Annotated in this window: 55 protein-coding genes, 10 tRNA genes, 2 pseudogenes and 1 riboswitch (1 of these 68 running past the window's edge); of the genes and pseudogenes, 28 read left to right on the top strand and 39 right to left on the bottom strand. The window is 36.7% G+C overall.

All coding sequences use genetic code 11. The features are described 5' to 3' along the window. From H5R88_RS08215 to H5R88_RS08205, 3 genes and pseudogenes are all read right to left on the bottom strand, one after another. A protein-coding gene (locus tag H5R88_RS08215) for an ACT domain-containing protein (protein WP_003666221.1) crosses the window boundary here: on the bottom strand, positions 1-168 show its 5' portion. It extends 99 nt beyond the left edge of the window; 168 of the gene's 267 nt are visible here — the first part of the coding sequence; its start codon is at positions 166-168; its stop codon lies off the left edge, out of view. Positions 169-361: 193 nt separating this feature from the next. After that, a pseudogene (locus H5R88_RS08210) lies at positions 362-1,198 on the bottom strand (aldo/keto reductase). 45 nt (positions 1,199-1,243) lie between these two features. Beyond that, on the bottom strand, positions 1,244-2,128 hold the full coding sequence (locus H5R88_RS08205) for a LysR family transcriptional regulator (protein WP_182578940.1): 885 nt from the start codon (positions 2,126-2,128) through the stop codon (positions 1,244-1,246). Positions 2,129-2,170: 42 nt separating this feature from the next. Between H5R88_RS08205 and H5R88_RS08200 the strand changes: the two genes are divergently transcribed. The 3 genes from H5R88_RS08200 (at position 2,171) to H5R88_RS08190 (ending at position 3,687) form a co-directional block, all read left to right on the top strand. Beyond that, entirely contained in the window at positions 2,171-2,647 is a 477-nt protein-coding gene (locus H5R88_RS08200; protein ID WP_182600761.1) for a flavodoxin family protein, read from the top strand. A gap of 97 nt (positions 2,648-2,744) precedes the next feature. After that, complete coding sequence (locus H5R88_RS08195) at positions 2,745-3,161, top strand: cupin domain-containing protein (RefSeq protein WP_042746107.1); 417 nt, start codon at positions 2,745-2,747, stop codon at positions 3,159-3,161. Between the two features lie 70 nt (positions 3,162-3,231). After that, entirely contained in the window at positions 3,232-3,687 is a 456-nt protein-coding gene (locus H5R88_RS08190) for a DUF441 domain-containing protein (RefSeq protein WP_042746096.1), read from the top strand. Between the two features lie 49 nt (positions 3,688-3,736). Here H5R88_RS08190 and H5R88_RS08185 read toward each other — a convergent pair whose 3' ends face one another. Beyond that, positions 3,737-5,125, bottom strand: coding sequence for a DHA2 family efflux MFS transporter permease subunit (locus H5R88_RS08185; RefSeq protein ID WP_182578938.1), 1,389 nt, complete (start codon positions 5,123-5,125; stop codon positions 3,737-3,739). Positions 5,126-5,279: 154 nt separating this feature from the next. Between H5R88_RS08185 and H5R88_RS08180 the strand changes: the two genes are divergently transcribed. Beyond that, on the top strand, positions 5,280-5,708 hold the full coding sequence (locus tag H5R88_RS08180; protein ID WP_182600760.1) for a CopY/TcrY family copper transport repressor: 429 nt from the start codon (positions 5,280-5,282) through the stop codon (positions 5,706-5,708). A 57-nt stretch (positions 5,709-5,765) separates the two neighbouring features. Here the strand turns inward: H5R88_RS08180 and H5R88_RS08175 are convergent, their stop codons facing one another. Beyond that, positions 5,766-7,127, bottom strand: coding sequence for a hemolysin family protein (locus H5R88_RS08175; RefSeq protein ID WP_182600759.1), 1,362 nt, complete (start codon positions 7,125-7,127; stop codon positions 5,766-5,768). A 138-nt stretch (positions 7,128-7,265) separates the two neighbouring features. Between H5R88_RS08175 and H5R88_RS08170 the strand changes: the two genes are divergently transcribed. After that, complete coding sequence (locus H5R88_RS08170; RefSeq protein WP_182600758.1) at positions 7,266-9,002, top strand: ABC1 kinase family protein; 1,737 nt, start codon at positions 7,266-7,268, stop codon at positions 9,000-9,002. Continuing rightward, positions 8,999-9,811, top strand: coding sequence for a YdcF family protein (locus tag H5R88_RS08165; RefSeq protein ID WP_182578957.1), 813 nt, complete (start codon positions 8,999-9,001; stop codon positions 9,809-9,811). Before H5R88_RS08170 ends, H5R88_RS08165 begins: the two co-directional genes overlap by 4 nt. Positions 9,812-9,917: 106 nt before the next feature. Here the strand turns inward: H5R88_RS08165 and H5R88_RS08160 are convergent, their stop codons facing one another. Then, positions 9,918-10,310, bottom strand: a complete 393-nt coding sequence (locus H5R88_RS08160; RefSeq protein ID WP_182578935.1) for a VOC family protein — start codon at positions 10,308-10,310, stop codon at positions 9,918-9,920. A 202-nt stretch (positions 10,311-10,512) separates the two neighbouring features. On the opposite strand from H5R88_RS08160, the gene H5R88_RS08155 reads away from it, so the two are divergent. Continuing rightward, complete coding sequence (locus H5R88_RS08155; protein WP_182600757.1) at positions 10,513-13,026, top strand: excinuclease ABC subunit UvrA; 2,514 nt, start codon at positions 10,513-10,515, stop codon at positions 13,024-13,026. A 64-nt stretch (positions 13,027-13,090) separates the two neighbouring features. On the opposite strand, the gene H5R88_RS08150 is transcribed toward H5R88_RS08155, so the two are convergent. Both H5R88_RS08150 and H5R88_RS08145 read right to left on the bottom strand, forming a co-directional pair. Continuing rightward, entirely contained in the window at positions 13,091-13,783 is a 693-nt protein-coding gene (locus H5R88_RS08150; RefSeq protein ID WP_182578933.1) for a TVP38/TMEM64 family protein, read from the bottom strand. A 2-nt stretch (positions 13,784-13,785) separates the two neighbouring features. After that, positions 13,786-15,036: a DUF2075 domain-containing protein gene (locus H5R88_RS08145; protein WP_182578932.1), complete on the bottom strand. Its 1,251-nt coding sequence runs from the start codon at positions 15,034-15,036 to the stop codon at positions 13,786-13,788. Positions 15,037-15,203: 167 nt separating this feature from the next. Between H5R88_RS08145 and H5R88_RS08140 the strand changes: the two genes are divergently transcribed. The 5 genes from H5R88_RS08140 (at position 15,204) to H5R88_RS08120 (ending at position 23,322) form a co-directional block, all read left to right on the top strand. After that, positions 15,204-16,979, top strand: a complete 1,776-nt coding sequence (locus tag H5R88_RS08140) for a 1-deoxy-D-xylulose-5-phosphate synthase (protein WP_182600756.1) — start codon at positions 15,204-15,206, stop codon at positions 16,977-16,979. A 124-nt stretch (positions 16,980-17,103) separates the two neighbouring features. Beyond that, positions 17,104-17,943 carry an LPXTG cell wall anchor domain-containing protein gene (locus H5R88_RS08135; protein ID WP_231824866.1) on the top strand — a complete coding sequence of 280 codons (840 nt, stop codon included), beginning with the start codon at positions 17,104-17,106 and terminating at the stop codon, positions 17,941-17,943. A 285-nt stretch (positions 17,944-18,228) separates the two neighbouring features. After that, positions 18,229-19,620, top strand: a complete 1,392-nt coding sequence (locus tag H5R88_RS08130) for an amino acid permease (protein WP_182578929.1) — start codon at positions 18,229-18,231, stop codon at positions 19,618-19,620. A gap of 110 nt (positions 19,621-19,730) precedes the next feature. After that, entirely contained in the window at positions 19,731-20,588 is an 858-nt protein-coding gene (locus H5R88_RS08125) for a DNA/RNA non-specific endonuclease (protein WP_182578928.1), read from the top strand. A gap of 409 nt (positions 20,589-20,997) precedes the next feature. Continuing rightward, entirely contained in the window at positions 20,998-23,322 is a 2,325-nt protein-coding gene (locus tag H5R88_RS08120; RefSeq protein WP_182578927.1) for an Aq_aa27 family P-loop NTPase, read from the top strand. Positions 23,323-23,362: 40 nt separating this feature from the next. On the opposite strand, the gene H5R88_RS08115 is transcribed toward H5R88_RS08120, so the two are convergent. After that, complete coding sequence (locus H5R88_RS08115; RefSeq protein ID WP_182600754.1) at positions 23,363-23,620, bottom strand: DUF454 family protein; 258 nt, start codon at positions 23,618-23,620, stop codon at positions 23,363-23,365. A gap of 116 nt (positions 23,621-23,736) precedes the next feature. Here H5R88_RS08115 and H5R88_RS08110 point away from each other — a divergent pair, with 116 nt between their 5' ends. From H5R88_RS08110 to H5R88_RS08090, 5 genes are all read left to right on the top strand, one after another. Beyond that, the gene (locus H5R88_RS08110) at positions 23,737-24,180 is read left to right on the top strand and encodes a DUF3290 family protein (protein ID WP_182578925.1); all 444 of its coding nucleotides are present in this window, start codon (positions 23,737-23,739) and stop codon (positions 24,178-24,180) included. A gap of 9 nt (positions 24,181-24,189) precedes the next feature. After that, positions 24,190-24,828, top strand: coding sequence for a DUF421 domain-containing protein (locus tag H5R88_RS08105; RefSeq protein WP_182578924.1), 639 nt, complete (start codon positions 24,190-24,192; stop codon positions 24,826-24,828). Positions 24,829-24,893: 65 nt separating this feature from the next. Next, entirely contained in the window at positions 24,894-25,757 is an 864-nt protein-coding gene (locus H5R88_RS08100; RefSeq protein ID WP_182578923.1) for an alpha/beta hydrolase, read from the top strand. Position 25,758: 1 nt separating this feature from the next. Then, positions 25,759-25,914 carry a hypothetical protein gene (locus H5R88_RS08095; protein ID WP_182578922.1) on the top strand — a complete coding sequence of 52 codons (156 nt, stop codon included), beginning with the start codon at positions 25,759-25,761 and terminating at the stop codon, positions 25,912-25,914. A 76-nt stretch (positions 25,915-25,990) separates the two neighbouring features. Continuing rightward, positions 25,991-26,473: a nucleoside 2-deoxyribosyltransferase gene (locus H5R88_RS08090; protein ID WP_182578921.1), complete on the top strand. Its 483-nt coding sequence runs from the start codon at positions 25,991-25,993 to the stop codon at positions 26,471-26,473. Positions 26,474-26,537: 64 nt separating this feature from the next. On the opposite strand, the gene H5R88_RS08085 is transcribed toward H5R88_RS08090, so the two are convergent. From H5R88_RS08085 to H5R88_RS08070, 4 genes and pseudogenes are all read right to left on the bottom strand, one after another. Then, complete coding sequence (locus tag H5R88_RS08085) at positions 26,538-27,356, bottom strand: HAD-IIB family hydrolase (protein WP_182578920.1); 819 nt, start codon at positions 27,354-27,356, stop codon at positions 26,538-26,540. Positions 27,357-27,375: 19 nt separating this feature from the next. Then, positions 27,376-27,738 (bottom strand): LapA family protein, encoded by a 363-nt coding sequence (locus H5R88_RS08080; RefSeq protein WP_182600753.1) that lies wholly within the window; start codon positions 27,736-27,738, stop codon positions 27,376-27,378. A gap of 435 nt (positions 27,739-28,173) precedes the next feature. Beyond that, a tRNA-Arg gene (locus H5R88_RS08075) sits at positions 28,174-28,245 on the bottom strand. 85 nt (positions 28,246-28,330) lie between these two features. Then, positions 28,331-29,185: pseudogene (locus H5R88_RS08070) on the bottom strand (alpha/beta hydrolase fold domain-containing protein). Positions 29,186-29,483: 298 nt separating this feature from the next. On the opposite strand from H5R88_RS08070, the gene H5R88_RS08065 reads away from it, so the two are divergent. Both H5R88_RS08065 and H5R88_RS08060 read left to right on the top strand, forming a co-directional pair. Beyond that, on the top strand, positions 29,484-30,131 hold the full coding sequence (locus H5R88_RS08065; protein WP_182600752.1) for a DsbA family oxidoreductase: 648 nt from the start codon (positions 29,484-29,486) through the stop codon (positions 30,129-30,131). 131 nt (positions 30,132-30,262) lie between these two features. Continuing rightward, entirely contained in the window at positions 30,263-30,616 is a 354-nt protein-coding gene (locus H5R88_RS08060; protein WP_182578916.1) for a hypothetical protein, read from the top strand. A 117-nt stretch (positions 30,617-30,733) separates the two neighbouring features. On the opposite strand, the gene H5R88_RS08055 is transcribed toward H5R88_RS08060, so the two are convergent. The 22 genes from H5R88_RS08055 to H5R88_RS07950 all read right to left on the bottom strand — a co-directional run bounded on the left by H5R88_RS08055 (position 30,734) and on the right by H5R88_RS07950 (position 42,363). Continuing rightward, positions 30,734-30,805, bottom strand: a tRNA-Gln gene (locus H5R88_RS08055). A gap of 34 nt (positions 30,806-30,839) precedes the next feature. Next, positions 30,840-30,912 (bottom strand) — tRNA-Val (locus H5R88_RS08050). 5 nt (positions 30,913-30,917) lie between these two features. Then, positions 30,918-30,989 (bottom strand) — tRNA-Glu (locus tag H5R88_RS08045). Positions 30,990-31,002: 13 nt separating this feature from the next. Then, a tRNA-Gly gene (locus tag H5R88_RS08040) sits at positions 31,003-31,073 on the bottom strand. Between the two features lie 198 nt (positions 31,074-31,271). Continuing rightward, positions 31,272-31,345, bottom strand: a tRNA-Pro gene (locus H5R88_RS08035). 6 nt (positions 31,346-31,351) lie between these two features. Further along, positions 31,352-31,437: transfer RNA gene (locus H5R88_RS08030), tRNA-Leu, on the bottom strand. Positions 31,438-31,452: 15 nt separating this feature from the next. Continuing rightward, positions 31,453-31,524: transfer RNA gene (locus tag H5R88_RS08025), tRNA-Gly, on the bottom strand. Between the two features lie 5 nt (positions 31,525-31,529). Next, positions 31,530-31,601, bottom strand: a tRNA-Glu gene (locus tag H5R88_RS08020). A gap of 180 nt (positions 31,602-31,781) precedes the next feature. Continuing rightward, positions 31,782-32,546, bottom strand: a complete 765-nt coding sequence (gene fabI, locus H5R88_RS08015) for an enoyl-ACP reductase FabI (RefSeq protein WP_182600751.1) — start codon at positions 32,544-32,546, stop codon at positions 31,782-31,784. Between the two features lie 10 nt (positions 32,547-32,556). Then, positions 32,557-33,333 (bottom strand): acetyl-CoA carboxylase carboxyltransferase subunit alpha, encoded by a 777-nt coding sequence (gene accA, locus H5R88_RS08010; protein ID WP_182600750.1) that lies wholly within the window; start codon positions 33,331-33,333, stop codon positions 32,557-32,559. Beyond that, on the bottom strand, positions 33,326-34,174 hold the full coding sequence (gene accD / locus H5R88_RS08005; protein ID WP_182578913.1) for an acetyl-CoA carboxylase, carboxyltransferase subunit beta: 849 nt from the start codon (positions 34,172-34,174) through the stop codon (positions 33,326-33,328). The genes accA and accD overlap by 8 nt, the downstream gene beginning before the upstream one ends. Beyond that, complete coding sequence (gene accC, locus H5R88_RS08000; protein ID WP_182578912.1) at positions 34,171-35,541, bottom strand: acetyl-CoA carboxylase biotin carboxylase subunit; 1,371 nt, start codon at positions 35,539-35,541, stop codon at positions 34,171-34,173. The genes accD and accC overlap by 4 nt, the downstream gene beginning before the upstream one ends. Positions 35,542-35,549: 8 nt before the next feature. Then, complete coding sequence (gene fabZ / locus H5R88_RS07995) at positions 35,550-35,984, bottom strand: 3-hydroxyacyl-ACP dehydratase FabZ (protein WP_182578911.1); 435 nt, start codon at positions 35,982-35,984, stop codon at positions 35,550-35,552. Between the two features lie 4 nt (positions 35,985-35,988). Beyond that, a complete protein-coding gene (locus tag H5R88_RS07990; RefSeq protein WP_182600749.1) occupies positions 35,989-36,429 on the bottom strand; it encodes an acetyl-CoA carboxylase biotin carboxyl carrier protein in 441 nt (146 codons plus the stop codon). A gap of 6 nt (positions 36,430-36,435) precedes the next feature. After that, a complete protein-coding gene (gene fabF, locus H5R88_RS07985; RefSeq protein ID WP_182600748.1) occupies positions 36,436-37,668 on the bottom strand; it encodes a beta-ketoacyl-ACP synthase II in 1,233 nt (410 codons plus the stop codon). A gap of 9 nt (positions 37,669-37,677) precedes the next feature. After that, a complete protein-coding gene (locus H5R88_RS07980) occupies positions 37,678-38,412 on the bottom strand; it encodes a 3-oxoacyl-ACP reductase family protein (RefSeq protein ID WP_182578908.1) in 735 nt (244 codons plus the stop codon). Continuing rightward, the gene (locus tag H5R88_RS07975) at positions 38,396-39,346 is read right to left on the bottom strand and encodes an ACP S-malonyltransferase (protein WP_182600747.1); all 951 of its coding nucleotides are present in this window, start codon (positions 39,344-39,346) and stop codon (positions 38,396-38,398) included. The genes H5R88_RS07980 and H5R88_RS07975 overlap by 17 nt, the downstream gene beginning before the upstream one ends. Beyond that, entirely contained in the window at positions 39,346-39,588 is a 243-nt protein-coding gene (gene acpP, locus H5R88_RS07970; protein WP_182578906.1) for an acyl carrier protein, read from the bottom strand. The genes H5R88_RS07975 and acpP overlap by 1 nt, the downstream gene beginning before the upstream one ends. 31 nt (positions 39,589-39,619) lie before the next feature. After that, a complete protein-coding gene (locus tag H5R88_RS07965) occupies positions 39,620-40,594 on the bottom strand; it encodes a beta-ketoacyl-ACP synthase III (protein WP_182578905.1) in 975 nt (324 codons plus the stop codon). An 18-nt stretch (positions 40,595-40,612) separates the two neighbouring features. Further along, positions 40,613-41,059 (bottom strand): MarR family winged helix-turn-helix transcriptional regulator, encoded by a 447-nt coding sequence (locus tag H5R88_RS07960; RefSeq protein ID WP_182578904.1) that lies wholly within the window; start codon positions 41,057-41,059, stop codon positions 40,613-40,615. 85 nt (positions 41,060-41,144) lie between these two features. After that, entirely contained in the window at positions 41,145-41,591 is a 447-nt protein-coding gene (gene fabZ, locus H5R88_RS07955; protein WP_182600746.1) for a 3-hydroxyacyl-ACP dehydratase FabZ, read from the bottom strand. Between the two features lie 112 nt (positions 41,592-41,703). Beyond that, a complete protein-coding gene (locus tag H5R88_RS07950) occupies positions 41,704-42,363 on the bottom strand; it encodes a DNA alkylation repair protein (protein WP_182600745.1) in 660 nt (219 codons plus the stop codon). A gap of 112 nt (positions 42,364-42,475) precedes the next feature. On the opposite strand from H5R88_RS07950, the gene H5R88_RS07945 reads away from it, so the two are divergent. The 5 genes from H5R88_RS07945 to H5R88_RS07925 all read left to right on the top strand — a co-directional run bounded on the left by H5R88_RS07945 (position 42,476) and on the right by H5R88_RS07925 (position 47,703). Beyond that, a tRNA-Pro gene (locus tag H5R88_RS07945) sits at positions 42,476-42,549 on the top strand. Between the two features lie 80 nt (positions 42,550-42,629). Beyond that, positions 42,630-43,718 (top strand): tyrosine recombinase XerS, encoded by a 1,089-nt coding sequence (gene xerS / locus H5R88_RS07940; protein WP_182600744.1) that lies wholly within the window; start codon positions 42,630-42,632, stop codon positions 43,716-43,718. A 913-nt stretch (positions 43,719-44,631) separates the two neighbouring features. Then, positions 44,632-45,486 carry a patatin-like phospholipase family protein gene (locus H5R88_RS07935; RefSeq protein WP_182578900.1) on the top strand — a complete coding sequence of 285 codons (855 nt, stop codon included), beginning with the start codon at positions 44,632-44,634 and terminating at the stop codon, positions 45,484-45,486. 16 nt (positions 45,487-45,502) lie between these two features. Then, positions 45,503-46,150 (top strand): site-specific integrase, encoded by a 648-nt coding sequence (locus tag H5R88_RS07930; RefSeq protein ID WP_182600743.1) that lies wholly within the window; start codon positions 45,503-45,505, stop codon positions 46,148-46,150. Positions 46,151-47,037: 887 nt separating this feature from the next. After that, positions 47,038-47,703 carry a Crp/Fnr family transcriptional regulator gene (locus H5R88_RS07925; protein WP_182600742.1) on the top strand — a complete coding sequence of 222 codons (666 nt, stop codon included), beginning with the start codon at positions 47,038-47,040 and terminating at the stop codon, positions 47,701-47,703. Positions 47,704-47,967: 264 nt separating this feature from the next. Here the strand turns inward: H5R88_RS07925 and H5R88_RS07920 are convergent, their stop codons facing one another. Continuing rightward, positions 47,968-49,872, bottom strand: a complete 1,905-nt coding sequence (locus H5R88_RS07920; protein ID WP_182600741.1) for a DUF6933 domain-containing protein — start codon at positions 49,870-49,872, stop codon at positions 47,968-47,970. After that, on the bottom strand, positions 49,873-50,178 hold the full coding sequence (locus tag H5R88_RS07915; RefSeq protein ID WP_182578896.1) for a hypothetical protein: 306 nt from the start codon (positions 50,176-50,178) through the stop codon (positions 49,873-49,875). A 115-nt stretch (positions 50,179-50,293) separates the two neighbouring features. Then, positions 50,294-50,399, top strand: a riboswitch (TPP riboswitch). Between the two features lie 57 nt (positions 50,400-50,456). Between H5R88_RS07915 and thiM the strand changes: the two genes are divergently transcribed. Genes thiM through thiE form a run of 3 tightly spaced genes read left to right on the top strand, consistent with a single transcriptional unit; the run spans position 50,457 to position 52,721 of the window. Further along, positions 50,457-51,266, top strand: coding sequence for a hydroxyethylthiazole kinase (gene thiM, locus H5R88_RS07910; protein WP_182600740.1), 810 nt, complete (start codon positions 50,457-50,459; stop codon positions 51,264-51,266). Beyond that, complete coding sequence (gene thiD / locus H5R88_RS07905) at positions 51,259-52,077, top strand: bifunctional hydroxymethylpyrimidine kinase/phosphomethylpyrimidine kinase (RefSeq protein WP_182600739.1); 819 nt, start codon at positions 51,259-51,261, stop codon at positions 52,075-52,077. Before thiM ends, thiD begins: the two co-directional genes overlap by 8 nt. Next, positions 52,074-52,721, top strand: coding sequence for a thiamine phosphate synthase (gene thiE / locus H5R88_RS07900; protein WP_182600738.1), 648 nt, complete (start codon positions 52,074-52,076; stop codon positions 52,719-52,721). The genes thiD and thiE overlap by 4 nt, the downstream gene beginning before the upstream one ends. A gap of 62 nt (positions 52,722-52,783) precedes the next feature. On the opposite strand, the gene H5R88_RS07895 is transcribed toward thiE, so the two are convergent. Both H5R88_RS07895 and H5R88_RS07890 read right to left on the bottom strand, forming a co-directional pair. Beyond that, on the bottom strand, positions 52,784-54,043 hold the full coding sequence (locus tag H5R88_RS07895; protein WP_182600737.1) for a chloride channel protein: 1,260 nt from the start codon (positions 54,041-54,043) through the stop codon (positions 52,784-52,786). A 161-nt stretch (positions 54,044-54,204) separates the two neighbouring features. Beyond that, the gene (locus H5R88_RS07890) at positions 54,205-56,511 is read right to left on the bottom strand and encodes a glycoside hydrolase family 31 protein (RefSeq protein ID WP_182600736.1); all 2,307 of its coding nucleotides are present in this window, start codon (positions 56,509-56,511) and stop codon (positions 54,205-54,207) included. A 140-nt stretch (positions 56,512-56,651) separates the two neighbouring features. Here H5R88_RS07890 and H5R88_RS07885 point away from each other — a divergent pair, with 140 nt between their 5' ends. Continuing rightward, positions 56,652-57,293 carry a phosphatase PAP2 family protein gene (locus tag H5R88_RS07885; protein ID WP_182600735.1) on the top strand — a complete coding sequence of 214 codons (642 nt, stop codon included), beginning with the start codon at positions 56,652-56,654 and terminating at the stop codon, positions 57,291-57,293. Positions 57,294-57,671 lie beyond the last annotated feature (378 nt).

The raw sequence follows: 57,671 nt of genomic DNA, 5'->3' as shown, positions 1-57,671 counted from the left end.
ACTATCAAGATTTTCAGGAATCATTACAGACATCATCATTACGAAATTGCCATCCATAATTGTTTGGGAAACATCTAGAATATTAATTTGTTTTTGAGCAAGAAGGGCACTTACCTTAGCGATAATTCCAACTTGGTCTTCACCTAGAACAGATACAACAGCTTTCATTAAAGAATCCTCTCTTTCTTTTAATGATTTTAATTGTAATATAATAAAACGAACATTTCTAGGAAATTTTAGATAATAAAAAGGGCATCACTTGTTTAAAGGTGCCCTTTATGGTAAAAAAATGTGAAATTGGTTAGATCTAAAATGCGCCCGGCTTACCAATATAGTCATCTACACCGTCAGGATTTCCTGATCACTTAATCTTATCATACCAGATAGAATGCTTTTCTTGATCTAACTTGTCGATTTGCTTCATTTCATCTAGTGATAGGGTAAAGTTAAAAATTTCTGCATTTTCTTGCATACGTTGAGGATAAGTAGTCTTGGTAAGAACTATAAAGCCTTGCTGAATTTCCCAGCGCAGAATAACTTGGGCAGGACTCTTTTGGTGCTCGTCTGTGATTGGCTCAATAACACCATTAGAAAGAAGACGACCATTACCTAGTGGTGACCAGGCTTCAAGCTGAATATTATTTTCTCGACAAAATTTTACAATCTTAGATTGGTGAATTAGGGGATTGAATTCAATTTGATTAATTGCGGATTTAATTTTGGCATGGTCTAGTAAATCAGTCATTCGTTCAACATTAAAATTGCAAACACCAATTGATTTTGCTTGACCATCAGCATAAATATCTTCGAGTGCCCGCCAACTTTCATTATATTTATCATTGACTGGCCAATGAAGAAGAAGGAGGTCGACATAATCAGTTTGAAGCCTCCTAAGTTGTGCTTCTACTGCTTGCCGAAGTTTATCATAATCTCCTTGATCACCATTGAAAATTTTAGTAGTAAGGAAAATACTGTCACGCTTACGACTAGTTGTTGCAAGACTGTCCTGTATACCTTAGCCGACAGCAGTTTCGTTACCATACTGTTTAGCAGTATCGATCAAGACATAATCATTAATAATAGCTTCTTTAACCATTTCCCGTGTTTCCGCAAGTGAGGCTTTCCAGACCCCTAAGCCAAGTTGGGGGATGAGGTGACCATTATTTAATTTTATCTTTGGTTGTAGATTTTGGTTCATTTTAATTAAATTCTCCTTTCTAAATCAGTTAGAGCATTAAAAACGCTAGGATTCTTGAATTTGCTCGTTAACAAACTGAAGAAACTTTTCGATTGCTGGAGATAAGATGGTATTTTTACGCCAGGCAAGGACATCCCCTGTCGATTTGTTAGGTACAAGGGGAACAAAAACAAGGTCAGGATCGTGGAAGTTATCGTATACCCCTTTAATTGTCAAACTATAATAATTACTATTTCTTAAAAGGGAAACGGTATTTCCAGGTAAACTGGTTGTTGCACGGATATTTAAACGCGTTTGATCTAATTTTAAAATGTCACTAACTTCATCACGGACAATACTACGATGGGGAAGAATTAAGGGGATTTTGTAAAGATCTTCTTTTGTAATGGTAGAATACTTGGCAAGTGGAGCCTCTTTTTTCATCATTACTCCCCATTCTTCACGGACTGGTAATTCGAGAAAATTATATTTAGCAGCCTCAACAGGTTCAAGGAGGCACACAAGGTCATTGAGTCCTTCATCTAGTTGTCGACGAAGGACATCGCCATCTCCATCAGATAAATTAAAGATTACGTTCGGGTAAAGCTTTTGAAATTCAGAAATTAGTTTCGTTATATAAGGAGAGACACTCGAAACTGCTGAGCCGAGATTAATTTCGCCTGTTAATGCCTCTTCTTGTTGATGAAGGTCGTTTTCAGTTTGGTCCAAGAGTTGTAGCATGGTCGTTGCTCGCTGTTGAAATAGAATGCCAGCTTTTGTGAGCTGAAGGCGATGATTTTCTCGATTGAACAACTTTATGTCTAATTCGGCTTCTAGGTCCATTATTTGCCGGGAAAGGGTCGGCTGCGTAATATGTAATTGTTCTGCAGCCTTTGTGATATTATTAGTTTGTGCAACAGTTAAAAAGTATTTTAATACACGTGTATCCATGTAGTATCCCTCATTTGTATTTATATTAAGGAGTTATTGATAATGGCAAAACAAGCATTGATTTTATATTATTCTCAATTCGGAAATACTGCTAGACTCGCTAGTAAGATTCATGAAGCAACCGGTGCCGATATTGTAAGCGTTAAGGTTCCTAATGATACTTTTCCACTAGATATGGAAGAAACTGGAAAAATTTATCAGCAGCAACTTAAGATGCATACCTATCCCAAACTAGTAACGACTTTACCTGATTTGTCATATTACGATTTGATTTTAGTTGGTGGACCAGTCTGGAATGGCGGAGTTGCCTCACCGATTATTGCCTTGCTTCAACAGCTTCAAGAATTCACTGGTAAGATTGCGCCATTTAGTACAGGTTGGAGTGACACAGGTGATTATCAAGAGGACTTCATCAACCATACTGGTAAGTTAAATGTCACTTCCGGCTACCATATTCTTACTCATGGTAGTCCAGCTTTCAATGAAAAATCATTGTTTTCATGGCTCCGAAAATTATAATTCATTTTTTGAATAACTCACCATTTATAATAAGCTTTTTACATTCTTAATACTAGAGTTTATTATTAAACCAACAATTAATTGGAGGTTAGTAATGATGGCTAAGAATGAACATGAAGTAAAAAATGACCTTTTTGGTTTCGGTGATAAGAACGTTGCATTTGCAAAATACTTTATTGGAACAAGTTATCTTAATGGGTTAGTATCTCCTGATGATAACATTGATGTAAATGTTTCAAATGTTAATTTTGAACCCGGTTGTCGTAACAACTGGCATATTCATCATGATGGTTTTCAAATTTTATTAGTAACTGCTGGTGAGGGTTGGTATCAAGAAGAAGGTAAACCAGCGCAGTTGTTAAAACCCGGTGATGTTGTAGCAATTCATGAAGGTATAAAGCACTGGCACGGCGCTACTAAGGATAGTTGGTTCTCCCACATTGCCATTACGAAGGGAACTAGCGAATGGTGTGAAGAAGTAGATGACGCCACTTACAACCGCCTTTCTGAATAGTTATTAGTCAGCTTTCTTTGTCCTCGTTCTCAACTTTGATATACTAGATAACGTTTGAGGAGGAGATTAAATGGAAAGCTGGCTCTTTTTAGCTTTAGTATTATTAATTGCAATCTTTGGTCATAACTCGTCACTGATTATTGCCACGGTAGTAGTGATGGCTTTGAAACTGATTCCTTATACTGCCAAATGGTTGCCCCTGATACAACACAAAGGAATTAATTGGGGTGTGACAGTGATTTCAGTTGCGATCTTAATCCCGATTGCGACGGGGCAAATTGGTTTTAATGATTTATGGGCTGCTTTTAAGACGCCGGCTGGCTGGATTGCAGTCGGCATGGGTATTGCAGTTGCCATCTTATCGAAGTATGGCGTCAACCAGTTGGCAGCTGTTCCGCAAGTTACGGTTGCCTTAGTACTTGGAACGATTATTGGAGTGGTTGCGTTTAAAGGAATTGCTGCCGGTCCAGTTATCGCGAGTGGGATGACATATTGTATTGTAACGCTATTGAATTTGCATTTTTAAATAGCAAAAAACCAAGCGAGGTCAAAATGGATCTCACTTGGTTTTTGTTTTACGCATTTTCTAATTGCTCTTGCGAAGAAATTTTATGGTATAGCTTAGTGCTAAGGTATAGGGAAGTTAATAGCAAGCATAAACATAGAAGGAAGCCGGCTTGAATACCGAGGTGGGAGGACGGGTTGTGAACTAAGTGGTTAACAATACCAACAATGGAAACGATGAGGGCAGTTCCAAAGGCAGCCGCAATTTGTCGTAACGTATTAAATGTAGCAACCGCATCGGGAACAATCTCATTAGGCAGCAACGATAATGCCTGAGTTTGTAATGGGATTAACATTGTCACTAATCCAAACTGTCGAATTGTTTGGAAAAGAGTAATCATGAGAACAGAACTACGCGCACCGATTGCGGCTTGGCCAATTGTTCCAATGATATCGATTATGAGACCAGTTCCAACAAGAATCTTAATTGGATAAATGTCATAAAAGCGGCCACTCGTTGTCGATAGTAGGCCCGTTAAGATTGCCCCCGGAAGGACAGCAATGGCTGAAATAACCGTACTTTTCCCTAAGACAATCTGTACTAGGAGGGGAATCAAAATTGCATTACCATACATTGTTGATGTAATTAGCATATTAATAACAGTGGCAAAGACAAATTGTTTGTGTAAGAAGATCCCAAAGTTAATTAACTGACGATTACTGTGCCTTTGATTAAGAAAGAAAAGCATAAGAAAGACTAAGCCGATAAGGACATATCCTGCGACATTAAATGAAAGCAAGTGATTATTTGAAACATTTGATAAGCCCATCAATAGCGACCATAAACCGCTTGTAATTAAGATGAGAGCCAATGTATTAAAGCGGGGATGTTCATTATGAGGGATTTTAGGAAGCAAAAAGAATGAAAGGAGCAATGTAATTACTGCAAAGGGAATAATTAATAGGAAAAGGTATCGCCAAGAAAAAAAGTGCAATAGAAAGCCAGAAATGGCAGGACCTAAAATTGGTGCACAATTAAAGGAAAGCCCAATAATTCCCATGATTTGCCCTTTTTTACCAGGTTTTGCATAGCGAATTGCTAAGACGTTTACTAGTGGCATCATCATTCCTGCCCCTAGAGCTTGAATCATCCGAGCAACCACAACTAGATTAAAGTTCCACGCAATCGCTCCGATAATGGTTCCTAGAAGAAAAATTCCAGAGAAAATAATAAAGAGAATTTTGAATGGAAACCTTTTTATGAGGAATGAACTAACGGGAATCATTAGGGCATTGACAAGCATATACCCATTTGTCACCCATTGGACCTGCGCCTCACTGATATGAAAGACATTCATAAAGGTTGGGAGGGCAATGTTCATTAAGGTTGAACAGAGAAGACCGAAAAATGTACCAAATACCATGATTACTAATGCATGGCTGATGCGTTGATTTTTCATTAGTAGATATAGCGCTCCTTAAAATTAGTCAAACAATATTGAGTTTACTAGCCAGATTATTAATGTCAATATGTATTAGTAATTTGCAAGTAAGTAAATTAATGATAAAATATAGTTACAAATAATTTACATGTGTAAACGCAGGAGGAATTAGATGAATATTGATTTAGAAATAACTCCCGCTGAATGGCAAATTATGCGGGTGGTTTGGAGTTTAAAGCAAACAACCAGTAGCCAAATTATTGAAATTTTACAGAAAAAAGTTGATTGGAAACCAGCAACGATTAAGACTTTATTGCGACGCTTGGTTGACAAAAAAGTCTTGTCTGCCACTCGCCAAGGACGCGGATTTATCTATGAGCCCCTCGTTTCCGAACAACAAACAATGGACCAAGCGGCAGATAACCTATTTAATAATATTTGTGAACGACATGTTGGAAGCACCCTTGAACATGTGATTAATAATGTAACCCTTAGTAAGGACGATATTGCTAAATTACAAGAATTATTGGCAAGTAAAATAACTGATTCGCCGGACCATGTTAAATGCAACTGTATTCCTGATATGCAGATGAATTGCTAATAAAAAGCTTCCCGCAACTAGGAAATTTTCCTAAATTGTGGGAAGCCTTTTTAGTCTCTATTTTTCTTTGTTTTGATCCTCATCAGCTGATGATTTCTTCTTTTTAGGTTTAATGTAAACTACCTTGAATTTATTAACATAGGCATTCTTCAAATCAAGAGGTGTGAATGAGAAATTATCGACTCTAATTGGTTGGCCAACTTTTAAGTCATACTGCCGTTCAAGGAAGAATCCAGTTAAAGTTGTTACTTCAGAGTTATCAAATTGTTCGATATTTGTATCAAAGTAACGTTCAAAATCATCTAATGGCATCTTCCCGGATACTTCGAAGGTTGGATTACCCTTGCTATCAGGATCTTTCTTTTCAATCATATCAGAGGTAGCGTGATCAATCTCTTCGCCAACTGTACCAAATAATTCTTCATAAATATCTTTATCAGTAATAATCCCAGAGGTACCACCGTATTCATCTTGGACAACAACAATTGGTACTTGTTTTTTCATCATTTCAGCAAGGACATTGGTGAGTTGTTCATTCTCATAAACAATTGGGATCCGGCGCATGATTGTTCGAACGGATTGTTGGGGGTTGATTTGATTTTGACGCATAATATCATATGCAAAAATGTAACCAAGAATGTGGTCCTTATCATTATTAGCGACAACTGGGAACCGCGTGAACTTCTTTTCAAAATAAAGTTTAGCTGCATCCTCAATTGAAGCCGTAATATCGATAACCGCTAACTGGGTCCGATCAATCATAATATCCTCAGCAACTTTATCATTCATTTCAAATGCCCGCTGCATAAAGATAACATCTTCTTTATCCATTTCTCCAGCTTTTTCTGATTGCTGGGATAAGGTCATGATTTCATTTTGGGAATACGTGTCTTCTTCTGGTTGAACGTTATATCCTAACATTTTGGTAATTGCTGCAGCGACTACCGCAAATAACCAAACAAATGGATAAAAAACAGTATGGAAGAATTGAACTGGGTGAACAATTGATAATAGAATTGGTACCGGTCGATCAATTGCCATGTTTTTAGGAACTAAATCAGTAAATACCGCGTGAAAGAACGTAAAAATTAAAACGCCAATAACTGGTGCAATTGCTTGAAGAATATCGTGCGGAATTATATTAATCTTTAGTAACAAATCTGTGATAAATTCATCACCTAGCCAACCTAAAACTAAAGAAGTCATTGTAACTCCCACTTGAGCTGTTGATAGGTACTCATTAAGATTTGCTACCATGTGCTCTGCGTGTTTAACTTTTCGTGTTTGCCGAAGCTCCTTTAACTCACTAGGTCGCACTTTAACAACTGAATACTCCAGAAGTGTAAACAAAGCAGCTAACAGCAAAATCAAAATAATGATAATTAATTTAACCCAATATGAATTCCATAAACCATTCATTGTTTAAAAATTTCACCTAAACTTTCTTAAAAATTTATCGACTACTATTGTATCAGTAAAATGTAGTGAAGGGGGAGTTTAATTATTTTTTTATAAGTGAAAATGCTAAAATAAAGAAAAATAAGTAGGAGAAGATATATGACGACTAATGAAGAAGAAATTAAGAAGTCAGCACGCTTACGTAAGATTATGCAAGTGATGCGAAAATATCATTTTGTTAGTAATTTTTACCATCAAACTAATCCACAAGCTATTTGTCAGGCGCTGCAAGAACTGGGACCTACTTTTATTAAACTTGGCCAAATATTATCAACCCGTCCAGACCTTGTATCACCAGCATATATTAAAGAACTTCGCCGCTTACAAGATCAGGTTAAAGCTGATAATTTTGTGACTGTGGAGCAAACCTTTGAAGAAGAAACTGGTAAGAAAATTAATGATGTGTTTGCTAGTTTTGCAGAGAAACCTTTTGCTTCTGCGTCGATTGGTCAAGTTCACCATGCGACACTTAAGGATGGTACCGCGGTTGTTGTCAAGGTTCAACATCCGGAAGTGGGTAAGCTTGTTAATACTGATTTAGCCCTGCTAAGAAAAGCAGTGGTCTTATTTAAGTATGTTCCGCAAGATATCGCAGTAGTTGATTTGGATAAAGTAATTGATGAACTCAGTACTTCATTATTAAGTGAGGTTAATACTCTTAAAGAAGCAAAAAATGGGAAAGAATTTTATACATTAAATAACGGTGATGGGCCAATCTTAGTTCCAAAGGTATACATGAATTATTGTGCACCTAAGATTCTTGTTAATGAGGCAATGGAAGGAGAAAGTATTCGTTATCGTTTTAAGCAGCCAAATGATAACGATCCAGAGACAACAGCCGTTAATCACGAAATTGCTACTACACTCGTTAATAACTTTTTAAAACAAGTTTTCGTTGACCATTATTTTCATGCGGATCCTCATCCGGGAAATATATTGATTCATGAATTACGTTCAGATGAGTCAGTAAATCAATATACAACGACTAAACACCACGAAAAAACCATTGATAATATAACCATTAGCTATGATCAACAGGAAAGCTTACCAAATTACCGGATTATCTACCTTGATTTTGGAATGATGGGAAGGCTAAGTCCAGCCATGGCAAATAGTATTGCGGACATTGTGTTTACAATCAACACAAAGGATACGCGAAAAATTGGGAAAGCAGTTTTAAATGTTTGTAATCGGACTGGTGAAGTTGATGAAAATACATTTTATAAAGAACTAGGCGCCTTTATCCAACCATATTTTTCAACTGGCCTTGGCGATATTGATTTTGTAAAAATGCTGTACCAAATCGTCCAACTATGTAAAAAAAATCACCTTCAAATGCGAGGAGAAGTAACAATGCTAATTAAGGCATTTGGGACTCTTGAAAGTTCGGTTGCTAAACTGGATCCTGAAATATCAATGCTTGAAGTTGCCCAATCATTTGGTCGACGTTATTTAAAACGAAACCTTAATTGGCGATCTACTGTTGATAATAACCTAATCAACCTTTTTCTTGCTAGCAAAGCAATGGGGAAGATGCCGGAAAGGATTAATGAGTTGATTGATACGTTTGTTAGTGGAGATGCAAAGGTTGATTTACAGTATAAAAATGAACAACGTGTCTTAAAGCAAATAGAACGATTAATGAATCGTTTTATGATTGCCATTATTTTAGCAGCAGTAATTTTGGGGTCATCGTTATTAGTCCAAGGCACCCCAGCCGATTCGCATATATATCGTTTAGGAGTATCTGGATATATTATTGCGATCATAATTATTATTCTTTTGGTTGTTACAGAAATTATTCATCGATGGCGAAACTGGCGAAGAAAACGATGATATATTTAAATTTAGTTAATGAATTAATATGTGCTTTATGCTGGGGAATCACAATTAGACTTATTTTGGTCCGCCATTTAAACAGTGAAGCAAAGGTAGTTAAATTTAATACCTTTGTATTTGCCTTGATGGTGATTAACTTGGCAGTAGTACTGCCTATTTTTGCTTTTTTGCTTAAAAATTTACCTAGCCAATCAGTAAGTTGGCAAAGTGCATTAATAGTAACAACTATTGATGTTTTAAGTACCTTTAATTTAATTTTATTTTGTGTTTTCAGTTGTTGTACGCGGCTGCAAAAATGTCCTCCTACAGTTCAGGACTTTCTGGTTTTAGGGGCAGCTGTTAAACATGGCCAAGTCCCGCCGGTTTTAGCTACGCGTCTTGATAAAACAATAAGATGTTGGAAAATGCATTCGTCTGCTAAGGTTATCGTTTCAGGCGGAACAGTACAGCAAGCAAGGGCAGCTGAAGCAGATGTTATGGCTGCTTACTTAATTGATCGTGGAATTCCGGCAATAAAAATAGTTTGCGAGACTCAGGCACTTAATACATGGCAAAATTTGGCCTTCGCTAGTCAACTTATTAAGTCGCAGGAGACAGTAGTAGTAACTAGTGATTTTCATGTTCTTCGTGCGAGGACTTATGCAAGGAAGATGGGGTTAAACTGGTCGTTTGTTAGTAGCAAAACGCCTTGGCGGTACTGCCCACTAACTTTTATGCGGGACTATCTCGGGATTATCCGTGACCATTGGTGGGTATTTTGCGGAAGTACGCTCCTTTTACTTTTAGTTGAATTGATTTTGCTATAATATAGTGTCCATAAAAAAGATGAATAGCGCAGTACAACAATGGCCTCCACCGTTCAGTAAAATTGAACGTTGGAGGCCTATTGGTCGTGGGGGAACCCTGTTTGTTCTATTTATTCTTATATACTGCAATTTCGATCAGATTATTATCTGGATCATAAACGTAAAGCGAGGTCATTTCACCTTCTGCCCCCTGTTTTACAATTGGTCCAGCAATTATCTCAATATAATAGCTATTAAGATGGTGAACAATATCGTCAATACTATCTCCGGCAACTAAACATAAGTCAGCAGAACCAATTGTTGGATTGGTCGCCTTTAAAGTAGTTGGTCGGCCAATTTTCTGTAAACGGATTAGCTGATGCCCACATCGCATTGTAATTAGGTCGTCATTACTTTGTTCCTTAATTACCGGCATATCAAATACTTCATGATAGAAACGCATTGATTGTTCTAAATCCGTTACAGTTAAAACAACGTGATCAATTCGTCGCATTTTCATTGTCTAAATCTCCCTTAAATTTTTAAGTCAATATCATTATACAAGTTTCTAAATTAAAATGGCAAAAGTTGTATGTTGTATAATGAAGGAATTGTGGATCTAAGGAGAGTTCATCTTAGGTATTCTTATTAAAAGTTTTACTAATAAAACTTTTAGCATGTTACTATTGTGGCCATCTATGGAATGAAAGGAGTAAAGAATTGTGACAGAAACTACACTACCAACACAAATTGAAGTAAAGGGTGGGAAGGTTCATAACCTTAAAAATATTGATATCAATATCCCATTACATAAATTTGTCGCGATTTCGGGATTGTCTGGTTCTGGAAAAAGCTCATTAGCAATGGGGATTTTGTATGAAGAAGGATCGCGAAGATACTTAGAAGCACTTTCCACTTACACGAGGCGGAGGATTAAACTAGGTGCTCAAGCAGATGTTACAAGTGTTAAACATATTCCCTCAGCGCTTGCATTAAAACAACGACCATCAATTCCATCTGAACGTGCGACCGTTGGAACAATGAGTGAGATATTAAATGTAATTAGGCTAATTTTTTCACGGCTGGGAGAACCAGTCTGTCCCAATGGGCATTGTTTAAAACCAAGTCTGGAAATTGCTAAAGTAATGAGTAAAAGTGGAGATGAAATGGGACAATTGACATGTCCCACTTGTGGTACAAAGTTTTATGCCTATGGAGCAGAAGACTTTGCATTCAATTCCGATGGAGCTTGCTTACGATGTCACGGTACAGGAAAAGTTCGTGAACTGGATGAAAGTAAACTTATCGGGGATGAAAATCTTAGTTTAGCCGCGGGGGCGGTTGCTTCATGGCATCTCCCTGGACGAAACTTTATGCCGAGTGTTGCTGAACAGGCAGGTGTCCGGATCCATATTCCATATAAAGATTTAACTCCTAAAGAAAAAGATTTTGTTTTAAATGGTCCACAAAAGAAGTTTAAGATGGACTTCCGCTCCGGAACTGGCCGTGTTTTTCATGACTTTAATGCCTTATACGAGAATGCTCATGAAGCAGTATTGGCCTCTGCAAAAAGCAGTAAGAGTGAACGAGCACAAAAACGAATTAGCGAGTTTTTCCACTATTCAACGTGTCCAGTTTGTCATGGAACACGGTTAAAACCAGAATTGTTAAAACAGGTAGCTGGTGGTTTAAATATTGCACAAGTTAGTGATCTTACACTTGGTGAATTGATTAAGTGGAAGCAGGATGTATTAGCTACCCTTCCTTCAGACATGAAAAAGATGGCCACCTCATTATTTAAAGAATTTGATGATAATTTACGACCATTGCTTGAACTTGGCCTTGATTATTTAACTTTGTCGCGAAATGGAAATACCCTCTCAACAGGAGAACTACAACGTATTCAACTGGCAAGAACTCTACGGACTCAAACTACTGGCGTCTTATATATTCTGGATGAACCTTCAATTGGACTACATCCTGACAATATTACTGGCCTTTTGAATGTATTTAAGGAATTAGTGGCCCAAGGTAATTCCTTAGTAGTAGTTGATCACAATGTTGATATTATCAAGCAGGCAGACTGGATTGTTGAAATTGGGCCCGGTTCCGGAGAAAATGGCGGGAAGATCCTTACTGCAGGAACGCCATCGCAAATTGCTGACAACCCTCAATCCAAGATTGGCCCTTATTTAAATGGAACAGCAGTATTAAAAGGTCGCCCGTTAGCAACCGAACCAATGGGCCAGGAGATTTCATTTGAAGTAAAGGATTATTACAATCTTAAAGATGTTGATGGAGAAATTCCTATTAATCGACTAACTGCCGTCACTGGCTTTTCAGGCGCCGGTAAAACAAGCCTAATTCTTGATAGCTTAATACCTGCGATCCACGCTCAAGCAAATGGAGTTAAATTGCCTTACCAAGTTACAAAATTATCGAGTCCATTAAAAGAAGTAGTAAGTGTGGATGCCGCGCCAATCGGTAAAACCAATTGTTCAACAATCGCAACTTATACCAGTATTATGGATAATCTGCGTAAATTATTTGCCGCGCAGTCCTTAGCTAAAGAGAAACACTATACACCTTCTTACTTTTCTTATAATAATAAGCAGGGAGCCTGTCCAACATGTGGGGGTGCAGGGGTTGTGACTCTTGATATTCAATTCTTGCCGGATATGCAACAGACATGTCCAACATGTGGGGGTAGTCGGTATAATGAAGAAGTCCAAAAAGTTAAGTGGGACGGATATTCAATTGTTGATCTCTTGAAATTGGATGTTCGTGCAGCAATGAGTGTATTTAAAGAAGTTCCAAGGATTGCCCGGGAGTTACAGTTATTAGATGAAGTGGGCTTAGGGTACCTGCACTTAGGCGAAAGTACACCTAGCCTTTCTGGTGGTGAGGCACAGCGATTAAAACTTGTTAAACACCTTAATCATAATCAAAGCGAAACGTTATTTGTATTTGATGAACCGACTATTGGCTTGCATCCCCTTGATGTTAAAACCCTGTTAGCAGTAATGCAGCAATTACTTGATCGGGGAGCTACAATCATTACTATTACTCATGACTTAAATTTGATTATTAACGCAGATTATATGCTTGATATGGGTCCGCGTGGTGGTAGTAATGGTGGAAAAATTGTTGCTCAGGGAAATCCGTTAGCTCTTATTCAAAAGCCAGAAAGTTTAACCAGCAAATATTTGGCGGAATATTGGTCAAGATTTAATTAAAGATAAAGGCTCCAAGCATTCGAACTTTCCGAGTGTTTGGGGCCTTGTTTTTTTATTAAGCTAATTATTTTGTAACTGCTTTTTCTTCATGGCTTTGCCAAATTTTGCGAACGAGTAAGTAACAGCCAATTAAAATTAAAATGGCGATTGCAACACCGATCAGTCGTCTAATGTTACCCTTGAAAATAGCATCCCCACCAAAGGCATAGAGAAAGGAAGTCGGGGCCATTCCCACGGTTACCATGGCCAAGTAGTGTTTCCGACTAACGTTTAAACGAGCACCAGCATAATTTACAAGGACACTAGGAATAATAGGGATCATAAAGCCGATTGTAAGTGCAATTAAGGGATGCTTTTGTTGCAAGAGGTAATGCAGCATCTTATTTTTCTTTACCCGTTTGGAGAGGTCGATCTTTCGAATGATACTCATTACGGTAGAATTCCCTAAAATATTGCCAACCCAATTGATCAGAAAACCAACAATTGGTCCATAACATAACCCTGCAAAGATACAAACAACGGAATTAGACATTCCAGGAATCGCATTTAGGATGCCAATTAATGCTACGAGAAGGAAGATATCGGTAAAACCATGACTTCTAATCATATGGAGAAGCTTGGCCTTATTATGAGCATTAAAATCTAGCAACAGGTTAATTTCTGGCTTATATGTTCGATAAATGAAGTAGAGAACGATCACAGCGAGGATAATTGCGCCAACGATCAGCCACGTTTTATTTAATTTACGCTCTTTCATAATTATTTTTCCTCCTTTGGTAGCATAAACCCAGCCTTCTTAAAAAGGGAGGTAAGAGAATGTCGTAAAAGCGGATCATGAGCGTAAAGATAAGTTCCATATACACCACGCTTGAATAAAACGTTCAAAGAATTCATAATCATTCTTTTTTCTAAACTCTTAATTTCAGCTGGATCAGTTAGGTCGTCACGTTTTTTAAATGCTTCAACATCGGTATAACGATCTAAATTAACCTGAAGTTGGGTAGTGTGAGGAGTTTGACTAATAGGGGGACCAATAATAATACCTGTATAATTTAGGTCAAACCCCTGACAAGTATAGATCGAGCCAACTTCATTAATCGTTTGCGGTAGTTCAGCCCAAGGGGTAACGGTATAGTTGTATTGATCCCATGGCATTTTAAATCTACCTTCTTCAATGTAGTGTTTACCGCCATCGAGTGTTGAGGGATATCCTGATGTGGAAAGAATTCGGGAAAGTCCGACTTCTTTATTACGTTGCACAATTGCCTTTCGCATTTCCTCAGCATCACTGTAAATTCTAAAATCATAATGATCACGAGCGGATGCAGGCAAAGGTGTTAATTTATAGTTAGTAAATTCATTAAACCATTTAATTAAGTCATCGCTCGCATTCATGCGAAACATATGCGTTAAATGATAATCTTTATGCGGATATTGGCTTGTGATTGCTTGCAGTCGCGCAGGGGTCCAGAGGCTTTTCATCCGTAAGACTTGGTATTGATCGAAGACAATTATAACAACTTTCGCGCGCTTAATAATTTCAACAAGCTGATTATCATGGTAAAAATTATTATAATGATCTGGTTTAGATAATAAAAGGTGCGCTTCATCAATAATGGCAATATCAATTGTTTGGTTTTGTTTATCCAATTGATTAATTAATGAGGTGGGACGAGCAAAATCCTTTTTATATAACTCTTTTATTGACCCGGCAATTTCTTTATAGACTTTTAGAATTTCTGGGTGGTTAACAAGAAAATAATTATTAGTATGATAAAGGACTGAATTTTGCTGTGTTCGCGCTTCTTTTTGAATTCGCACGAATAATTGTGATAGAATTACACTTTTTCCAGTACCTGCATCCCCATAAACTGTATATATTGCTGGATGATTTTGTGTTAGATGTTGTTTAGTAAATGAAATAATATCATTGACGAGTTGGGCTTGCTCTGTAGTTAATTTTTTAAATGGTGAGATTTTGTTAGTTGCGGCATTATCAATATTTTTCATAGCTATTTCCTTTTTAACGAATTACTCTATTTAATGGTATCGAAATGCATGAATTTCGTCAATTTGAACTTGAGAGTAATTTACTCAATGCTTTAGAAAGTGTTAGAATAATAAAAGCAATATGTATTACTAATTATTAAATGTAAAATCAAGAAGGAGTGGAATAGATGAATCTGCATCCTGATTATCTTTTAAATGAAGTTAATGAACCAAGCGATATTAAAGATATGTCACTTGATGAATTAAAACAGTTGGCAACAGAAATGCGTCAACTTGTTCTTGAACGTGACGCAAAAATTGGTGGGCACGTGGGCCCTAACCTTGGCGTAATGGAGCTAACGATTGCTTTTCACTATGTCTTTGATTCACCCCATGATAAAGTTATTTGGGATGTTTCTCACCAGAGCTATGCCCATAAAATGCTGACGGGCCGGAAATTAGGCTTTCTTGATCCTGACCATTATGAAGATATCACCGGATTTACATCTCCAGAGGAAAGTGCTCATGACTTTTTTGAGATCGGTCATACTTCAACTTCAATCTCACTTGCAGTGGGGATGGCTCAAGCACGTGATTTGATGAATCATCAATCGCATAATAATGTTATGGCAGTAATTGGGGATGGATCCTTAAGTGGAGGATTAGCTTTTGAAGGATTGAACAATGCTGCTAAGCTTAATTCTAATTTGATTATCCTCGTTAATGATAATCAAATGTCCATTGATGAGAACCAAGGTGGTTTATACAAGGGACTAAAAGAACTACGGGATACCAACGGTGAATCTCCCAATAATATTTTTAAATTTATGGGTCTCGATTATAAGTATGTTGCAGATGGTAATGACTTGCAAACAATGATTGACACCTTTAAAGAAATCAAAGATATTGACCATCCAATTGTCCTCCATGTTAACACCTTAAAAGGGAAAGGCTATGAACCAGCTGTTGAAGAAAAGATGAAGTATCATTGGCGTACTCCATTTGACCTAAAGACTGGCGAAGATAAGGTTAAGGTAAGTGGAGAATCGTATAGTGATGCCGTCCTTACTGAATTAGATAAGCAAATTGCAGAAGATAAACCGGTAGTTGCTATTAATGCAGGAATTCCTGGTGCATTTGATCTTGGTAAATTTAAGGCTAAGCACCCAGATCGTTATTATGATGTTGGGATCGCTGAACAGGATTCAATTACGACTGCTGTTGCAATGGCACAAGCTGGTGCACGTCCGGTTGTATTTCAAAATAGTACCTTCCTTCAACGAGCATATGATCAATTAATTCATGATATGGCATTAAATGATGCTCCGGTTGTAATGATTGTGCGAGGAGGGGCAATTTCAGAAAGCTCGGCTACTCATCAAGGAACATTTGATATTTCAATGATTAGTGATTTGCCAAACATTGAATATTTGGCACCAACAAACGTCGAAGAAATGATTTCGATGCTCCGGTGGGCAATCAATCAAACTGATGAACCAGTTGTAATTCGACAACCAGAAAAGCCCCTTCTTCACGGAAAGCCAACACAAAGTGACTATAGTACGATCAAGTACGACATTGCTCATCGAGGAAGTGAAGTTGCAATTATGGCAGTTGGTGACTTCTGGAAACTTGGTGAAAAGGTAAGGAAGGAACTTCAAGATAAACTTAACATTGATGCTACGTTGATCAATCCAAAGTCTGTAACTGGAATCGATTCAGATGTCCTTCACCACCTAGCAGAAAATCATGATGTAGTCGTTACACTAGAGGATGGAGTCCTTAGTGGAGGTTTCGGGGAAACAATTGCTCGTTACTATGGACCAAAGGGAATGAAAGTTTTGAACTTTGGAGCACCACGTGAATTTGCAGATAATGTTCCTACCGAAGTACTATATGAATGGTATCATTTAACGCCTAAACAAATTGTGGATGATATTGAACAAGTTATCCATTCACTATAAGTTAACAAAGCTATCATTACAGGTAATATTGCTTGTAGGTGATAGCTTTTTTAATTTAAAAAATGCGAATTACTTCTTTTTACGTATATATATTAAAGAGTATACAAAAGAGGAGTGCGATAATATGAAGACCCAAAACCACCGTCATGTATTACGAAATACTTATCTAGTAGGCTTAGCGACAGCATCAACTATCCTTACGCTATCATTAAACATTCCGCCAGTTTTAGCTGCAAACCAAGAACCAATCATACATCCCTTATCAAACACAAAGAATCAAAAAGAACGTGTCCAAATCAAACGCGTAATCTATTTTCACCTCTTAAATGGGGTTAAAAAAGTGGAACAAATGTCTTATGCTCACCGTGAAGTACCAACTAATCCAACCAACAAGTCCATATGGATTATTGAACCTTTTGAAGAAGTTAATATCCCTGAGCAAGCTGGTTTTAAACCATCAATGGATAAGATCCCAACTGTTACAGAGATAGAGGATCTTTCACAATTAAAAAGTACCGTAAATGTTTATTATCAGCCCCTTAGTAAAGATAAAGGAGCGAAAAAGGATAGTGAAAAAAATACTTTAGAAGAAAAGCAGGGGGAGAAAACAGAAAATAAGAATAAACTTAATACGGAAGGGAAGGAAAAAGAGGAAAAGCAAGATTTACAAGATAATTATCCTAGAGAAGAAGATCCGGGGGATGATAATCAAGTCACGGAAAATCACGGAGAGGTAAACAATACAAGAAAGCAGCAGAATTTACATCAACGGATAGCAGGTATTAATAATCGACTAAATCGTTCACATCAGGATGGACGCAAAAACGATAGTGCGGACCAGCAAATACTTCCACAGACAGGAAATGAGACCGATAATTTAACAACTTTTCTTGGCTTGGGGATAACAATAATGGTTGCAGGGATAAGTCTTTTTTCGTTAAATAGAGCGTACAAAAAGAAATAAAGCAAAAAAATTGATAAAAGGACTTGCATTTTTAATTTTCTAATAGTACTCTAATGTTATTGGGAAACGAAATGGAGGAAATTAAAAATGCTAATTTACAATAAATCGATTATTCATCACCTAACCTCCACCTCAACCACAACAACAATTACCGTGGTTGAGTAGTTTTACATCTCTTAAATTTGTTAGCAATAGCTATTCAAGATGCCTCAACCACTTATCAAAATTGACAAGGGTTGTTAGGGGGACATTTTGGGTAGCTTTTTTATTTGAAGTGAGGTTAGAATGATGGATAATCAGAAAAATGAAGTTAAATTAAATCGGACAATGACTCCTGGACAAATGGAAATGATTGCAATTGGTGGGACAATTGGTAGTGGTCTTTTCATGGGAGCCACATCAACTATTAAATGGACTGGGCCTTCTGTCTTATTAGCATATGCCTTTGTAGGATTAGTCCTGTATGGTGTTATGCGTGCGTTAGGAGAAATGATCTACATCAGTCCTGGAACTGGTTCCTTTGCGGACTATGGATCTAAATATATTCATCCCTTAGCTGGATACCTGACAAAGTGGAGTAACGTCTTTCAGTTTATTATAGTTGGAATTTCAGATATCATTGCTATGAGTCAATATCTTAATTATTGGTGGCCTAATTTACCAGATTGGATTTCTGGATTAGTAATGATTATTTTCTTAACTCTTGCAAACCTTGCCTCTGCTAAGGCATATGGTCGTTTGGAATTTTTGTTTGCGATGATTAAAGTTGTTACGATTATTGTTATGATTATTCTTGGGATGTTAGTAATTGTCCTAGGTTTAGGGAATAACTGGCATCCAATTGGGATTTCTAATTTATGGTCACATGGTGGATTCTTTACAGGTGGATTCATGGGGTTCATGTTTTCATTATCTGTAATTGCTGGATCATACCAGGGTATTGAATTACTGGGGATTACTGCTGGAGAAGCAGCCTCCCCACGTCATGCGATTGTTAAGTCAGTTAAATCTGTTATTTGGCGAATTTTAATTTTCTATATTGGGGCAATTTTCGTTATCGTTTCCATTTATCCATGGGACGAGTTAAAAGCAGTTGGATCACCGTTTGTTGAGACATTTACAAAAGTCGGAATTACTGGGGCAGCTGGTATTATTAACTTTGTTGTTTTGACTGCTGCTTTGTCTGGTGCTAACTCAGGAATTTATAGTGCTAGTCGGATGCTTTTTAAACTCTCAGTTGATGGTGAAGTTCCAAAAGTCTTTAGTAAATTGTCAAAGCGGGTTGTACCAAACGTTGCGATCTTAACAATTGCGTTTTGGATTTTTCTTGGATTCATTATTAATATGTTTTTATCAGCAGTTGATTCAGCTTCGGCAAATATCTTCGTAATTGTTTATAGTTCAAGTGTTCTTCCTGGGATGGTACCATGGTTTATTATTTTAATTTCAGAATTAAACTTCCGGCGTAATAATCCAGCCGAATTAAAGGATCATCCATTCAAGATGCCGTTTTATCCAGCATATAACTACTTTAGTTTGATTGCGCTGAGTATTATCTTACTGTTTATGTTCTTTAATCCCGATACACAGATTTCAGTCAGCATTGGGGCCGTTTTCTTAGTTATCATGAGTATTATCTACAAATTAAAAACTCAGCGCCAAGATAAATTAGCATAAAAGAATAAGTACTCTCGAAACAGATTGTTTTGGGAGTATTTTCTTTTATCAATTAAAATGATAAAATACTTCTACGAACATACGTTTAAAAGGAAAGGTATTTTAGAACCATGCGATTTCGATTCAATAAAAAGACCCAGTATTTACTTTTAGCTTTAGTAGCGATTCTCGGCATTGGGAGTTTTTCCCAGCCATCTGATAAGGGAAGTACCTTACCGCAGGGAATCCAACGGGTAGCGTCTTGGCGTCATTCCAGCAATAGCAATCGATCATCATCTTCTTTTACGCCACCGACCCAAGAGCAGGCTACAAGTGTTCTTTCTAATGGTGTCCGTCAGCAGTTAGGAACATCGGATATAAAATGGAATGGTTACGGAGCGTTTATTTTAAATAACAATCAGACAGCCTTGAACACAAATATTAATAGTGCACCATATGCAGTTAATCGACGTGATTCGCGTGGACGAGCGTGGCAAGGAGACGCCTGGCTAAATCGAACAACACGACAGTATCATAATCGGAATGAAACTGGAAACGGAGCCACTAATTGGAAACCCGCTGGATTTTTACAAGCTCATAACTTGAAAGGAGGTATCTCCCATGCTTATGATCGTGGACACTTACTAGGATATGCGTTAGTAGGTGGTATTCGCGGTTTTAATGCTTCGGAGTCAAACCCTGATAATATCGCAACTCAAACTGCTTGGGCCAACGAAGCTCGAAGCAGTACATCAACTGGGCAAAACTATTATGAAGGTTTAGTACGAAAGGCTCTTGACCAAAACAAACAAGTTCGTTATCGGGTAACAGATATTTATGATGGTAATAATTTAGTACCTTCTGGTGCCCATATTGAGGCCAAGTCAAAAGATGGTAATTTGCAGTATAATGTCTTTGTGCCTAATGTTCAAAATAATATTAGTATAAATTATGCAACTGGAGCAGTAACTCAAGTAAACACGAATTAGAAAATGTTATTATAAGAGGAGGGGGTGTGACATGAGTCAGGTTCCCTTCATAAAAGACAAATAGCGTAGTACAATATGGCCTCCAACGCTCGGTAAAGCCGAACACCGGAGGCCTTTTGTTGCTTGCAGGGGTTCCCGGGATAGCTTCGCGTCGAAAAACGAAGTCACGAGTGACTTCTGTCTCGCTCCTTCAACTGCTTTCACGAACAATTGCAAGATAACGTGGAACTAGCTTAATCCATCACTTTATCGAGAAGGTTATTTCCTACTCCCTTTATTTATCGTCTACGTATAAAAACAACAATAGGAACCTACTGTAGAGATAAAATATTTCGATGGTCACTTGCAAAATTGGTTTAAATAAACGAAAATAAAAAGAGTTAATATTGTTTAGAAAAGGACTACGCCAATGACAGATTCAGATCTAAAAAAGATTCATATTGTTTTTAATGGTCAGGATACTCCACCGTTAAAGATTAGCCAGCTTTTTGATACTAATAAGTTTAATCGATTAACAGCAGTTACTGGTAATGTGACTGCCGACTTTATTAATCAGTATCTAAGTCGATTCATTAAAGTTGAAATTGCGCTTAGCAGCCCTGAAAATTATGAAGCTAAAACTGGTGATGAAGTAATCACTAAGGTAGCTTTAACTAATGCATTGCTATCTGCTGCTAATAAAAAGCCTGCTAAGGTCTTTGAAGCATTAACTAGCGACAATCAAGCAAACGTGTTGAATAATCTTTTTCAAGTTGCAATTGCACCAACCCAGGCTATCCATTCACGTTTTTATCTCCTAAGTAATTCGGAGACCCATGATACTCGTGTGATTTTGGGAAGCCTTAACTTAGACAGTGCTTCATTTGATAAAGAGCGTAACCAATATGAAGAAATATTAGTCTTTGATAATGACATTCGGCTATTTCAAAATCTTGATAATCACTATAAGAACGACATCAAGCCAGTTTTGCGACCTTTTTTTACCGAAAATCTTTTAAATGCAGCACAAAATCAAATTGATGAGAGCCTAAAAGATAATAAAGAAACTAAGAAGGCGGTTGTAATTCTTGATAATGAAGTTACCGATCAAATTGCAGCGGCAGATATGACCGACTTAATTAGTCATGATGTTCAAAAACAAATTGATGAAAATAGAATTCCCGCAATGATTACTAAGTCAATGCGGAATATCACGACTAACCGTTCTCAAGATAAAGAAGAAGCAGAACGACAAATTCAACAACTCGATACAATTTATACTTTACAAAAAACAGCTGTATCACCACGAGCAGCTAAGCCGAAATTAAAATCACGGGAAAAGATTTTTAAACAAGTTCAGGATGCATTGATTAGTGGAATGACACCACAACAACGGTCAGCAGAGAAAAAATATACAACGTTTTTATATGATCGTCCGATGGAAAGAAATCTAGTTACCAATAATAGTGGGCTATATGTTCCAAATGATACTGGAACTCATCCAATTCAGTTTGGAAAGATTGCGACCATTAGTCAGATTCGTGATGGATTAAAGAGTATTGATGCGGTATTAAAAGGGTATCAGCAATACGTTGTTGACTACAACGATGATTATGGCAAACGATTCTATGAAGCTATTTTATATAGTTTTACAGCACCATTTTTATGGGAAATTCGTGCGAAAGCTAGTTTGAATCCTGAAGATGGTAATGATATTCCTAACTTCTTAATTTTAGGAGCAACTGCTGGTTCTGGAAAGTCAACTTTATTACGGATTATCAATCAATTGACATGGAATACTGATCGATCATTAATTGATTTTGGAACTATTTATCCTACAGAAACACCACAGAAGAAAGCAAAAACTGTTGATGCAATCGAGCACTACATGAAGCTTGGAAGTTCATACCCAGTTTTAATGGATGAGATTGAACCATATTTCTTCCAACAGGATCAATATAGTCGACACTTAGTTGTTGATACGATGAATGAATTGGTCAACAATCCACATGCAATTGCTCCATTAATTGGAACAACTAACTATGATTCAGGTTTTACTATGCTTCGTGAAACTGCACGGCGGACCTATTATCTTCAAATTGATAAGGTTATCGATGATCAGCAAAAAGGAGAGGCTAATAAATATATCTATAACGTACGACAAACCTTAAATAATACGCTGTTCAAGGATTTTGTAATGCGGATGGCAAGCTTATTAGAGGATGATGAAACACCATGGCGGGCATTCGATGAGAAAACTGGGAAACTTGACTTCTTAGCAAATACTCGTAAGATTTTCCGCGATTACTATCAAATGGCGGATATGGAAGTACCTCCTTACTTTGCGGATGAAATTTGTGATGACTTTAAGGAAAGTTCTCGTAACCGTTGGGCTAAGCTTTATCTAACACAAGAAGAAGACTTTAAATACCGGCAACAAGATCATAGCTTGTTATTTGATATCTCAAAACTTAATACTTTCAATGGGTTTACTGCCGATAGTATTGAAAAATATCGGAATGCATTACCAATTGAACTTTGTGTAGATGGTATTAATGGTAAACGTGGTAAGTTTGTGGAAATAAAAGCCAATGAATTCTTTAAATGGATTGGTGAACGAAATCCGTATGCTGAAGATATTGAGAAAAATGAAGCAAATAATGAAGAAACGTTAACTACGAATATAGCTGAAAAAGTTACGGAATCGCCTGTTAAAGAACAAAAGAAGGGATTCTGGGCACGATTATTTGGCTAATATAAAAAGGTCTGGGACGCAAATAGCATTCAAGACCTTTTTATTTATTATTAATTTTTTGTGTCTTTTGTTTCAGATTCTCAAGCCGATTTATCAAAGGTTTTGCATATTTTATATAGAGTGAATTACTAAGGAGCCAATTGTGAAAACGTGGAGAGATTTTAGTGATACACCATATTGTGAGGAGGAAAAATGGAACCTGAGGAATTACAGGAAGAAGCATCCCGATTATACCACCGACAAATGAAATGCTCCCTAACAAGATCCATCCAAGTTTTAATACTAACTTTAAGATCATTAAGAATTCCTCCTTTCTTTCATATTATAGTTACTATTATTTTATCATGAGCAAACGATAAAAGGGTGAGGAGCTGTTTAAGTTTTTATTACATTTAAGTTAAGGAGAGAAATAAATTGACATTCTATACAATTAGCTATTTATCAAATCACCAACAAATGAATCAACTATTCAATTATATTGCTATTATCATTTTTATACTTTTGATTGCAGTAATGACTCTTTTATATTTACGGCATCGCCTTATTACCCGTTATCGTGATTTAGGGATAATTTTCTTCCTGCTATTATTACTCTTCATTGGCTTTCAAGTTACTGATATGGAAAGAAGTACAACACAGCAATCGCAAACAACTCAGATGATTCCTTTTATTAAGGCAGTTGCCCGGGATCATGATGTTTCTCCACAAAAAGTAGTTGTTAACTCCACAACTTTAACAGATGGGATCCTTGTCCGAATTGAGGATCGTGATTACCGTGTCAATTTAAGTCAAACAGGAGATAATTATACCCTTACACGAGCACATGTTGTTAATCATCAGGTTAATTTAATGAAGTAGGAGAGAAGAATGGATAATTATTCGTTAATCATTATAAAGTTTGTCCTTGGCATGTTATGTTTGATTCTTCAGATTAACTTACTGGGGAAAGGGAATCTTGCGCCAACTTCCGCCATTGACCAAGTACAAAATTATGTTTTAGGTGGTATTATTGGTGGAATTATCTACAATAGTGATATTTCTGTTCTTGAGTTTATAATGGTACTTTTAATTTGGACATTAATTGTATTTATTGTGAAATTTGCTAAGGATCATAACATTTGGGTGAGAAGAATCATCGACGGACGACCACAAATATTAATCCAAAATGGCCAAGTCTTAGTAGAAAATTGTATGCGTGCAGGAATTAGTGCTAATGATCTTATGTTTCGGCTTCGAGGTCACGGAATTTATGAGGTTGCTAAAGTTAAAAGCGGAATTTTAGAGCAAAATGGTCAGCTTGTAATCATCGAAAATGACGAAGAGAATGTTCGGTTTCCGTTAATTAATGATGGTCAGATCAATATTGATGTAATGGAATTAATTCATCATGATGAGCAATGGGTATTTGAACAAATTCGCAAAGCAGGATATAACAGTGTTGATGACATCTATCTTGGTGAATATATTAATGGCAAATTAACCTTAATTCCATATCCAAAAGCTTAAAAGGCAATCCCCTTTATAATTTTCAAGCGTATAATAAGAGTAAAATACGATAAGAAGATGATTTAATGAAAAAATCGTTAAAAATTGCTGGAATTAGTATTGGTAGTCTAATTCTTCTTGCTTTTGGTATTCAGGGGTTCCTATTACGAGGTACGCCTGGACAATCCTTGTCACCGCAAAATTATCAAAGGAATATAGAGTATTCCTCTGTTCCGACCTTGCTTATTCCAGGTTGGGGTGGGAGTACAATTACTTATAATAAGATGATTAAGTACTACCAGCAAAAAGACATTGCACAAAAAGTTCTAACTGTCTGGGTTGCCCCTAATGGACGTATCTGGACAGAAGGGAATTTTGATGGGCAAAAGAATGGCTTAATTCAAGTCTTGTTTACTTGGAACTATAACGGTACATATCATCCACAAATTAAGCAACTTACGATTGTTTTGAATTATTTGCAGAAACATTATCATATGCAGAAAATTAATGTCGTCGCCCATTCATATGGAGGGACAGAATTCATTCATGCTTACATGAGTTCAAAATACCTTCAAGATCATATTCGGTTAAATAAGGTAGTCTTTTTAGGAGTACCGGTTGAAGAAAGTCTTAGTGATCAGCTAAAATATCGCTATCATTTAGTCAATAAGTCTACTGATAAAAATTTTCAACGGCTATTTTTGGAGATGAAAAATTGGCAATTAAATTACCCTGTTGAGATCTATAATTTAATGGGGAGTGAGGAAGGCAGTAAAATGACTGATGGGTCGGTTCCGCATATCCAATCAGAAATGTTAAAATCATTAATTAAAGCCCATCCATCGATTAAGTATCATCAAAAAGTATATTCAAAGACCACTCACTTTCAATTACACCATCGGACAAAAGTTTTGAATGATATTGCTAATATTTTATGGGGAAGGAATTAAAATGAATAAAGAACATGGTCAAGTAACTGGAATTATATGGCGTGGACCTGATGATTTAGCCGTCTACCAACGATTAAAAAAATATGCTGATAAAAAGAATATTTCAGTTTCAAAGGCCGCCAAGCAATTACTTATTACCGCCCTCAACAAAGATTAAAAAATCCTAATTGGTTAAGCTCATTATTCCATGATAGAATTTTAATTGAACAAAAAATTAAAGGGGAGTTCACTTAATGACAAATCCAAAAAGTAAAACAGTATATTTCTGTGCGGGGTGGTTTACTGACAAGCAAAACAAAGCTTATAATAACGCAATGAACGCAATTAAAACGAATCCGACAGTAGATGTAGAAAATTCTTACGTACCATTACAACACCAATATAAAGGATTACGGGTTGATGAACATCCAGAACTCTTGCAAGATCGCGAATGGAGTACAGCAACTTACAATGGTGATCGTGTAGGGGTTTCAACTTCTGATATGCTTTTAGCAGTCTACATTCCTGAAGAAGAAGATGTCGGAATGGGTGTTGAATTAGGAATGGCACGTGCACTAGGTAAATATATCTTGGTAGTGATTCCTGATGAGGACTTTGGTAAACCAATCAATTTAATGAGTTGGGGAATTGCAGATAATTTCATTAAAATGTCGGAACTTCCTAATTACGATTTTAATAAGCCATCTTACAATTTTTATGATGGCGGAGTATATTAATAAAAGATGTGTGATCTTTTAGGTCACACATCTTTTTTATAAAGTCTTAGTTTACATAATATTTTTAACGGTGAATGAATTGCCGTTCAATCTCGAATAGTAATCCAGAATGATTATTGTCAAATTTTGTAACTTTATCAGCAACTTTCAGTAAGTCATCAGTAGCATTTTTCATTGCATATCCATAACCAACTTCCAGCAACATCTCAATATCATTTGAAGTATCCCCAAAGGCAACTACTTGATCTAGAGTCCCCCCGAGATATTCTTCAACTAATATTTTCAAGCCCAACGCCTTATTTACGCCTTGCGGTAGAATATCAATTCCATAAGCTCCACTATAAGTCGCCTGAATTAGGTCTGGAAACTGCCGGTTTAATTGATTTACATATTCTTGAATAATAGTCTGGGGTAATTTACGCTTAGCCCAGCCAATGTTTAAGTTATAAATTGGCTCAGTGACTTTTTGAAGATCAGAGAAATATGTATGGTGGGGATAAAAAGGGACCGGAATATTTCGATACTGCTCAGCAATTATTGTTTGCGTTTCTCCAGATAAAGATAAGATATCAGGAATAGGAAACGTGTTCTCGATAAAAGAATAAAGCTGTTGCAGGGTCGTAATTGAATGTGTTTTTCCGTAGATGGATTTGCCGTTTATTATCAGTCGTCCGCCATTTTCTGCCACAAATTCTTTTACAAGTGGACAAGGCCGAAAGATCGTTGACAAACTATCGTGACTATTCCCACTTGCAATAATAAAGTGATAGTTTTGCTGTTCCAGTAGTTCAATGTCTTTATTTAAACGGTTAACGTCGAATCTATCATTATCATCTAATAAGGTCCCATCAACGTCAATTGCAATAAAACGGTATTTTCCCATCTAATTACCTCTCTGAATACTAATTTGCAGAAGGATCTTGTATTTTTTCTGCAGTAGTTTGATTTTTAAGCTGTTGCTTTAGCTGTGTATTTTCTTTTTGCAATTGCTCAACCTTTTTTTGAGACTTTTTTAATTCGTCCTTACTAACCCGCGATGATTGTAGTTCTTTAAGTTGCCTACTAGTTTTGAGATGATTGGAAAATGATAGTAAGTAAATGATGATTGCTCCAATAAGTAAACAGATAAAGATTAAGAGTACTAATGGCATTTTTACTTGTGCTCCAAAAAAGTTGACTACTACGGTTGCTGTATTTAGTAAAGCAAAAATCGCAATTATGATTAAGATAACGATCGAAGCAATGGTTGTTGATTGCTTTTTCATGGAAATTCCCCCTCATGTTTTTTGTAACATATCTATTATATTAACTTAAGAGGGATTGGTAAAGGAAGAGGAGAGAAGTAATCTAAAACCTAAATGCGCTATCGTTTCATTTTCTCGGCATATAAGCCGTAATGGATAAACTTTTTTGAATAATACCTGCTATTAAAAGTACTATCGAAATTTCAGAAAAATTTTGTATTCTAGCTGGTTAATGGTTGCCATCCAAATTTCTCTTTAAGCCCTAGTGGTTGTTGCGAAATTTGCAATAGCCACTAGGGCTTTTTTGGTGCACAAAAATTGCCGAATTGCACTATTTGTGCACCAAACTTACAAACTTTAACCATTTCATACCATTTTAACTAAACAAAAGCTCCGATAAAATGCCGTTATATCAGCATTTTATCGGAGCTTCTTTTTTATACAATCTTACGAAAATGCGTCCCCCGAGAGTCGAACTCGGATCATGAGGACCGAAATCTCATGTGCTATCCATTACACTAAGGACGCTTTATAACTCTATTTTAGCGCATTCACTAAAAAAATAAAGAGAATTTATCAATTTTCCTTAAAAATAATGGATAACAATACTATTTTAATTCAAGTACTTATCTAAAAAGTCCAGCACAATCTTAAATACTTGTGGTTGAAGAAACTTTACATCCATATGGCCTGCTCCTTCGATTTCGTATAGTTCAGCAGGAACATTATTTTCAACTAATGCATCATAAAGCTTTTCACTATCTTTAATTGGAACAATAACATCCTCTGTTCCATGAAAGATAAGGAAGGGCGTAGAATTGGAATTTACATAGGTGAGGGGATTTGCAGCAGAATCAAGTTCAGGATCATTTTCAGGCTCAGCACCAAGCAAATTACGGTAAACAAAATCAAAATCATTTGATGCACTTCCATTTTTAGCTGTCAATGGATCAACAACACCATAAAAAGGAACCGCTACTTGAACATCACTGGAATAATCTAAATTGGTACCCTTATCGAATTGGTTAAGACCGTTAGTAACACCCAGCATACTTGCCATATGACCTCCAGCTGATTCTCCCATGGCGATAAAGCGATTAGGATCAGCCTGAAAGCGCTTGGCATTGGCTCTCATATAGCGAATAGCGGCTTTCGCATCTTCTAATTGCCCAGGAAACTGAACTTTATTGCTATCACGATATTCGACACCAACGACAATATAACCATGACGAGCAAAATCAACCAAATTTGGTAAATGAATATTGTGATCAGTATCCATCCAGCCACCGCCAGCAAACCAAAAAATTACCGGATACCGTGTATTATCATTAGTCTGAAAATGCCGAATCACTGAAAGCTTCAAATCACGCGTTGCATTACCAAGCCATCCAGGAACTTACGTATATGTAATATCTGAATCTAGCCATAAACCGTCACGTACTTGATCAACTTTAATCGTATGTTTCATGCTAAAAACTCCTTTTAAAATATTTTTGACATATACTTCAGCAATAGTATTACATAAATATTTTAAAACGCAAACCCAAAGTGTTAGTTTAAAGTAAAAAAGTATTGAATAAATTCTTTTAAAAAAGCTAAAAATAGGTATTCAGGAGGAAATTATAAATTCAGTCGCATTAAAACTATAATTTTAATGACAGGTTAATTTTAAAATAAATCATTCCCTCTTTACGTATTCACTAGCAACTTTGCTTATTTTATGGTTAGATTAACTTAAATATATATTTATAAGGAGCGATCCATCTATGGAAATTCAATACTGGGCTGATATCGCGTGCCCATACTGCTATATGGGAATTACACAATTACAACGGGCACTTAAGGAATTAAAGATTGCCGATCAGACACCATTAAAATTTATGTCATTTCAACTAGATCCAACGTTGCCAACAACAACTGATTTATCAATGACAGAATATTATGCAAAAACTCATCAACTAACTAAGCAAGAAGCTATTACACAAATACAAAAAATTGATCAACTTGCTGCCGATATTGATTTACCAATTAAGATGGAAAATGCGATTCCTGTTAATACATTGGCTGCTCATCGCTTAATAAAATACATTGAGAGTTTAAATAATCAAGCATTACTTAATAAAGCTGTTAAACGTCTTTATCAGCTTTATTTTAATGATAATGAATCAATTGCTGATTATGATGTTTTAACTAATGCAATGGTTGAAATTGGCTTACCCGCGACTGATATTAAAAAAATTCTTGAATCTAATCAGTATGAAGATGAAGTTCGAAAAAATGAACGGCGCGCATTTATGATTGGTATGCCAAGTGCACCGCTGTTTGTAATTAATAATAAATATTCAATTACTGGTGCGCAACCTTATGAAGTATTTTTAGAAGCTCTGAAAAAAGTAAATAATCCAGCTAAATAGGATTCAAGCAAATCAGAAGATAATTTCTGGTTTGCTTTTTCATTTCCCCTGCTCTATTTACAAAAGAAAAACTGTAATTCTTTATAAATTCTAATCATCCGGGTAGAATAAAGCTTGAGGAGGTCCTTAAAATGAAGGTAACAAAACTTGTTGTAGGAATTATTATGATTGTGCTAGCTATTATTATATTTGTTCAATCGCTTATAAGTGGATTTGGAAATTCTAATGCTGCAATTCATATTTACGCCGGAACAGCTGAATTAATCGTTGCACTGTTATACCTTGCTTCTGGAATTGTCTATATCGCTACTTGTGGTATTGATGGTTTAGGCGGTGATATTGCTGGATTATCGATGATGTTAATCAGCTGGATTTTAGGCTTGTTAACGTGTAAGATCTATCTTCCATTGCAATTATGGGCATGGTTGGCTTTAATTATCGGAGTCGGCTTCTTTGTTTGGCATATTATGTTACGGCGCGAATAAAAATTATACTAGTTATTGGACAATCTAATGAGGTTTACTTTTAGCCTACATTAGGTTGTTTCTTTTTAATTTAAAAAACAAAAAACAGCAAGCAATTTTACTTACTGTTTTAACTAATTGGGCTAGCTGGATTCGAACCAGCGCATGACGGTACCAAAAACCGTTGCCTTACCGCTTGGCTATAGCCCAATACTATATTGTATAGCAACTTTACAGTTACTAATGGAGGATACAGGGCTCGAACCTGTGACCCCCTGCTTGTAAGGCAGATGCTCTCCCAACTGAGCTAATCCTCCAAAAGTGACCCGTGCGGGATTTGAACCCACGATACCAGCGTGAAAGGCTGGTGTCTTAACCACTTGACTAACGGGTCATTTTTAATTAAAAGCGGGTAACGAGAATCGAACTCGCGACAACAGCTTGGAAGGCTGTGGTTTTACCACTGAACTATACCCGCATATCAGCGACAAATATAATATTATCAAGTTATTCGATAAAAAGCAATACTTTTTTGGGAAAAGTTTAGTTCCCAAAAAAATAATTGGTATTTACTCCTGTATTGTATGTTATGAATTAAGAACTAAATTCTAGGGCTCTACGATTTTAACAACAAAAAAAGCATCTAAGAAATAATTTTCTTAGATGCTTAGCCAGATCGGGAAAACAGGATTCGAACCTGCGACCCCCTGGTCCCAAACCAGGTGCTCTACCAAGCTGAGCTATTTCCCGAAATAGTGCCGAGGACCGGGATCGAACCGGTACGGTTATCACTAACCGCAGGATTTTAAGTCCTGTGCGTCTGCCAATTCCGCCACCCCGGCATAATGAACTGGCTAAGCGGAAGACGGGATTCGAACCCGCGACCCCCACCATGGCAAGGTGATGTTCTACCACTGAACTACTTCCGCAAAAGTGACCCGTGCGGGATTTGAACCCACGATACCAGCGTGAAAGGCTGGTGTCTTAACCACTTGACTAACGGGTCATTTTTTACATATTAAAAACTCATCTTTCACAACGTTATTAATAATAACAACTGATCTATAAAATAGCAAGAACTTTTTTAGTTTTTTCTAAAAAAGTTCTTGCTATTATCAATTTTTGCTTTTAAGAGACAGCAAAAAGACTGAAAAATCTAATTTCTCAGTCTTTCAAATTCATATACTTAGATCAAGTGCACTCCCTTATCAACATAAATAGTATCGCCTGTAACTCCTGTTGATAAGTCACTCATTAAGAACGCACAGACATTCCCAATTTCGCTAATAGTCACATCTTCTCCGTCAACGGTTCTTGCCTGGGACATCTTTAAGAGCTCATCATGGCCTTTAATACCAGTAACTGCTAATGTCTTAACTGCTCCAGCAGAGATGGCATTAACACGAATTCGGTTTTCTCCTAAATCACGTGCTAAATAACGAACACTAGCTTCTAGAGCTGCCTTAGCAATCCCCATTACATTATAGTTAGGGATGGCACGTTCAGAGCCAAAATAAGTTAAGGTAACAATACTTGCAGGTGTATTTAATAGGTTCAACTTCTCGGCAACCTTGGTGACAGCAATAAGGGAATAAGATGAAATATCTTGGGCAATTGCATAACCCTTGCGACTGGCTCCAAGAATTGAGCCGGCTAATTCCTCCTTTTTTGCAAAAGCAATTGCATGGACGATTCCGTCTACTTTTGCAAAGCGTTCTTTAATAGTTGTAAAGGCTTGTTCAACACTTTCATCGTCCGCTACATCACATTCAACTAATTGATTTTCATCATCTACTAACCGTTGTAGGCTCTTTTTTATCCTTGGGTTCTGATAAGTATAAATAATTTGTGCACCTTGTTCGGCCATCATTTGAGCACATCCCCATGCAATAGACCGTTTATTAGCCACTCCCATTACAACTATCTTTTTACCTGTTAATATATTTCCCATTTTATCCTCCTTAAAATTCGCGGTAACGTTTTTTTCTATTTGCTAAAAGTTGATTTGGCGATAATTCTTGCAGTTTGTTTAATCGTCTTAGTAACACTTGCTCGATATCTCTACAGACTTTGCGGTGGTCTTCACTTTCTGGAATAATCCCTTCGATAATCCTTTGGTTTAATAACGCTTGAGGTACCATTTTCATTAATTCTGCAGCTTTATCTGCTTTAGTGCTATCTTTCCATATGATAGAAGCGAAACCCTCAGGAGATAAAATAGAATAAGTGCTATTTTCTAACATCCATACTTCATCACCACACGCTAATGCCAACGCTCCTCCGCTACCACCTTCACCATAAATAACCGTGATAATCGGAATGGCAAGCTGACTTATTTGTAAAATATTTTGTGCAATTGCACTTCCCTGCCCATTTTCTTCTGCTTCTTTGCTGGGAAACGCTCCCGCAGTATTAACAAAACAGAATACTGGTCGCTTAAATTTAGCTGCCTGCTTAACTAGGCGAAGCGCCTTGCGATAACCGCTAGGCATTGGTGAGCCAAAATGTTTTTTTAGCTTCTCACCTGTTGTTTTTCCACGATCAGTGGTAATGATGGTAACGGCTTGATGATGGAAAGTAGCAAGTCCACCGACTATTGCCGGATCATCCCCACCAACTCGATCGCCGTGTAACTCAATAAAATCTGGGAAAATATTTTGGATAATCTCCATCCCCGTAATTTTATTATCACTTCGCGCACGTTTAACAATCTCGCTTGCAGATAATTGTTTATTCATTAGCAACGCTCCCTGTTCTTAATAGCCATTCAAGAAGCTTCTTTTCATCTTGACGTTTTACAATTCGATCAATAAATCCATGATTCAGAATGTTTTCAGCTGATTGGAGATCGTCAGGAATTTGTTGATGAATCGTCTGTTCAATAACGCGTCGGCCAGCAAAACCAACTAGTGCATGGGGCTCTGCTAGAATAATATCTCCGTCCATCGCAAAACTAGCTGTGACCCCACCTGTTGTTGGATCAGTTAACACAACAATGTATAAAAGACCTGCCGCAGAGTGCTCATTTATTGCTTGCGAAATCTTGGCCATCTGCATTAATGACATAATCCCTTCTTGCATCCGGGCCCCTCCTGAAGCCGTAAATAAAACTACTGCCTGGCGATGGGTCGTCGCATATTCAAATAAGCGCGTTATCTTTTCGCCTGTAACGGTTCCTAGTGATCCCATAATAAAGGTTGGGTCCATAATTCCTAATGAAAATAGCTGATCATTAATTGAAGCCTCACCTGTTAAGACTGAGTCATTCAGCTTAGTTTGCCTTTGAAGTTTCCTTATTTTTTCTTGGTACCCAGGAAATTGTAACGGATCCTTTGTTTGGAGAGTGCTATCAAACTCTTTAAAAGAATCTACTAACCATGAAAGTCGATGGCGGGCACTTATCCGTAACCCATAGTCACAGTTAGGGCAAACAGCATATTCAGTTAGCTGCTTAGCAAATAGTAATTGATGACATTGTGGACATTTCAGCCACATTTGATCGGGAACTTTCTCATCGGCATTTTTATCTGCTTTGATATGACGTTCACTTAAAGTATTATTTTGATCATATAATTTCACGCTGTCAGCCCCTTCTTCCACTGTGGCAAGAAGGAGTCTTCAAGAAACGTTGTTGAAGCTGTTCCTGCCAGAAATTTAGGATTGTTTAGAATTGCTAAATGGAAATTTTGATTTGTTGTTACACCCGTAATCACCATTTCATTTAAAAGGCGTTTAATTTTTTCAACGGCTTCTTGGCGATTATGACCAAGGGCAATTACCTTAGCGATCATCGAATCATAATATGGAGTAATCTTGCTGCCTGGATAAATAGCAGTATCAATTCGCATCCCCAAATTACCTACTGGAAGATACAAGTAATTAATCGTTCCAGTTATTGGCATGAAGTTTTGTCTAGGATCTTCCGCATTTATTCGACACTCAATGGCATGTCCACGAACCTGAATATCCTGTTGAGTGAAGGGGAGCGGGTTATTAGCAGCAACAATTACTTGTGCTTTCACTAAGTCAATCCCAGTTACCATTTCCGTCACTGTGTGTTCGACTTGAATACGGGTGTTCATTTCCATAAAGTAAAAATGATGATCCTTGTCCATTAAAAATTCTATTGTTCCTGTATTATGGTAGTTAATCGAGTTAATTGCTCGCATGGCGATTTGCCCTAATTCTTTTCGCTCTTGCTCATTTACTAGGACACATGGACTTTCTTCAATCACTTTTTGCCTATTTCGTTGAATAGAGCAGTCACGTTCAGGAAAGAACACAGCATTACCAAAATTATCGCGAAATACTTGGACCTCAATATGTTTAACATTTTCCATAATTTTTTCAAGGTACATTCGGTCGTCATTAAATGAGAAACGAGCTTCGTTTTGTGCTTCACTAAATATTTGTCGCATTTGGTGACTATCATTAATTCGTCGTATCCCTTTGCCGCCACCACCAGCAGCTGCTTTTAACAAAATTGGGTACCCAATTTTGTTTGCAACCTCAACTGCCTCGTTAACATCGGTAATATAATCGTCGCTCCCGGGAATTACAGGCACGCCTGATTTTTTCATTTGTTCTCGAGCATGCTCTTTATTTCCCATTAAGTCAATAACTGATGCTTGGGGACCAATAAAAGTAATTCCACATTCCTCACACATTGTGGCAAATTCAGCGTTTTCTGATAAAAAACCAAAGCCGGGATGAATTGCTTGAGCACCAGTCCCAAGAGCAGCCTCTAAGATATTTTTAGCATTTAGGTATGAATCTTGGGCCCGTGCTGTTCCAACACATACCGCTTCATCAGCCAATTGAACATGTAAGCTTTCACGATCAGCGGTTGAATAAATAGCAACGGATTTAATTCCTAATTCACGTAATGAGCGAATTATGCGTACTGCAATTTCACCCCGATTTGCTACCAATACTTTTGAAAACATTGAATCACCTACCCAATCATAAAGGTTAATTCGGCTGTACAAACTTTTTTTCCATTGACGGTTGCAATTCCTTTACCGATTCCAATATTTTTCCGTACTTTTTCTAAATTAACCTCTAATCTTAATGAATCACCAGGACGAACGACTTTTCTAAATTCAGCTGAGCGGATTCCGCCGAAATAGGCTGTTTTACCTTTAAAATCTTCTTGAGATAGTAACGCTACAGCTCCGGTTTGGGCTAATGATTCAACAATTAGCGCTCCTGGTAAAACAGGATTATTAGGGAAGTGCCCATTAAAAACCTCTTCGTTAATCGTTACATTCCGCCGGGCAACTGCTTTTTCACCGGGAATTAATTCATCAACTTGATCAATTAGTAACATTGGATAACGATGGGGAAGAATTTGCTGAATCTCCGTTATATCTAAAGTTTTATTAGGCATTATCTTAATCCTCCTCAATTGAGAATAGTGGTTGTTCAACTTCTACTAATTCCTCATTACTTACGTGAATTGCAGTGACCGTGCCATCAAAGGGGCTTTTAATCTCTGTCATCATTTTCATTGCTTCAATGACGCACACTACATCCCCCTTTTTTATGTGACTTCCATTTTTAACATAAGGAGCTTCATCCGGTTTAGGTTGAAGGTAAATGGTTCCTACTAATGGAGCGGTAATATCTTTCGTAGGCACAGTCTTTTTCTTTGGTTTCTCTTCCGCTGGCTGATTATGTTGATCATTTTCAACTTTATTAACTGAGCTTGAAAGTTTATGTGTTTGTTTATTTTTACTTAAATAAAGTTGAAAAGAATCCTGAGTTATTTCGAGTTCGCGAATATCAGAATCTTTAAAACTTTGCATCAATGCTTGAATTTCCTTAAATTCCAAGTAAAATCACTCCCATTTTTTAAATGCTAAAACTGCATTATGACCACCAAAGCCAAAAGAATTACTAAGAGCATAATGAGCATCTAATGCATTTTGATTTTTTTCCGTTACTAAGTTAACTGAGCAATTAGGATCTTGATTGAAACAACCTATATTCATCGGTAATTTTCCTTTTTGGAGAGCCGCTACTGTTAAAACTGCTTCAATTGCTCCTGCTGCCCCTAGTAAATGGCCTGTCATCCCTTTGGTTGAGCTAACACGAACATTGCTATCTTCACCAAAAACTTTATTAATTGCTTTTGCTTCGCCTTCATCATTAGCATGAGTTGCCGTTCCATGGGCATTAATATATGAAACATCACCTGGAGCAATCCCAGCCTCATCAATCGCTAACTGCATTGCTTTAGCTGCACCTGCACCGGTTGGATCAGGGGATGTAATATGATAAGCATCTGAAGTAGTTCCATACCCCACAACTTCACCCAGAATTTTGGCACCTCGTTGTTGAGCATGCTCAAGATCTTCTAAAACTAATGTTGCTCCTCCTTCGCCTAAAACAAAGCCACGACGTTCCTTGTCAAATGGAAGGGATGCCTTTTGTGGATCAGTAGCCGTGGATAAAGCCGTCAAGGCAGCAAAACCAGCAATTCCAATTTCGTTAACCGATGCTTCTGATCCTCCCGCAATCATCACTTTGGCGCGACCTTCTTTAATCTGGCGAAAAGCTTCACCGATTGAATTAGTACCTGTTGCACAGGCAGTTACAATTGATGTACAAATATTTTGTGTATTAAAATGAATAGAAATATTTCCTGCCGCCATATTTGCGATTGACATGGGGACAAACATTGGAGATACCCGTTTGGGCCCTTTTTCATGCATTTTTATGATTTGTTCTTGAATAGTAGTTAAACCACCAATTCCGGATCCGTAGATAACACCAATGTCTTCTGGATGGGTATTGTTTTCATTAACATCGGCCATTTCCATTGCTTCTATCGCACTTTGTAATGCGTATTGGGAATAAAGATCCATTCGTCGAGCAGCTTTTTTACCAATTACTTCCTTAGGATCGAAATCATCAATTTCACCAGCTACCGTAATACCAGTTTCACTTGCATCAAATTTACTAATTTTTTTAATACCAACCTTACCGTTAAAACTATTATCGATAAAATTACGTACACCATTACCATTTGGTGCAATTGCACCCATTCCGGTTATTACAACTCTTGCCATTTTATCCTCCTAAATTGTCATTCCACCATCAACTACAATTGTTTGACCTGTTAAATAGTCATTTTCAGCTATAAATTTAGCGGTTTTAGCAATATTGTTTGGCTCTCCTAGGCGATGAAGGGGAATACGATTAAGAATTTGCTCTTTAACTCGCTCAGAGAGACCAGCAGTCATATCACTATTAATCATCCCAGGCGCAATTGCATTACAACGGATACCACGTAGAGCACCTTCCTGCGCGACTGTCTTGGTCAGGCCAATTATTCCGGCCTTACTTGCTGCATAATTAGCCTGACCCATATTTCCATGAATACCTACAACACTAGCAAGATTAATAATACATCCTGAACGATTTTTTAACATTTTTCTGAAAATCGGCTGTGTTACCATAAAACTTCCACGTAAATTAACATTAATCACGCTATCAAAGTCGCTAGTCTTCATTCCCATCATTAATTTATCGTTAGTAATTCCCGCGTTATTAACCAAAATATCAATTCCGTTATATGCTTTCCAGGCTTCACTTCCCAGTTTCTTAACTGAATTTTCATCTGCAATATCACCAGCAAGGTATTGGAAATCGGCATTAATTGCCGTTAATTGACTTTTTAATTCTGTTGGTAATTCAGTTTGTCGTCCGTTAAGGATTAACCGACTACCAGCCTTAGCGAATTCCAATGCTATCGCTGCACCGATACCACGTGTACTCCCAGTTATAAAGACAACTTTATTTTTTAATTCCATCTTGTTGCTCCTTTACGAATTTTTTATAATCGTCAAGATTTGCAATGTGACTTTCTTTTAACTGATGGCCAACTTGGTGAGCGAATCGTGTTAAGGTTTTTCCCGGTCCTATTTCTAAGGTTGCATTAACTTTTTCGTTCTTAACAAGATACTGAAGGTTATCACCAAAATGAGTTGGCACTGCCAATTGTCGTTCAAGAATCATGGATAAATTATTTACGGTAAATGGCCCATTAATAGTATTACTAATGACGGGGGTTTGCGATTTTTGAAAATGTACCTCCTGTAAACGAGTATGCATTTTCTGCCGTGCACCATCAAAAAATGGTGTGTGGAAGGCTCCATTCACTTTGAGGATTACAGATTTTTTTGCAAGGCTTTCCTTTTGGAGTTTTGCAACAATTTCTTGTAAATCTGGTATAGATCCACCGATGACAATCTGTCGTGGAGAATTATAGTTAGCAATATAGATTCTTTTTCCCTGTTTTTGTTCCTTTTGAATCAATTCTTCAATTGCCGAAATTTGTGGGTTTAAAATTGCAGCTAGGGTAGTATCTTCTTTGTCAGCATCCTCTTGCATAAATTTTGCACGGTCAGTCACTAATCGTATTCCTTCATTAAATGGGAGTGCACCACTAGCAAGTAACGCCGCATATTCTCCTAAAGAAAGGCCGATCATTCCGGCAATTGGAAAGTCAGGAAGATCTCGTTTTAACATTTTGAAAATCCCATAGCTAACCGTTACTAGTGCAGGTTGAACATATTGTGTCTTGTTTAACTCATTATGCTCATTTTTCATAATTTTGAGCAGATCAAGGTTACTAAACTCACTCGCCTGATTAACAATTCTTGAAAAAAGAGAGTCGGCCATAAGCTCGACTCCCATTCCCGATCGCTGTGCACCTTGACCGCTAAATAATATTCCGTAGCGCATTATTTTTCATCCATTTGTTTCTTTACAAAATTAACAACATCACCAACGGTTTTGATACTTTCATCAGCATCTAATTCAATATCGAATTTGTCTTCGAGTTCATTCATAATTTCAAAAACATCGAGACTATCAGCATCAAGATCATCTTTGATTCGTGCATCCATTGTTACACGATCTTCATCAACATCTAATTCATCCACAGTAATAGTCTTTACAGCATTAAAAATTTCTTCTTTAGTCATTATTAAATCTTCTTTCTCTTTATTATTCTTTTTAGTATTTTAATATTATTGTGCCAGCACTTAAGCCACCACCAAAGCCACTTAAAGCAATGATATTCCCCGGGTGTATTAAGCCTTTTGCAATCGCCTGAGAAAATAAAATTGGTTCACTAGCAGCAGCTGTATTCCCATATTCATTGATATTTACAGGAAACTTGTTTAACGGTTGATCTAGCCTTTTAGCAATTTGTTCTATTATTCGTTGATTAGCTTGATGCAATAAAAAGTAATCAATCTTATTTAATTGCAAATGTGCTTTATTAACCGCCGACATAATTGAAGTCGGAACTTCATGCGTTGCAAAACGATATACTTCACGTCCCGACATTTTAAATGGTGAAAGTGAAGTGACCTGTTTAGGAAATGTTTTACCCACAATCGTAGATCCGGCCACAATCTTATCCGCCATCTTACCATACGTTCGTAAATCTCGGGCCAAAATCAATGGGACTGTCTCTTCCCTTTTTTGTAGTAAAACTCCACCAGCACCATCGCCGAATAAAACTGCAGTCGAACGATCATTCCAATCAAGCAGCTTTGATAAGACCTCCGCACCAATCACCATTGCGGTTTGCCAATTTGAACTCTTTAACATCATTTCAGCCGTATTTAAGGCGTAAATAAAGCCGGTACAGGCAGCTGAAATATCAAATGCCACCGCTTTATCCGCACCTAACTTTCCCTGAAGAATTGCTGCGGTTGATGGTGTGTAAGCATCCGGAGACATTGTGGCCACAATAATTAAATCTATTGCTGACGCTTGAATGTTTGCTTGGGACAGTAACTGTTTACCAACATGAAGTGCTAAATCAGAGGTATTTTCATTTTTACTAATATAGCGTTGACGGATTCCTGTTCGAGTTCGTATCCACTCATCAGAAGTATCCATCATTGTTGACAATTGCTGATTAGTAACAACATATGGGGGATGGTAGCTTGCAGTACTAATAATTTTTAAGTTCTGCAATGTGTATATCAATCCTTTTTAAGCATGCTCGTTAACAAAATCTTCTAGGTTTTGGAGAGCCTTTTTTACTATCTTCATTTCTTCATCATTCATTCCCTGAAGGAATCGTTCTACCATCATGTTATGGAAAGCTCGGTGAGCACGATACAATACCCGACCGCGTTTGGTTAGTTGGAGACGCACAATTCGCCGATCCGCTTTATCACGAATTCTTTCAACATATCCTTTGCGGATGAGTCGATCTGCCATCGACGTCATCGTTCCGGGAGTCAAATGAAGTTTCTCTGCAACTTGAGAAATTGTTTGATGATTGTACATTGTAATTGCATCAATCGCATGCATTTCCTTAATTGTTAAATCATTAAATGTACTTTTTCTTAATTCGTTTTCTTCAATCCATGCAATACCTGAATAGGCTTTAATTAACCCCTTATTTATTTTTTCATAATCATTATCTTTATTCATAATACATTTCTTCCTTTCAATTTTATTCCCCGATTCGAATAATTTGATTATCAAAATATATTATAAATGATAATGATTAGTCATGCTAAATCTTTTTATCTCGATCAGCTACAATAAAAGTAAGTTCAGCACTACAAGCAACTTTATTATCAATAAGTGCTTGTGTTTCAACAATTCCCATTGATGATCGGACTTTTTTCATGGTAACATTTAATTTAAGAACATCACCGGGGCGAACCATTCGTCGAAATTTTGCCTTATGAATTGCACCGAGATATGCTGTTTTTTTATAAAAACGTGGTGATTTTAATATGAGAATTGAAGCAGCCTGAGCCAATGTTTCAATAATCAACACACCTGGCATAACTGGATTATGAGGGAAATGACCACGAAAAAATGATTCATTAATAGTAACATTTTTTGTTGCGGTAATTTTCTTTTCCGGAATTAGTTCATCTACATAATCTATATAACAAATTGGATATCGATTAGGAATCAGTTCCATAATTTCCTGAGCAGTCATTATTGCCAAAAAAGATTCACCTGCTTTCACAAAAAATTTCGAGTATCAAAATATTCGATAGTCAAATTATATTAAAAAGTATTTTGATTGTCAAACTATTTTCAATTTTTCTTACTTTTATTTATAAATACTTACTTGCTTCCCTAAGCGAGAGCTTTGAGAGCGTATTATGGTGAAGTTGAATAAAATTTTTAACCCAGTTGGGATCAGTTTTAGAAAAGTCACGAAGCACCCATCCAATTGCCTTATCAATAAAGAATTCTTTTTGACCATCAAGATTATTAATAATGATTTGTTCTAATAGTTGCGTATTAGTCCGTTCTTTACGTAAAAGTTGGTACTCAATCGCCACTCTCCGTACCCATTTATCTGAATCTAGTGACCACTTCAACATCAGTTGGTCAACATGATGATCTTGAAGGCCAATATAACTAATTGGATTAATTAAACTATCAGTAGTATCCCACCATTGTTTGCTTCGAACATATTTTTCAATCTTTACTATATCTTTATAGCTAAGAAACTGTTTAAGTGCAATTAAATAATCACAAACAAAATATTGTTGTTCACGGTGATTATCTCCCCAAGCAGCATCTAATAGTTGCCAATCAATATTAGGTTTCTTTTTATCAGCTAGTATTTTTTGGTGATAAATTGTTCTTCGTTCTTTACTTTGAATTCCGTAACATATAAATTGGTTACGGAGATACTTTTCCATCTGACGAGCACGAACTGGATTTTGCTTTTGTTCAAATTTTTGCGTAAGTAATTGATAGTTCATATTTTCCTCTTTATTAATTATTTTTATTAGTTATCCTGAATTAAAAATATTCAAGATCTAACTTTACTATTTAGCTTAAAGTTGATAAAATGTTTTCTGTTATTAATATTAACGGGAAATAGCTCAGCTTGGTAGAGCACCTGGTTTGGGACCAGGGGGTCGCAGGTTCGAATCCTGTTTTCCCGATAAGTTTTCCAGTCGTTGAAAGTATCTTCCTTTCATGCGACTTTTTTAGTATAGCAAAAAATTATAGGAGAAGTAGTAAAATGGAAGCTGATAAATATTTAAAATTAATTCAAGAAGAATTAACAAACCTTCCTGATTATGTTAATGAATACTATCTCGGAACTAATCATGCAGTTACAACAACTTATCAGTACTTAACTGAAATCAGAAGATTCTTTGATTGGTTACGGTCAAGTGGACTTGTATCTGTTAATTCTAATAAGGATTTACCAATCAATACGCTGGCTAATTTACGACGTAGCGATGTAATGCTATATATTGATTACCTTCAACACACTACCAATGCACAAGGGCGATTAAATTCCCCTACTTCAATTAACCGATCCATTAATGCATTAAGATCTTTATATAAATTTTTAACAGTCACTGCCGATAATAATAATGGTGAGCCTTATTTTGACCGTAATGTAATGCTGAAAATCGACTCCCTTAATGATACAAAAACATTAAACTATCGGGCGCACACACTGGCTTCGCACATGTATCGGGGACAAATGAAGTTTGATTTCATCACCTTTATTGAAAAAGAGTATCCTAATAAGTGTGATAAAAGAGCCCTCCCCTCTTATAAAGTAAACAAAGAACGAGATATCGCAATTATTGCGCTTATTTTAGGAACAGGGGTCCGAGTCTCTGAGGCAGCAAACGTAAACCTCGGAGACTTAAACTTAAAGCAATCGTTACTTGATGTAACAAGAAAAGGTGGACAAAGGGATTCCGTACCAATTGCACCTTGGGCTATTCCTTATATCCAAGCCTACCAAGAGATTCGTGCCCAGCGATATCATGCCTTAAAAAAGGATACTGCTTTCTTCCTAACCATTTATCACAAGCAAACCCGGCGGATGACGGCTAATGCAATTGAAAAAATGGTTAAAAAGTATTCAACCGCATTTGGACACCCCCTTACCCCCCACAAACTACGCCATACTCTTGCATCTGAAATGTATGAGGTAACAAAAGATCAAGTACTTGTAGCCCAACAATTAGGACAAAAAGGAACCTCTGCTACCGATTTATATACTCATGTTGACCAGAAACAGCAACGTGATGCTCTCAACCAAATTAGCAAATCGAGCGATAAACAAATTTACCCTTTCCGTTCATAATAATTTTCGTTATAATAATAAATAGTGTATGATTTTTTTGGAGGAGAAAATTTTGGGTTTTATTACTTCACTATTTGGGAAAAGACAATACATTTGTCCTTTTTGCCATGAGCATTATACGTTTTCGGCGCTTCATGCTCACCGATTAGCTGATAAAAATGGGCAAATTCACTGTTATTACTGTCGCAAAGTCTTACAACAATTGCATTAAGTTAATAACAGTTAGCGTTACCAAATTTACATATTAAATAATAACAATTAAATGACCTTGCCGTTACGAAATTAAATTACGGTAAGGTCATTTCTTTTATCTGAAATAAACAATTTTATAAAATATTCAGTTTCCTTTATTATTAACGTTTTAAATTCATCGAGTATTTGTGATTTAGGCGAATGCACTACCATAAAATCGGCTCGCTTATGTTCGATAACTGTATTGTCGGCAGCTATATCAAAACTATTGTTGATGTTACCTATTAATGTTTATCAAATATTAAACAATATACTTTAAAGTCATATTTAATAGTTCTTAATTGGGACAATTGTAGTTTTAAACAAATATCTTTGATTATGCTTCGACTGAATAAATGCCGCTAGTAAAAACTATTTGATCCACTTAGCTATATTTTCCTCCTGAGACAAATCGTAATGATCTACTACCCATTAATTATAATTTCATTTCCTCTCAGAAAGAAATTTGTGTTTATCCCTTATTTTAGTTTTATTTTTAAATCAGTAAGACTCTTTTGATAAAAGAGTCTTACTGATAGCAACGATAAACATTGATATAATAAGCTTTTAAAATTCTATATTTTCATGCAAGACTGTTGTATAATTTTATTGAAAAAGTGTCTCACTAAAAATTAGGTCATTTTAGTTAACTTTAGTGAGCAAAAAGGAGTTATTTCAGTTTATGTTATATAATGCAGCATTAGTTTTAGAAGGTGGCGCATTCCGTGGACAGTATACTGCCGGAATCGTTGATACATTTCTCGCTCACCATATTGAATTTCAAAGTGTAATTGGTGTATCTGCGGGTTCACTTTGTGGGGTTAATTTTGTTTCCAAGCAATATGGGCGCGCTGCCAATATTAATATTAAGCACCGGCATGATCGTCAATATATTTCAATGGCTCGTGTATTTAAGAAGCAAATAATTAATCTAGATTACCTTTTTGAAGATCACGGATATTCCTGGCAGAATTTTAATGAAGCGGCCTACCGTCGATCAGCATCCCATTTTACTGCAGTTGCTACTTCTGTGAAAACCGGGAAGACCGTCTTATTTACAGATCCAGTGGGCAACGAACTTACAAATGCCCTTAAAGCTTCTTCATCGATGCCATTTCTTTCAGACCCACAGGAAACATCCCAAGGACCGTGCCTTGATGGTGGGATTGCAGATTCAATTCCATTTGATATTGCACAACAACAAGGTTATGACAAGATTGTTGTTGTCCGGACCAGAGATGTTAACTACCGAAAGAAGCCATCCAGTTCTGCTGTAAAGAAGTTATACGACATGGTGTATAAAGAGTATCCTGAATTTGCTAAAGCGGGGATTAATCGTCCCCTCCTCTACAACCAACAGATTGCTGAGATTAATCGCTTAGCGCGTGAAGGAAGAATCTTTAATATTGCTCCCTCTAAACCAATTAAGATTAAGCGGATTGAAGGAAATATTAAGAAGATTCGGGCTCTTTATGAAACCGGTCGGAAAGAAGGAGAAAAAATAATCCCTAGTTTAGTTGATTATCTGGCCCAATAGTAAAGGAAGAAATATTATGTCAACTAAAAAGCGCGTTTATATTCCCAAAAACAAGACTAATGGTCAAATTAAGGGTAAACGGAAAATATGGGTAGAGAATGTAAAATTTTTGACTCTTGAAGAATACGATCAGCTCCGCGAGACAATTAAGTTGCATTCTCGGCCTGAATTGGTTAACCGCAACCTATTATTAATCGCGATCGCTCTCAATAATGGATTACGAGCATCAGACGTTGTGACGTTAAGAGTTGGTCATGTCCTAAATAAAACTAAAACCCGTGTCATTGAGCAAAAAACGGGTAAGGCTAAAACATTATTTTGGAATAATTGTCTTGCCGAGATTATTGACTATCTTAATGACTTAGATTACAAAGATGAAAATGATTATCTTTTTCCAGGGAAACAAGAAGGTCACTTTTCTGTCCATGGCTTTTATGAGATGTTGCAACGAATGGCCAGAAAAACCGAAAATAACAAAATCATTGCTAAAATTGGGACCCACTCTTTTAGAAAGACTTTTGGTCGCCAGCTCTATAAGAAGGGAGTTAATGTTGAAATCATTTCGCAATTGTTCAATCACTCCTCTGAGCGAAATACTCGTCATTACTTAGGAATTGAACAAGAAGATCTTGATAAAGTTGTTCAAAATTTCAAATTTGAATAGTTGTTATTCTGAATATTATGTAAACTAAAATATCTGATATATAAAAACACCCTTCACCGTTTTGTGAGGGGTGTCGTCATCTATCAGATATCTGATGTGCTTACTATATATTTATCATTAAACCGACAATTATGTTCACAAAGCAATATTAATCTCTAAGCATCAATAAACTAACTTATAATTAAATATAGTTATTTTGAACTTTTATTAAAAAACCACCCATAAATTCAAATTATATGATAATTTGAATCCCTAATAACGAGTTTTATTATAAATAATCAAATAAAACAAGTATTCTCAAAGCAATTTTGGTAGAGCACCTTCAAATCCACCAAAAAGCTTCCCTAATGAAATTTAGACATCTTTTTATCAACTATAAATAAAAATCAATTTAGAAAGTAACTTTACCGCAAGTAATTTTTGTTACTTTAGCACTATTAATTATAAACTACTTTATATATCAAAACTAACAATTATTTTATACGTATATTACAAATTATTTAGTACGATCGAAGGAGTATATGAACAGTATTCTAATACTCTAAATTTATCTTTTGGGGTAAGTCGTATTATCATTTAAGAATGGAGCTAATGTTTTAACTAAATTGATTTTTTATAGTATTCTTTAATGAATAAGTGATATTAAAAAGCCTATAGCGATTCATTTTTCCCGTAGGTTCCCTAATAAAAATACTTAGTAAATATTAATCAACCCCTCTTAATCATTTTAAATTTTTTTATTGCATTTTCCACTCTATTATCGCATAATTGCTATACATAGCTGTTTGAAATATACAATTTATATCCTGTAATAATTATAATTCATTAATAAATTCAAGGAAATGATGAACATCAACTTTTGGAATTTTAATAAAGGAATAATAGCTATGGAAAATAAAGATTATATACATCGTGTCCCATTATTTAATGATTTATCTAATGAGGGTAAGAAGTATCTTAAAAATTTACTACATCACAGAGCCTTTAATAAAGGAGATCTTATTTTTTCTCCGAATTCACAAGATGAGCTAATTATTGTTGTTCTAGGCCAAATGAAAGTCTATAAGTTGAATAAAGATGGGAAAGAACATATTATCCGAATTATCGGCGCTGGAGATTACGGTGGAGAAAATTACTTGTTTGATTTACAAAATACAACAGTTTATGGAATTGCTCTAACCAAAACTGAAGTATGTATCCTCTATAAATCAGATTTTCATAAATTACTAAAAATAGACCATCAAGTTGGACAAAATCTTTTAAAATTAAATGCTAAAAAATCAGTTGAATTGGAGAGGCAAGCACAACTACTATCTTTTTACCGTGTTGATGTTAGATTAGTCTCCTATTTAGAAGATCTTTATAATATTACTTGTAATGAAGAAGAACATTCAATTACCCTACCAATGTCGTTAAAAAACCTTGCAAATTATTTAGGAACTAGTGCTGAAAGTCTCTCCCGTTATTTTAGGGATTTTGAAACAAAGGGCTGGATAGAACGACATCGTAGAAAAGTTATTATAAAACCGGCTTTTTGGGAAGAATTTAAGTAGATTTTACGCAGGCAAGCGAATGGTAATAGCTATTTATATCCTAAATATTGATATTAACTAAAATTGACGATGATTTTGAAGGCTTTTTTGGTATTCAATTGATCATAAGTAAAGGAAGCGAGACAGAAGGCACTTGTGAGAGCCTCGCAAGCAATAATAGGCCTCCAATGTTCGGGTTTTACCCGACCGTTGGAGGCCTATTATTGTACTGCGCTATTTGCCTTTTATGAAAGGAACCTGACTTATGGTCACAACCCCATCTTTTTATAATTCTTCTACTTGTTTATATAGCTTTGAAATTACTTTTGGCGGTAAATTACTACTTTCAAGGAAGCTTAGCAACTCATCACGGTTAATTCTTCCCGCTTGAACTTCACTGATAACCTCACTCGACAGTTTAGGGTCTTCCAAATTAATTTCCATTTCAGACACCAATTCAGCAATCCCTTTTGCCCTTAACATTTCATAATTAGTCCATCCCCGGTTCCATGGGCGACGGATATTTGTCGCAATTAATACTAGGAGTTTAATTAACGGCTCATTAACTTTATCCTGTTTTACCTTAAGGCCATGCTCCTTATTTAAGAATGCAATAACCTTATTGATAGCACCATTTACACTTGATAACTCAAGCCCATAATCACTCATTTTCAATTGGTAAAGTGATAGAAAAGCAGCGCCTTTAAGATCGTCTCCAGATAATCCATATTGGTTTGCAAGTAGCTTTTCCAAGTCTTGTTGATAGTTACTAATATTGGCAAACGGACTAAACTTATCATCAATTAAAACTTCTTTTGCTGGAATATAGTAAGGAAGTCCCAGCTGATGCTTATAAAACGAAGAAAGCTTCGTATCATTATCTTTAATAAGTAGTGGACTGAAGATAAAAATCTCAGGTGCAATATCAACACTCTTAAATGCTTCGCTAAAGTCAATGATAAAATATTCCATCGTCATTTCATCGAATTTATTTTGAATGTATTGATCAAATCTTTTTTTATCAATTGATGGATTTTGGGCATGGATAATTTGATAAGCCTGTTGGGCAGAAATAAGGCCATATAAAGTAACAAATGATTTAAGATAATCATCAATCATTTTATCAGTTTGCGGATCAAATACTACTGGTAGCTTTTCTGGTTCACTAAATAATGAATTAAGAAAGGCTTCTACTTCTGGATCATCATATTCATCCTCCTCTTCTTCATCAAGGTCTACCGGATCCTTTTGCGTATATAGGATAATGTCATCGTACTCATTATCACTAATAATATTTTTATCTTTTAAGTACTTTGCCAGTTTCTTCAAGGAAGCCTTAATATTCGTTCGTTCTGTCTTGCCTACTCCGTGAAATTCTAATTCATCAACACTAGTTTGAACATAAATGTTGAAAATAGTGCTTAAATGATGAGCAGCCCATTCATTAAGATAAAATTGCAAGTTATCTCGATAGCGACGAACAGTTCTAGCACTATAATTACGTTTGGCATCAGTAAGAAAAAGGTCTAAAAGTTGATTATTTACTTCTTGGATGTGTTGAATTGCATTATCAACCTCATCGGCAGTAAGGTCTTCTCCATCTAACTGACTTAATCTTCTTAACTTATTAGTAATTTCTTTTAAATATAATTCTTCAAAATTTACGTGTTTAATGTTAAACGGTTGAGCCATTTCAATTATCTTAACTGTCTCGTCTTCACCAACATAAATTCTGCCCTTTTGTTGTACCTTCTTAACCAATGCTTTTGCTAAGTCTATTTCACTGGCTATGGTTTTAGCTTGTGGCTTTATGACATTCTTATAAAACTTAGTTATAGTTTTTATTTGCAAAGGGTGAATCGTTTTACTGATTTGCCAATCCCCACCTATGGCTAAGTAATCTGCCAATGATTCGGCAGACAACCCTAACTCTTGCCAAATTATTGCTAGTTGTTTCTCAAAGCGCTCTTTAATCGTCTGTTTATTTTTAGCATTTACATCAAACAAGACAATTGCCATGGTCGTAGCATCATTTAAGAAAATCATGTTCTTTTTGCGTTTAGCGGTATAGTAAGTAGCATGCCATGAAAAAAGCGGATTAGCTAAGGCCATTGCCATATTCTCTTCGCTCGTTGCCTGTTGATAAGTATTAAATAATTTCTGTGCTTTCTTTTCGACGTTAATAAACACTTAGTTTCCCCCATCTCTTTTCGTAATCATTATATTTCCATCTTCTGGATTTCCGTAAACTTCATAAGCACCATTCAACTTAATTTCCCGGTAGTCTTGACCAGCATAGTTCCCCTTAATCGTATACTTTCCATCTGGTAAGGTACCAACAGGTTGAAAAAGTTCTGGTACCGGCTTTTTATCTGTGACGATAATCTCAAATTCACCGTCTACTCCCCCATTGCTAAATGTCAATTTTTGATTAGTATCATCATCAATAATGACAACTTCAGCTTTATCAGTAGTTTGACGTATTTCTTCTTCCATTTCTAAATTCTCCTACCTTTTTATTTATTACATTTTACAATTATCATGCCGATTTGCCAATTATCTTTATTGATATTCATAAAGAATAATTTGCGGTATACTATTAATAGACAATTTATTGCATTAGGGGTGCCCATAGTGCTGGGCTGAGATATGCAGAGATGCATGGACTCTAGAACCTGTAAGTTAACGCTTGCGTAGGAAAATGCACCGGACTTTAATACTCAAAGTAGGTGTATCTCCTATTTTGAGTATTTTTTATTTAAGGAGCTAATTTTATGGTACAACGCCAAATTGACTGGTCACTGCTCGATCGGGTTCGTACTAAAAACCCGATTGTCCTTAACCTTGCCAATTTAGTAACAATTGATAAAGTTGCTGATGCTATTAGTGCTGTTGGAGCATCACCAATCATGTCTGTCGAGCCTACTGAAGCGGATGAAATGGTGACGCTGGCAAATGCCCTTTCGATCAATCTCGGAACAATTAATGAGCGGCAGGCGGCACAAATTAAAACGGTATTACGCGCTGCCACGCCACTCAAGCCCCTCGTATTAGACCCAGTAGCGGTAAGTGCGGTTCCATCCCGCTTAAAGTTTGCCCGTTCATTACTAAATGATTTTCATTTTGATGTTATTCGTGGTAATGCCAGTGAAATTGCTGCTTTAGTAGCGGCTGACAATACTAGTCACGGAATTGATGCTGGTAAAGTTCCTAACCAGGTTCAAATTGCCGAAACGTGTGCCCGACGTTATCATTCAATCGTAGCCTTAACCGGTGAAACCGACCTAATAACTGATGGGCAAGTTATCTATGAAAATCCCTTTTCTGCTGAGATGTTAACGATGAATGTGGGTAGTGGTGACATGCTTTCTAGTATCATCGCTGCATTTTTAGGAACCACTACTAATACTTGGGACGCTTGTATAGTTGCAACGGTCTTGGTATCAGCCGCTGGGGTATTAGCTAACCGTTATTCAGTCGGACTCGGTTCGTGGCAAGTACAATTTTTTGATCAGCTTTCGATTATGAATACGAAAGCACTACTTGAGTTTTTAAAAGAAAGTGAGGAAGATTATCTTGATTAATGATTATCCCCAGGCCTTAACAATTGCTGGAACAGATAGTGGCGGTGGTGCCGGTATTCCAGCGGATATAAAAACGATGCAGATGCGTGGCGTATACTCAGCAATGGTAGTCGTCGCAGTCACAGCCCAAAATACATTAGGAGTGCAAGATGCTTTGCCAATGCCTGAAAAATTAATCGATGAGCAATTTGCTTCAATCGCTGATGATTTGAAAATTAGGGCTTGTAAAACGGGGATGCTGGCTGACCCTACCCGCGTAAGGGCTGTTGTACGAAATTTAAAGAAATATGATTTGGGGCCACTTATTGTTGATCCCGTCATGGTAGCAAAGGGTGGCGCAAAGTTGCTTAGTGATGATGCAATTACGATTGTGAGGGATGAACTTATTCCCCTTGCTTCCCTGGTTACACCAAATATTCCAGAAGCTTGTGAGTTGACGGGAATCACAATAAGGGATAAAAATGATATTAAAAAGGCTGCCCGCGAATTACAAAAGCAAGGAGCAAAAAACATTCTCATAAAAGGTGGCCATGCAGAATCTTCAGATAAAGCTGATGATTATATTTTATTTGAAGATGGCAATGACATGTGGTTAACTGCTCCCCGTGTTGACACTAAAAACACACACGGGACCGGTGATACAATCTCTGCATGTATTACTGCGGAAATTGCTAAGGGCCATTCCATGGAACAGGCAATTATGATTGGGAAGACATATGTTGAAAAGACGATTAGCAAGGGAATTAATGTTGGTCACGGTCATGGACCACTTAATCACTGGGTTAAAATTGAAGGAGACGAATTAAAATGATGTTTGATCCAAAAATGTTACAAGTATACTTAGTTGGCGGAACACAAGATGTTCATAATGATGTTGTTAAATTTCTTGAAAAAGTGGAGCTAGCAATGAAGAGTGGTATCACTGCCTTCCAATATCGAGAAAAAGGAAACTCAAAGTTACGGCCTAATGAACGAGTAGACTTAGGACTAGAATTACGAACCTTATGTACACGTTACGGAATACCATTGATCGTTGATGACGATTATGAATTGGCCCAGCAAATTAACGCTGATGGAGTTCACGTTGGGCAAAATGATACTAAAATTGAACAGGTATCTGTCGCTGTAGGTCATCAAATGTTCATCGGCTACTCCTGTAATACGCCAGAACAAGTTGAACGTGCCAATACAATGGACTTTGTTGATTACATCGGTTGTGGTCCCATTTTCCCCACAAAATCAAAGCCTGACGCCGATACTGCTATTGGCATCAATCGTCTGGAACGTTTAAACATGCTCAGTGAGCGTCCCGTAGTTGCAATCGGGGGCATCAATGAAGAAAACATGAAAGTTGTTCATGACACTGGAGTTGCAGGACTAGCAGTTATTTCATTAGCCTTTGATAGCAAGGATCTTGCAGCAACTGTAAAGAAAATGAATAATTTGTATAAATAAAATAGCAAGGTTGGAAGAAATTTCAACCTTGCTATTTTATTAGATAATATTTTTACTAAAGGTTATTTTGCACTTGTTTTTGCTTCCTGCATCCACTTTGAAATTCCAATGGAAATTGCGACTCCAATCCCTAGAGGAAGAAAAGCTGTAAAGTTAAGGTGACAAACTTCAAATAACATAAATAATGCCATTAACGGCGCCTGTTGTGATGCTGCCAAAAATAATGAGGCCCCGATAACTGCACACTGAGTTAAAGTCACGACTGGGAAGAAATGCATATAAGGAATACCGAGAAATACTCCAATAACTGCTCCAGTGGCAATCGATGGCGTTAGTGTTCCTCCATATCCCCCACATTTGATTGTAAATAAGGTAACAACTACTTTAGCAACGAGGCCAAATAATAGTGCTCCTAAGACCCGAGAATTGACGGTGGTCGTATTCATGGCCAATTGAGCAAGTCCCCGCCCATTTCCCATTATTTGCGGATAAAAAGCTGCAATAGCCCCTGCTGAGAATGATAACAGTGGTAATTGCCAGAAAATGTTTTTACCCGTTGCCCGTTTACTAGAAGCTGCCTTAACTCCTTGTTTAAACCAGGTTCCGGTTACTCCAAGGATTAAGCCAAGGACAATTGCTAATGGAACGGATAGTAAAGAGAAATCACGACTTCCGACAATATAATATGGTTCAAAGCCTTTTAAAATCGAACCAATCATCGTTGCAATTACTGACATGATTAGACTAACGGAAACAGAGCGGGCATTAATGCGCCGGTATAAAATTTCTAAACAGAAAACAGTTCCTGTAATGGGAGCAATATAGACCCCGGCAAATCCAGCGCCAGCCGCAGCCGCAATCAATAAGCGCTTATCTTCATCATTAAGGTGCAACCATCGATAAGAATCAAGCGCATGGGACCATTTCTGCGCGATAGCAGCCCCGGCTTCTCGTGGGGCTAATTCACGGCCGATTGAATTACCAGTTCCTACAAAAAAGATCTGCGTAACCACATGGATAAATGTTTTTCTTAACGGCATTCGTTTACCATTTAAGGCATTCTTAATACTAACTGGGTGATAATGGCGCTGAAGGAAGTACCAAATAATTGTCGCAATTATCCCCCCTATTAGCACCGATACAAATCGATGAATAGGAAAAATATTAATATTAACCGGGATTCTATTTGTCTCGTTAAAATTTAAGAAATAGTGCTCTGTTAAATCTAGGATAGCGCTAAGGATCAATGAGCTAAACCCAACGACTATTCCAAGAACAACCGTTGCAATAGCTAATGGAATGTTCTCTTGCGTTTCTTTCATCTTCTCGTCTCCTCGTATTATATAAATCGGTTTCCAGTTTATCACGGATGAATATAAAAAGATAATAGGAATTCATCATAATGTTAAATATTATGTAAACTAAACAAAAACGAAGAACAAGCATTAAGCTCCTTCCTCGTTCCTATTACTATTTTGACTTCTTATTGTTGAACATATTTGTGTGTTTGAGGATCAAATTCAAAAGTTAATTTTCGGTCATCTAATTCTACAAAAATCTTCCGATAATTTTTATCATAACCAACATGAGACATATCAATTGTTACTCCATTGGGGGAAGCATTGATTTGGTAAAGGTTGTATTCGCCGTTTTGGTAAGCAAAGTTAAGACCATTATCTTGGTAATGAGTATATGAGGCATGTTGTCCATATAAGCGGAAAGTCATTGTTTCATTAGGCTTATCACTAATATGACTTACTTCAGGTCCCCATGGAATAATTGTATTCTTCTTAACGAATAGCGGTAACTTATCAATTGGTGCTTTGACTAAAATTGACCGCTTACCTGCATATTCAACACCGTTCCAAAAATCAATCCACTCTCCTGCTGGCAAGTAAACTGCCCGCATGTTTTGACCCTCTTGAACTACTGGAGCAACTAGTAACTCATCGCCAGCCATGTATTCATCGTTAATTGTCCGAACAGCCGGGTCCTGATCATAATTTAATACTAATGGACGCATTATTCCGAGCCCAGTCTTTGTTTCCTTGTAACAAAGATCGTATAAGAATGGAATAAAACGATACCGTAACTTTAGATACTTTCGGTAGATTGAAAGTGTAGGTTCACCGAATACCCAAGGTTCTTGGAAACGGGTCCCCATTGATGCGTGATTACGGTAAAGGGGACTAAACAAGGCTGCTTCAATCCACCGCGTTAGCATTTCTGCCGTTGCATCTGCACCAAAGCCACCAATATCAGTCCCAGCAAAGGTAAAACCGCTCATTCCTAAATTACATAATTGAGGAATCATCATTTGTAGATGAGGCCACAGACTTTGGTTATCCCCTGTCCAGACGGTTGAATACTTTTGCGTTCCCGCATAAGCTGCCCGAGTAATGACATAAGGGCGTTTATGGCTGTATTTCTTTAATCCATTGTAAGTAGCCTTTGCCATATTATGCCCATAAACATTATGTAATTTCTTATGAGTAGAAAGATATTTTCCATCACTAAAGACAATATTATCAGGAATTTCACCTTCAAATGATGCTGGTTCGTTCATGTCGTCCCAAATCCCTGCTGTTCCGGTATCAACAAGGTATTTACAATTATCGGCCCACCATTGTTGTACCTCTTCCCGGCCAAAGTCAGGGAAAACAGCATCGCCAGGCCAAACCTTATTAACATAAACGGTCCCATCAGGATTCTTAACAAAGTATCCTTTCTTAATTCCCTCTTTATAAATCTTATACTTTTTATCTTGCTTAACACCGGGGTCAATAATCGGCATTACTCTAAAGCCTTGGTCTCTCAATCTTGAAACAAATGCTTGAGGATCAGTAAACTTTTCTTTGTTCCAAGTAAATACGCGGTAACCATCCATATAGTCAATGTCAAAATGAATCACATCACAAGGAAGATCATTTTCTCGTAACTTAGTAGCTATTTCTTCAACTTTCTCAGGGCTCATACTATAACCCCATCTTGATTGTTGGTAACCAAGTACCCATTTTTGCGGTAAAGGAACCCGCCCAGTAAGGTAAGTATAATTTGTAACAATATCCTTAAGGTGTTGACCACCAATAATATAATAGTCAAGATTACCAGCCACTGCAGAATAGAAATAATAATTTGGATTTTCTTTTCCTAAATCAAAATGACTACGATAAGGATCATCAAAGAAGAGTCCATATGGGTGACTATTCTTCAAGCCTAATATAAAAGGAATAGACTTATAAAGCCGGGTAAAACTCTCTACATGCGGAGCCGGATTATCGGTATTCCAGTTATCATATTCGTAACCCCGTTTATTCAAATACCCTGTCTTATCGCCAAGTCCATAAATTTGTTCATCAGTCGCTAATGACTTAATTACTTCAAAATAAGTTTTATCACGTGAACTCCCCCCGGTAACATTATGACCCTCTGCTGCTACTAATTTAGCGTGAGCTTCATCTAATCCACGATCGAGCGGTGTTCGTTTACCTCGATAATCAATAATCAAGGGGTGTCCATCCTTGTCATAAACATCTATTTTTTCATTGTCGTATATTTTGACAGTCAAAGCTGCCGTAGTTAATTCAAGGTGGTCACCATGATCTAGGACCGAAAAGCTGGTTTTAATTGTCTTATCACCTTCAATGGCATATGATGAGCCTTTCTCACCATGATCTTGAAATACCCGAATAATCTCAGGTGTAATAACAGATAAAGTGATTGAACTATTTTGATAATTAATAGTAATACTTTGATCAACGGTTGCATATCCACGTAATTGGTTATTCATTAATGTCGGCCTTCTTTTTTTACTTTTATTGTAGCGCATATATTTTAAATGTAAACGTTTTCTTCGCCAGAAAATAACTTTTTAAGAATAAATGGGATATAATTAGATATAACAATGAATATAAATGAGGCTTATAAATAATGCATAAAAAAGCACAAATCGGGGTTGGACTTTTTTGTTGGATTTTATTTGGAGTATTACTTTTCAACGTTTTAACTAAATCGTCACTTGTTCGTTTAATCGATACAGTGGGCTTTACCCTGACTACTCCAATATCTGAGTTCAAAACTACTCTCTTAACTGAACTAACCTTTATGGGTGATCCAGTTACAGTTGGTATTCTAACAATTGGGGTAATGCTCCTATTATGGCATCAAGGAAGGGCAACCGATAGCGTATGGTATGGAATGTTACAATTTATCGGTTACTGTTTAGTAATCTTAATTAAGTACAGTGTCACTCGTCTTCGCCCTTCTTTGCGGTTAATTGATGTTAGTGGATATAGTTTTCCGAGTGGGCATACTTTTTCAACAGTTATTTTTACTTTTACGATCCTAGCGATTCTTTTACCTTATTGTAAAGTTAAATGGCAAAAGATATTATTAAAGATCGTCGGCGCTTTATGGATCATCATTATTATGTATTCGCGGGTTTATTTACGAGCCCATTTTACATCTGATGTGGTCGGAGCCCTTTTATTGGCCAATGGATGGTGGCTATTAGCTAATAGTCAGCGTACTATTTTCTTTCATTGGTTGCAAAAGCCAGTCAATAAAGTCTAATTAACAAACAAAACACTGAACTTGTCATTAATTATAGTTCAGTGTTTTGTTTTCATTAAAATATAATTATTAATAGAAAGTTCTTCAATGAACAACCATTACAACTTCTACAAACCAAACAGACATGTCAGGAGCATGCCAAACTGATGATAGTCTCAGTATAGGAGCTCTCGGGCACCTGGGAATAGATGTATTAATATGGATTTTACTATTATTCATGCTTGGTGTATTAAAAAAGGATATGCACTGTATAGAACAACAATGCATATCCTTTTTTAATAATGCGTGGCAACGTCCTATCCTCGCAGGGAGCGATCCCCCAACTACTTTCGGCGTGTTGAAGCTTAACTTCTGTGTTCGGCATGGGTACAGGTGTAT

Source organism: Limosilactobacillus agrestis, from assembly GCF_014145585.1.
GTDB lineage: Bacteria > Bacillota > Bacilli > Lactobacillales > Lactobacillaceae > Limosilactobacillus > Limosilactobacillus agrestis.
This window is presented reverse-complemented; position numbering and strand designations above follow the sequence as displayed.

What these genes read in the sequence shown, in the direction of transcription:
- H5R88_RS08205 (WP_182578940.1), bottom strand. Translation starts at nt 2,128, where the DNA reads ATGGATACACGTGTATTAAAATACTTTTTAACTGTTGCACAAACTAAT.
- H5R88_RS08200 (WP_182600761.1), top strand. Translation starts at nt 2,171, where the DNA reads ATGGCAAAACAAGCATTGATTTTATATTATTCTCAATTCGGAAATACT.
- H5R88_RS08195 (WP_042746107.1), top strand. Translation starts at nt 2,745, where the DNA reads ATGGCTAAGAATGAACATGAAGTAAAAAATGACCTTTTTGGTTTCGGT.
- H5R88_RS08190 (WP_042746096.1), top strand. Translation starts at nt 3,232, where the DNA reads ATGGAAAGCTGGCTCTTTTTAGCTTTAGTATTATTAATTGCAATCTTT.
- H5R88_RS08185 (WP_182578938.1), bottom strand. Translation starts at nt 5,125, where the DNA reads ATGAAAAATCAACGCATCAGCCATGCATTAGTAATCATGGTATTTGGT.
- H5R88_RS08180 (WP_182600760.1), top strand. Translation starts at nt 5,280, where the DNA reads ATGAATATTGATTTAGAAATAACTCCCGCTGAATGGCAAATTATGCGG.
- H5R88_RS08175 (WP_182600759.1), bottom strand. Translation starts at nt 7,127, where the DNA reads ATGAATGGTTTATGGAATTCATATTGGGTTAAATTAATTATCATTATT.
- H5R88_RS08170 (WP_182600758.1), top strand. Translation starts at nt 7,266, where the DNA reads ATGACGACTAATGAAGAAGAAATTAAGAAGTCAGCACGCTTACGTAAG.
- H5R88_RS08165 (WP_182578957.1), top strand. Translation starts at nt 8,999, where the DNA reads ATGATATATTTAAATTTAGTTAATGAATTAATATGTGCTTTATGCTGG.
- H5R88_RS08160 (WP_182578935.1), bottom strand. Translation starts at nt 10,310, where the DNA reads ATGAAAATGCGACGAATTGATCACGTTGTTTTAACTGTAACGGATTTA.
- H5R88_RS08150 (WP_182578933.1), bottom strand. Translation starts at nt 13,783, where the DNA reads ATGAAAGAGCGTAAATTAAATAAAACGTGGCTGATCGTTGGCGCAATT.
- H5R88_RS08145 (WP_182578932.1), bottom strand. Translation starts at nt 15,036, where the DNA reads ATGAAAAATATTGATAATGCCGCAACTAACAAAATCTCACCATTTAAA.
- H5R88_RS08140 (WP_182600756.1), top strand. Translation starts at nt 15,204, where the DNA reads ATGAATCTGCATCCTGATTATCTTTTAAATGAAGTTAATGAACCAAGC.
- H5R88_RS08135 (WP_231824866.1), top strand. Translation starts at nt 17,104, where the DNA reads ATGAAGACCCAAAACCACCGTCATGTATTACGAAATACTTATCTAGTA.
- H5R88_RS08130 (WP_182578929.1), top strand. Translation starts at nt 18,229, where the DNA reads ATGATGGATAATCAGAAAAATGAAGTTAAATTAAATCGGACAATGACT.
- H5R88_RS08125 (WP_182578928.1), top strand. Translation starts at nt 19,731, where the DNA reads ATGCGATTTCGATTCAATAAAAAGACCCAGTATTTACTTTTAGCTTTA.
- H5R88_RS08120 (WP_182578927.1), top strand. Translation starts at nt 20,998, where the DNA reads ATGACAGATTCAGATCTAAAAAAGATTCATATTGTTTTTAATGGTCAG.
- H5R88_RS08115 (WP_182600754.1), bottom strand. Translation starts at nt 23,620, where the DNA reads ATGATCTTAAAGTTAGTATTAAAACTTGGATGGATCTTGTTAGGGAGC.
- H5R88_RS08105 (WP_182578924.1), top strand. Translation starts at nt 24,190, where the DNA reads ATGGATAATTATTCGTTAATCATTATAAAGTTTGTCCTTGGCATGTTA.
- H5R88_RS08100 (WP_182578923.1), top strand. Translation starts at nt 24,894, where the DNA reads ATGAAAAAATCGTTAAAAATTGCTGGAATTAGTATTGGTAGTCTAATT.
- H5R88_RS08095 (WP_182578922.1), top strand. Translation starts at nt 25,759, where the DNA reads ATGAATAAAGAACATGGTCAAGTAACTGGAATTATATGGCGTGGACCT.
- H5R88_RS08090 (WP_182578921.1), top strand. Translation starts at nt 25,991, where the DNA reads ATGACAAATCCAAAAAGTAAAACAGTATATTTCTGTGCGGGGTGGTTT.
- H5R88_RS08085 (WP_182578920.1), bottom strand. Translation starts at nt 27,356, where the DNA reads ATGGGAAAATACCGTTTTATTGCAATTGACGTTGATGGGACCTTATTA.
- H5R88_RS08080 (WP_182600753.1), bottom strand. Translation starts at nt 27,738, where the DNA reads ATGAAAAAGCAATCAACAACCATTGCTTCGATCGTTATCTTAATCATA.
- H5R88_RS08065 (WP_182600752.1), top strand. Translation starts at nt 29,484, where the DNA reads ATGGAAATTCAATACTGGGCTGATATCGCGTGCCCATACTGCTATATG.
- H5R88_RS08060 (WP_182578916.1), top strand. Translation starts at nt 30,263, where the DNA reads ATGAAGGTAACAAAACTTGTTGTAGGAATTATTATGATTGTGCTAGCT.
- fabI (WP_182600751.1), bottom strand. Translation starts at nt 32,546, where the DNA reads ATGGGAAATATATTAACAGGTAAAAAGATAGTTGTAATGGGAGTGGCT.
- accA (WP_182600750.1), bottom strand. Translation starts at nt 33,333, where the DNA reads ATGAATAAACAATTATCTGCAAGCGAGATTGTTAAACGTGCGCGAAGT.
- accC (WP_182578912.1), bottom strand. Translation starts at nt 35,541, where the DNA reads ATGTTTTCAAAAGTATTGGTAGCAAATCGGGGTGAAATTGCAGTACGC.
- fabZ (WP_182578911.1), bottom strand. Translation starts at nt 35,984, where the DNA reads ATGCCTAATAAAACTTTAGATATAACGGAGATTCAGCAAATTCTTCCC.
- fabF (WP_182600748.1), bottom strand. Translation starts at nt 37,668, where the DNA reads ATGGCAAGAGTTGTAATAACCGGAATGGGTGCAATTGCACCAAATGGT.
- H5R88_RS07980 (WP_182578908.1), bottom strand. Translation starts at nt 38,412, where the DNA reads ATGGAATTAAAAAATAAAGTTGTCTTTATAACTGGGAGTACACGTGGT.
- H5R88_RS07975 (WP_182600747.1), bottom strand. Translation starts at nt 39,346, where the DNA reads ATGCGCTACGGAATATTATTTAGCGGTCAAGGTGCACAGCGATCGGGA.
- acpP (WP_182578906.1), bottom strand. Translation starts at nt 39,588, where the DNA reads ATGACTAAAGAAGAAATTTTTAATGCTGTAAAGACTATTACTGTGGAT.
- H5R88_RS07960 (WP_182578904.1), bottom strand. Translation starts at nt 41,059, where the DNA reads ATGAATAAAGATAATGATTATGAAAAAATAAATAAGGGGTTAATTAAA.
- H5R88_RS07950 (WP_182600745.1), bottom strand. Translation starts at nt 42,363, where the DNA reads ATGAACTATCAATTACTTACGCAAAAATTTGAACAAAAGCAAAATCCA.
- xerS (WP_182600744.1), top strand. Translation starts at nt 42,630, where the DNA reads ATGGAAGCTGATAAATATTTAAAATTAATTCAAGAAGAATTAACAAAC.
- H5R88_RS07935 (WP_182578900.1), top strand. Translation starts at nt 44,632, where the DNA reads ATGTTATATAATGCAGCATTAGTTTTAGAAGGTGGCGCATTCCGTGGA.
- H5R88_RS07930 (WP_182600743.1), top strand. Translation starts at nt 45,503, where the DNA reads ATGTCAACTAAAAAGCGCGTTTATATTCCCAAAAACAAGACTAATGGT.
- H5R88_RS07925 (WP_182600742.1), top strand. Translation starts at nt 47,038, where the DNA reads ATGGAAAATAAAGATTATATACATCGTGTCCCATTATTTAATGATTTA.
- H5R88_RS07915 (WP_182578896.1), bottom strand. Translation starts at nt 50,178, where the DNA reads ATGGAAGAAGAAATACGTCAAACTACTGATAAAGCTGAAGTTGTCATT.
- thiM (WP_182600740.1), top strand. Translation starts at nt 50,457, where the DNA reads ATGGTACAACGCCAAATTGACTGGTCACTGCTCGATCGGGTTCGTACT.
- thiE (WP_182600738.1), top strand. Translation starts at nt 52,074, where the DNA reads ATGATGTTTGATCCAAAAATGTTACAAGTATACTTAGTTGGCGGAACA.
- H5R88_RS07895 (WP_182600737.1), bottom strand. Translation starts at nt 54,043, where the DNA reads ATGAAAGAAACGCAAGAGAACATTCCATTAGCTATTGCAACGGTTGTT.
- H5R88_RS07890 (WP_182600736.1), bottom strand. Translation starts at nt 56,511, where the DNA reads ATGAATAACCAATTACGTGGATATGCAACCGTTGATCAAAGTATTACT.
- H5R88_RS07885 (WP_182600735.1), top strand. Translation starts at nt 56,652, where the DNA reads ATGCATAAAAAAGCACAAATCGGGGTTGGACTTTTTTGTTGGATTTTA.